Source organism: Rhizobium sp. P38BS-XIX (assembly GCF_012641435.1).
Lineage (GTDB): Bacteria > Pseudomonadota > Alphaproteobacteria > Rhizobiales > Rhizobiaceae > Rhizobium.
Window position 1 is genome coordinate 1,415,914 of sequence record NZ_JABAIJ010000001.1, and the last position, 57,671, is coordinate 1,473,584.

51 protein-coding genes, 1 other RNA gene and 1 riboswitch (2 of these 53 only partly in view) are annotated in these 57,671 nt (G+C 58.3%); of the genes, 23 read left to right on the forward strand and 29 right to left on the reverse strand.

All coding sequences use genetic code 11. The features are described 5' to 3' along the window. From rsmH to HGP17_RS06860, 7 genes are all read right to left on the reverse strand, one after another. Nucleotides 1-902 carry the 5' portion of a 16S rRNA (cytosine(1402)-N(4))-methyltransferase RsmH gene (gene rsmH / locus HGP17_RS06830; RefSeq protein ID WP_168807142.1) on the reverse strand. 124 nt of this gene lie to the left of the window's left edge, so only the first 902 of its 1,026 coding nucleotides appear in the window; it begins with the start codon at nt 900-902; its stop codon lies off the left edge, out of view. A 14-nt stretch (nt 903-916) separates the two neighbouring features. Next, a complete protein-coding gene (mraZ, locus tag HGP17_RS06835) occupies nt 917-1,357 on the reverse strand; it encodes a division/cell wall cluster transcriptional repressor MraZ (RefSeq protein WP_168807144.1) in 441 nt (146 codons plus the stop codon). A gap of 427 nt (nt 1,358-1,784) precedes the next feature. Then, nucleotides 1,785-2,184: RNase P RNA component class A (gene rnpB, locus HGP17_RS06840), an RNA gene on the reverse strand. Nucleotides 2,185-2,251: 67 nt separating this feature from the next. Then, nucleotides 2,252-3,445, reverse strand: a complete 1,194-nt coding sequence (locus tag HGP17_RS06845) for an FAD-dependent oxidoreductase (RefSeq protein WP_168807146.1) — start codon at nt 3,443-3,445, stop codon at nt 2,252-2,254. Nucleotides 3,446-3,526: 81 nt separating this feature from the next. After that, a complete protein-coding gene (locus HGP17_RS06850) occupies nt 3,527-4,084 on the reverse strand; it encodes a transglycosylase SLT domain-containing protein (RefSeq protein ID WP_168807148.1) in 558 nt (185 codons plus the stop codon). 266 nt (nt 4,085-4,350) lie between these two features. Continuing rightward, entirely contained in the window at nt 4,351-5,112 is a 762-nt protein-coding gene (locus HGP17_RS06855) for an N-acetylmuramoyl-L-alanine amidase (RefSeq protein ID WP_168807150.1), read from the reverse strand. Beyond that, on the reverse strand, nt 5,109-5,819 hold the full coding sequence (locus HGP17_RS06860; protein ID WP_168807152.1) for a DnaJ family molecular chaperone: 711 nt from the start codon (nt 5,817-5,819) through the stop codon (nt 5,109-5,111). The genes HGP17_RS06855 and HGP17_RS06860 overlap by 4 nt, the downstream gene beginning before the upstream one ends. A gap of 288 nt (nt 5,820-6,107) precedes the next feature. Between HGP17_RS06860 and HGP17_RS06865 the strand changes: the two genes are divergently transcribed. The 3 genes from HGP17_RS06865 to HGP17_RS06875 all read left to right on the forward strand — a co-directional run bounded on the left by HGP17_RS06865 (nt 6,108) and on the right by HGP17_RS06875 (nt 9,330). Next, nucleotides 6,108-7,319 carry a pyrophosphate--fructose-6-phosphate 1-phosphotransferase gene (locus HGP17_RS06865; protein ID WP_168807154.1) on the forward strand — a complete coding sequence of 404 codons (1,212 nt, stop codon included), beginning with the start codon at nt 6,108-6,110 and terminating at the stop codon, nt 7,317-7,319. 98 nt (nt 7,320-7,417) lie between these two features. Further along, nucleotides 7,418-8,053 (forward strand): LysE family translocator, encoded by a 636-nt coding sequence (locus tag HGP17_RS06870; protein ID WP_168807156.1) that lies wholly within the window; start codon nt 7,418-7,420, stop codon nt 8,051-8,053. A gap of 134 nt (nt 8,054-8,187) precedes the next feature. After that, nucleotides 8,188-9,330 (forward strand): lytic transglycosylase domain-containing protein, encoded by a 1,143-nt coding sequence (locus tag HGP17_RS06875; protein ID WP_168807158.1) that lies wholly within the window; start codon nt 8,188-8,190, stop codon nt 9,328-9,330. Between the two features lie 28 nt (nt 9,331-9,358). Here the strand turns inward: HGP17_RS06875 and HGP17_RS06880 are convergent, their stop codons facing one another. Next, the gene (locus HGP17_RS06880; RefSeq protein ID WP_168807160.1) at nt 9,359-10,747 is read right to left on the reverse strand and encodes a serine hydrolase; all 1,389 of its coding nucleotides are present in this window, start codon (nt 10,745-10,747) and stop codon (nt 9,359-9,361) included. 192 nt (nt 10,748-10,939) lie between these two features. Between HGP17_RS06880 and HGP17_RS06885 the strand changes: the two genes are divergently transcribed. The 5 genes from HGP17_RS06885 (at nt 10,940) to HGP17_RS06905 (ending at nt 16,261) form a co-directional block, all read left to right on the forward strand. Then, nucleotides 10,940-12,187, forward strand: a complete 1,248-nt coding sequence (locus HGP17_RS06885) for a DUF3419 family protein (RefSeq protein WP_168807162.1) — start codon at nt 10,940-10,942, stop codon at nt 12,185-12,187. Between the two features lie 50 nt (nt 12,188-12,237). Continuing rightward, nucleotides 12,238-12,858: a class I SAM-dependent methyltransferase gene (locus tag HGP17_RS06890; protein WP_168808125.1), complete on the forward strand. Its 621-nt coding sequence runs from the start codon at nt 12,238-12,240 to the stop codon at nt 12,856-12,858. 213 nt (nt 12,859-13,071) lie between these two features. Next, nucleotides 13,072-13,863 carry a GH25 family lysozyme gene (locus HGP17_RS06895; protein WP_168807164.1) on the forward strand — a complete coding sequence of 264 codons (792 nt, stop codon included), beginning with the start codon at nt 13,072-13,074 and terminating at the stop codon, nt 13,861-13,863. Between the two features lie 80 nt (nt 13,864-13,943). Next, nucleotides 13,944-15,191: a lytic murein transglycosylase gene (locus tag HGP17_RS06900; protein WP_168807166.1), complete on the forward strand. Its 1,248-nt coding sequence runs from the start codon at nt 13,944-13,946 to the stop codon at nt 15,189-15,191. 143 nt (nt 15,192-15,334) lie between these two features. Continuing rightward, entirely contained in the window at nt 15,335-16,261 is a 927-nt protein-coding gene (locus tag HGP17_RS06905; protein WP_168807168.1) for a DMT family transporter, read from the forward strand. A gap of 427 nt (nt 16,262-16,688) precedes the next feature. On the opposite strand, the gene metF is transcribed toward HGP17_RS06905, so the two are convergent. From metF to HGP17_RS06925, 4 genes are all read right to left on the reverse strand, one after another. Next, on the reverse strand, nt 16,689-17,591 hold the full coding sequence (metF, locus tag HGP17_RS06910) for a methylenetetrahydrofolate reductase [NAD(P)H] (protein WP_168807170.1): 903 nt from the start codon (nt 17,589-17,591) through the stop codon (nt 16,689-16,691). 1 nt (nt 17,592) lies between these two features. After that, complete coding sequence (locus HGP17_RS06915; RefSeq protein ID WP_168807172.1) at nt 17,593-18,618, reverse strand: metalloregulator ArsR/SmtB family transcription factor; 1,026 nt, start codon at nt 18,616-18,618, stop codon at nt 17,593-17,595. 190 nt (nt 18,619-18,808) lie between these two features. Continuing rightward, entirely contained in the window at nt 18,809-20,458 is a 1,650-nt protein-coding gene (ettA, locus tag HGP17_RS06920) for an energy-dependent translational throttle protein EttA (RefSeq protein WP_168807174.1), read from the reverse strand. 126 nt (nt 20,459-20,584) lie between these two features. After that, nucleotides 20,585-21,331 (reverse strand): ribonuclease, encoded by a 747-nt coding sequence (locus HGP17_RS06925; RefSeq protein ID WP_168807176.1) that lies wholly within the window; start codon nt 21,329-21,331, stop codon nt 20,585-20,587. A 166-nt stretch (nt 21,332-21,497) separates the two neighbouring features. Here HGP17_RS06925 and HGP17_RS06930 point away from each other — a divergent pair, with 166 nt between their 5' ends. From HGP17_RS06930 to HGP17_RS06945, 4 genes are read left to right on the forward strand one after another with little or no spacing between them, the layout of a single operon-like run. Then, complete coding sequence (locus tag HGP17_RS06930) at nt 21,498-22,430, forward strand: alpha/beta hydrolase (protein WP_168807177.1); 933 nt, start codon at nt 21,498-21,500, stop codon at nt 22,428-22,430. Nucleotides 22,431-22,449: 19 nt separating this feature from the next. After that, a complete protein-coding gene (locus HGP17_RS06935) occupies nt 22,450-23,409 on the forward strand; it encodes a DMT family transporter (RefSeq protein ID WP_168807178.1) in 960 nt (319 codons plus the stop codon). An 18-nt stretch (nt 23,410-23,427) separates the two neighbouring features. Next, nucleotides 23,428-24,630, forward strand: coding sequence for a CaiB/BaiF CoA-transferase family protein (locus HGP17_RS06940; RefSeq protein ID WP_168807179.1), 1,203 nt, complete (start codon nt 23,428-23,430; stop codon nt 24,628-24,630). Next, nucleotides 24,627-26,285, forward strand: coding sequence for a thiamine pyrophosphate-binding protein (locus HGP17_RS06945; RefSeq protein ID WP_168807180.1), 1,659 nt, complete (start codon nt 24,627-24,629; stop codon nt 26,283-26,285). Before HGP17_RS06940 ends, HGP17_RS06945 begins: the two co-directional genes overlap by 4 nt. A gap of 40 nt (nt 26,286-26,325) precedes the next feature. Here HGP17_RS06945 and HGP17_RS06950 read toward each other — a convergent pair whose 3' ends face one another. The 3 genes from HGP17_RS06950 to HGP17_RS06960 form a co-directional block, all read right to left on the reverse strand. Next, complete coding sequence (locus tag HGP17_RS06950) at nt 26,326-26,670, reverse strand: RidA family protein (RefSeq protein ID WP_168807181.1); 345 nt, start codon at nt 26,668-26,670, stop codon at nt 26,326-26,328. 86 nt (nt 26,671-26,756) lie between these two features. Next, the gene (locus HGP17_RS06955) at nt 26,757-27,095 is read right to left on the reverse strand and encodes a TIGR01244 family sulfur transferase (RefSeq protein ID WP_168807182.1); all 339 of its coding nucleotides are present in this window, start codon (nt 27,093-27,095) and stop codon (nt 26,757-26,759) included. Nucleotides 27,096-27,167: 72 nt separating this feature from the next. Further along, entirely contained in the window at nt 27,168-28,007 is an 840-nt protein-coding gene (locus HGP17_RS06960; RefSeq protein ID WP_168807183.1) for a DUF4432 family protein, read from the reverse strand. 269 nt (nt 28,008-28,276) lie between these two features. On the opposite strand from HGP17_RS06960, the gene HGP17_RS06965 reads away from it, so the two are divergent. Beyond that, a complete protein-coding gene (locus HGP17_RS06965; RefSeq protein WP_246703991.1) occupies nt 28,277-29,698 on the forward strand; it encodes a L,D-transpeptidase in 1,422 nt (473 codons plus the stop codon). 92 nt (nt 29,699-29,790) lie between these two features. Here the strand turns inward: HGP17_RS06965 and HGP17_RS06970 are convergent, their stop codons facing one another. The 6 genes from HGP17_RS06970 to HGP17_RS06995 form a co-directional block, all read right to left on the reverse strand. After that, entirely contained in the window at nt 29,791-30,153 is a 363-nt protein-coding gene (locus HGP17_RS06970; RefSeq protein ID WP_168807187.1) for a hypothetical protein, read from the reverse strand. Between the two features lie 152 nt (nt 30,154-30,305). Continuing rightward, entirely contained in the window at nt 30,306-31,454 is a 1,149-nt protein-coding gene (locus tag HGP17_RS06975) for an iron-containing alcohol dehydrogenase (RefSeq protein WP_168807189.1), read from the reverse strand. Next, on the reverse strand, nt 31,451-32,836 hold the full coding sequence (locus HGP17_RS06980; RefSeq protein ID WP_168807191.1) for an aldehyde dehydrogenase family protein: 1,386 nt from the start codon (nt 32,834-32,836) through the stop codon (nt 31,451-31,453). The genes HGP17_RS06975 and HGP17_RS06980 overlap by 4 nt, the downstream gene beginning before the upstream one ends. A 154-nt stretch (nt 32,837-32,990) precedes the next feature. Further along, nucleotides 32,991-34,361, reverse strand: a complete 1,371-nt coding sequence (locus HGP17_RS06985; protein WP_168807193.1) for a glutamine synthetase family protein — start codon at nt 34,359-34,361, stop codon at nt 32,991-32,993. A 124-nt stretch (nt 34,362-34,485) separates the two neighbouring features. Continuing rightward, nucleotides 34,486-36,057, reverse strand: a complete 1,572-nt coding sequence (locus HGP17_RS06990) for an amino acid permease (RefSeq protein WP_168807195.1) — start codon at nt 36,055-36,057, stop codon at nt 34,486-34,488. A 126-nt stretch (nt 36,058-36,183) separates the two neighbouring features. Beyond that, a complete protein-coding gene (locus HGP17_RS06995) occupies nt 36,184-36,951 on the reverse strand; it encodes an N-formylglutamate amidohydrolase (protein WP_168807197.1) in 768 nt (255 codons plus the stop codon). 180 nt (nt 36,952-37,131) lie between these two features. Here HGP17_RS06995 and HGP17_RS07000 point away from each other — a divergent pair, with 180 nt between their 5' ends. The 7 genes from HGP17_RS07000 (at nt 37,132) to HGP17_RS07030 (ending at nt 43,344) form a co-directional block, all read left to right on the forward strand. Beyond that, a complete protein-coding gene (locus HGP17_RS07000; protein WP_168807199.1) occupies nt 37,132-38,004 on the forward strand; it encodes a MurR/RpiR family transcriptional regulator in 873 nt (290 codons plus the stop codon). Between the two features lie 186 nt (nt 38,005-38,190). After that, on the forward strand, nt 38,191-39,294 hold the full coding sequence (locus HGP17_RS07005; protein ID WP_168807201.1) for an ABC transporter substrate-binding protein: 1,104 nt from the start codon (nt 38,191-38,193) through the stop codon (nt 39,292-39,294). A gap of 72 nt (nt 39,295-39,366) precedes the next feature. After that, nucleotides 39,367-40,257, forward strand: coding sequence for an ABC transporter permease subunit (locus HGP17_RS07010; RefSeq protein WP_168807203.1), 891 nt, complete (start codon nt 39,367-39,369; stop codon nt 40,255-40,257). Further along, on the forward strand, nt 40,254-41,042 hold the full coding sequence (locus HGP17_RS07015) for an ABC transporter permease (RefSeq protein ID WP_168807205.1): 789 nt from the start codon (nt 40,254-40,256) through the stop codon (nt 41,040-41,042). Before HGP17_RS07010 ends, HGP17_RS07015 begins: the two co-directional genes overlap by 4 nt. Before the next feature lie 11 nt (nt 41,043-41,053). After that, complete coding sequence (locus tag HGP17_RS07020; protein ID WP_168807207.1) at nt 41,054-42,115, forward strand: ABC transporter ATP-binding protein; 1,062 nt, start codon at nt 41,054-41,056, stop codon at nt 42,113-42,115. A gap of 106 nt (nt 42,116-42,221) precedes the next feature. Then, nucleotides 42,222-42,366, forward strand: a riboswitch (FMN riboswitch). Nucleotides 42,367-42,456: 90 nt separating this feature from the next. Further along, nucleotides 42,457-42,933 (forward strand): 6,7-dimethyl-8-ribityllumazine synthase, encoded by a 477-nt coding sequence (locus HGP17_RS07025; protein ID WP_168807209.1) that lies wholly within the window; start codon nt 42,457-42,459, stop codon nt 42,931-42,933. A gap of 60 nt (nt 42,934-42,993) precedes the next feature. Further along, the gene (locus HGP17_RS07030) at nt 42,994-43,344 is read left to right on the forward strand and encodes a VOC family protein (protein ID WP_168807211.1); all 351 of its coding nucleotides are present in this window, start codon (nt 42,994-42,996) and stop codon (nt 43,342-43,344) included. Nucleotides 43,345-43,370: 26 nt separating this feature from the next. Here HGP17_RS07030 and phnF read toward each other — a convergent pair whose 3' ends face one another. From phnF to HGP17_RS07065, 7 genes are all read right to left on the reverse strand, one after another. Continuing rightward, a complete protein-coding gene (gene phnF / locus HGP17_RS07035) occupies nt 43,371-44,099 on the reverse strand; it encodes a phosphonate metabolism transcriptional regulator PhnF (RefSeq protein ID WP_168808126.1) in 729 nt (242 codons plus the stop codon). A 1-nt stretch (nt 44,100) separates the two neighbouring features. Beyond that, on the reverse strand, nt 44,101-44,787 hold the full coding sequence (locus tag HGP17_RS07040; protein WP_168807213.1) for a class I SAM-dependent methyltransferase: 687 nt from the start codon (nt 44,785-44,787) through the stop codon (nt 44,101-44,103). 153 nt (nt 44,788-44,940) lie between these two features. After that, a complete protein-coding gene (locus tag HGP17_RS07045) occupies nt 44,941-45,945 on the reverse strand; it encodes an ABC transporter ATP-binding protein (protein ID WP_168807214.1) in 1,005 nt (334 codons plus the stop codon). Nucleotides 45,946-45,957: 12 nt separating this feature from the next. Continuing rightward, the gene (locus tag HGP17_RS07050) at nt 45,958-47,022 is read right to left on the reverse strand and encodes a Gfo/Idh/MocA family oxidoreductase (protein ID WP_168807215.1); all 1,065 of its coding nucleotides are present in this window, start codon (nt 47,020-47,022) and stop codon (nt 45,958-45,960) included. Next, entirely contained in the window at nt 47,019-47,858 is an 840-nt protein-coding gene (locus HGP17_RS07055; protein ID WP_168807216.1) for a carbohydrate ABC transporter permease, read from the reverse strand. The genes HGP17_RS07050 and HGP17_RS07055 overlap by 4 nt, the downstream gene beginning before the upstream one ends. 13 nt (nt 47,859-47,871) lie before the next feature. Beyond that, the gene (locus HGP17_RS07060; RefSeq protein WP_168807217.1) at nt 47,872-48,825 is read right to left on the reverse strand and encodes a sugar ABC transporter permease; all 954 of its coding nucleotides are present in this window, start codon (nt 48,823-48,825) and stop codon (nt 47,872-47,874) included. Between the two features lie 199 nt (nt 48,826-49,024). Further along, on the reverse strand, nt 49,025-50,284 hold the full coding sequence (locus tag HGP17_RS07065) for an ABC transporter substrate-binding protein (RefSeq protein WP_168807218.1): 1,260 nt from the start codon (nt 50,282-50,284) through the stop codon (nt 49,025-49,027). A gap of 524 nt (nt 50,285-50,808) precedes the next feature. Between HGP17_RS07065 and HGP17_RS07070 the strand changes: the two genes are divergently transcribed. Beyond that, complete coding sequence (locus HGP17_RS07070) at nt 50,809-51,693, forward strand: BadF/BadG/BcrA/BcrD ATPase family protein (RefSeq protein ID WP_168808127.1); 885 nt, start codon at nt 50,809-50,811, stop codon at nt 51,691-51,693. After that, nucleotides 51,690-52,454: a GntR family transcriptional regulator gene (locus HGP17_RS07075; RefSeq protein WP_168807219.1), complete on the forward strand. Its 765-nt coding sequence runs from the start codon at nt 51,690-51,692 to the stop codon at nt 52,452-52,454. The genes HGP17_RS07070 and HGP17_RS07075 overlap by 4 nt, the downstream gene beginning before the upstream one ends. Before the next feature lie 123 nt (nt 52,455-52,577). Here HGP17_RS07075 and metH read toward each other — a convergent pair whose 3' ends face one another. Next, complete coding sequence (gene metH / locus HGP17_RS07080) at nt 52,578-56,354, reverse strand: methionine synthase (protein ID WP_168807221.1); 3,777 nt, start codon at nt 56,352-56,354, stop codon at nt 52,578-52,580. Nucleotides 56,355-56,615: 261 nt separating this feature from the next. Here metH and HGP17_RS07085 point away from each other — a divergent pair, with 261 nt between their 5' ends. Continuing rightward, nucleotides 56,616-57,671: the 5' portion of an AGE family epimerase/isomerase gene (locus tag HGP17_RS07085; RefSeq protein WP_168807222.1), read on the forward strand. 201 nt of this gene lie beyond the right edge of the window; only the first 1,056 of its 1,257 coding nucleotides appear in the window; its start codon is at nt 56,616-56,618; its stop codon lies off the right edge, out of view.

The window sequence follows — 57,671 nt, forward strand, 5'->3', positions numbered from 1 at the left end:
ACTTCCGCCTCCGCATCGCTGGCCGCAACCATCGACTTGCCAATGGCATCGAACGTTGCCGGCCGCTCCTGCACGACAGGCATGTGGCGAGACCCGACAGCACGACCGGAACGATCCGCGAAGAATTTCTTGACGATCCGATCCTCAAGGGAGTGGAAGGTGACGACGACAAGCCGGCCACCGGGCTTCAGAGCCCGCTCAGCCGCAAACAGCGCTTGAGCCAACTCACCGAGTTCGTCATTGACGAAAATCCGAAGCGCCTGAAACACGCGCGTGGCAGGATGGATCTTGTCCTTGGCCTTTCGCGGCGTCACGACTTCAATCAGGCCGGCCAGATCGCGGGTGGTGACGAAGGGAGCCTCGGCACGCCGCTTTTCGATAGCATGCGCAATGCGCGGCGCCTGCTTTTCCTCACCAAGAAGAACAAAGATACGAATGAGCTCTGCAAGTTTGGCGCGGTTGACGACATCCGCAGCCGAGACGCCGCTTGCCGACATCCGCATATCGAGCGGACCGTTCTTGCTGAAGGAAAAACCGCGTTCCGCTTCATCGATCTGCATCGAGGAGACGCCGATATCCAAAACGACGCCATCAAGGCCGCCCTCGGGCGCATGCTCGGCAAGCTGGGAGAATTGCGATGAAATGAGATTGAGACGCCCGGCATGAGCGACAACGAGCGCGTGCCCCGCAGCAATCGCCGTCGGATCACGATCAAGCGCGATCACATCGGCGCCGCCAGCCAGAATGGCCGAAGTGTAGCCGCCAGCTCCAAACGTTCCGTCGAGGATGATCTTTCCGGGCGCCGGGGCCAAAGCCTCGACCACCTCGGAAAGAAGAACCGGAATGTGGCGAACAGGTCCGCCACCGGCATCAGTAGAACCTCCGCCAGAATTCGCCGCCATTCCGTGTCCCCGCTTTAATCCGAGCGCTTGCCCGCCAGCCTGCGCTCCTCTCGTGCCTGCACCTGCAAGGCCAGAAAGGCCTCCGGTCGCCATATTTGAAAATGATCCGCCCGACCGACGAAGGTTACCTCGTTGGTGATGCCGGTGAAGTCTCGAATAAAATCCGTGACCATCAGCCGCCCTTCGGCATCGAGCTTCATGAAGACCCCGCCCCCATGAATGAGGAGCGACATCTGGTTCGCCGCCGGCGAAAATGGATCGTCCGCCGCAATCTGCCGCTCGAAACGATCGAGCAGATCGAGGCCGCCGATACTGATCGCCGGAAACACAAAATCCTGGAAACAATACAGCTCCTGGATATTGCGTTCGACCAGCACGGAACGAAACGCTGCCGGCACGGAGACCCGTCCCTTGGCATCGATCCGGTTGGTCGCATTTGACAGGAAGCGGTTCATGACGCGAAACACCCGTCCCCCGTGCCCCACAAGCAATTACCCGCTCGCAGACACAGCCAAAATCGGACACAGCTTCGCAAGCCGAAAGAGAAAACACCCCTTCGACACCCCCGAACCGGGAGCAATCATGGTTTTGCGATGATTGGGCTTTTAGCCCGTATGCAGTGTTCGTTTGGGATACCATGGGACCATATGGGCGTCAATGGGATGAAGCCGCACCAGGCGCGGCCACAGCCTAAATATTCATAAGCCGTTAAGTTTAACGAAAGGTTAGGATCGGCTTTAGAGGACGTCCCAAAACGGATTGTTTTCACAAGCTAAAACGATTGGCTGCGGTAGCTGGAGGGCCTGGAAAACCCGGTATCCAAAGGCTCTCTAAATTATTTTCCGAGAGCCGAAATGCCCCTGTGGATAGAGCGAGGGTTGATTTGCCAGTTGGCCTGTAAGCCGGGTTCTGTATGGCTCCGACCAAGGTCGGAACGTGGCAGCCATTCATCTGGGACGGCGCTTGCGCGACGCCTCCTGCAACCCACCCGGATGACCGGCCCGGAAACGGGCTGGAGCGCTCGCGCACTCCGCGTCATCCCTATTCGGTCTTGCTCCCGGTGGGGTTTTCCGTGCCGTCGCTGTTTCCAGAGACGCGGTGGGCTCTTACCCCACCGTTTCACCCTTACCCAATCCGAAGATCAGGCGGTTTGCTTTCTGTGGCACTTTCCCTGAGGTCACCCTCGCCGGACGTTATCCGGCACCGTGTTTCCGTGGAGCCCGGACTTTCCTCACCTTATCGCCTTTCGACATTGATAAAGCGCGGCTGCCCGGCCAACTGGCACAGGCTCATTAACCGAGACCGCCTGCAATTGCCACCTAAATATGCGGCTTCTTAGATGGCCTGCGTCACCTGCGGAAATGCGCTGAGAAATCCGTGTCGTAGCCTTCGTCCTTGATTCGGCCTGAGAGCAGCAGCTCGGCACCCAACCGGCCGATTTCGTCCGAACTCTTGGCAGCCGTGCCGCAACCGCCGGTCAAAACAGCCACACGCGGAGACGAGCTGTAACCGATCATGGGATATCCGGTTGGCGAAAAGGAAACGGCGCAGGAATTGGTGAACGAGGCTGGCCGCTCTATGCCGGGAACAAGTGCATGAAATATCCGCACGAGGTGGTCGCGCGCCTTTTCGCGACCCGCAGTGCGGAACCAGGCGCGCAATTCCGCCTCGGACGTAAATTGCAAATCGTCCGGATCGCCACCGATCTTGATGTAGTGCTTTCCATCAGGATACCGGATCGGCGGCAGCATGTAGATGCTGTCCGCATCATCGGCGGTGACCGATATCAGCGACGGCATACCTGAAAACGCTGCTGCTTCCGCCTCGCTCACTTCGAAGAAGGTGACCGTCCGGCCATAAACCTTCATCTCAACAGGTCGCGGCAAGAGATTCTCCGCGATGGAGAAACCGCCGGCGGCCATGAGCACTTTTTCGGCACGCCAGGTTTCGCCCTCGGCGGTCGTGACGACGGCAAGTCCATGATCATCGCGAATCGAAACAACGGTCTGCTTGATCACCCGCGCACCGGCCTTCTCCGCCAGGAGAGATTGCGCCTTCACGAGCCTGCGCGGGCTGATATGACCCGCACCATGAGGCTCGAAAACGCCTTCGCTCGAGGACGCGAAGGAGAAAAATGGAAACCGCGTTTTGAGGCCGGCATCATCCAGAACATCTGTCTGGACCCCCAGATTATGCGCCGCGTCGAGAACGCTTCCGACATAGCCGTTGTCGCCACCACGCTTCGGGCCCGTCACCAGGCAGCCGACCGGCGTGTAGAACTGGATGCCGCTATCGCGCTCGATCTCCGCATAGCGGTTGATCGAGCGGTTTGCGAGGCGTGCCCAGTCCGTGTCACGATCGATGGTTCGGGTAATGCGGCCTTCGTCATAGTGACTGCCGAAGACGCCTTGATGGTTCGCGCGATCTTCCGGCTCATCCGGTCCGATGACTGCAACTCCATCCGTCTGCCTGGCAAGATGGCGGGCAGCAGCGGCCCCCATCATTCCACGACCGACGACGATGAACTTGAAATCCGCTGCCATGCCATATCCTCGCAAATGATCGAGGCTCGATAGCATGGAAAGCGATTCCACCCCACCCGATCTTCCTTGAACGGAGGCGGATCAGTCGAGCAATGCCAGGACCTTGCCGCAATACCGCTTCGAGATCGGGTTCATGCGCGTTGCGCCATGGCCTGCATTGTATTTCAGGATGGTATTGCAGGTCTGCCCGCCACCAAGATTCTGCGCCATGGCGAGATACTTCATGCCGAATTTGATATTGGTTTCGGGATCATACAGTCCCTTGGCGCGGCCGGTGTAGCCCATCAGGCGTGCGGTTGCCGGCTTGATCTGCATCAAGCCGATTTCTCCGGCGCTGCCGCGCGTTTTCGCATTGAAATTGCTTTCGATCCGAATGACCGCGGTCGCCAGTTCAACCGCGACGCCATTTTCCTTGGCGTATTTGGTAATCAGTGGGGAGTAACGGTTCTGCAGTGTCGAGGAATTGTCTGCGTCACGTAGTTCGGCGGGCGCATTGGGCACCGGAAAACCGGTGGTGCGGCTGACGGTCTTAAGCGGAACCGTTCGTTGCTTTCCATGATGCTGGCCCGCAAAGGCGCAATCATACCCTACCAGCAGCACACCCAGGCATGCTGCTGCCGCAACAATCAAATTTTTCATGTAGTCTTTTGTCTCCAGCGCGGGACCGCGAACAGCCTCAAGCCGGCACGTCCGGCTGGAGGCAAAAAGAGCCGCCGGAGTGCACAGTCCCCATTAGTCGTCTACGGCCGCGCGACACACAAAACCAAACTGCGCGGCCGCCGTTTAGCGATCGTGGTTAGACCAGCGCAATGCGGAGATAATAGGGAAAACATGTGGCGCAGCAGGGGGTTACGCGCTTTTCGACTTATAGCCGACTATGGATATCGCTGCTGTCGGCGTTTTCGTCAGGAAAAGCGAGGGAGTGCCGACAGAAGACGATGAAGCGTGTCGATCGTCGAAAAATCGGCGATCCCGTCAACCCGTTCAGGACGGAAATGACGTTGGAAAGCTTCAACCTCGCCCTTCAGCTTCTCGGAGAATTCGCCTGTAATTTCAGTTCCGTAACCGTAAAGCGAGAGCATGGACTGCAGGGCCTCGATTGGTTGGCCGACATCGCCCTTCTGGAAGAAGCGACCGCCGGTGATCGCAGCCGGCTCAACCCAGTGCCCTACGCCTTCCACAGCCAGCCGCGCCCAGGGAAACTTCTCGCCCGGATCAACCTTGCGAACCGGCGCTACGTCCGAGTGCCCGAGCACTCTTTCGGGCGCGATTGCCCAGCGTTGGCCGCAATCACGACATAGTTCGACGACCGCTTCGACCTGCGCATCCGGGAAATCGGGCAGGCCGCCCGGGTGGCCGGCATTGGCTATTTCAATGCCGATCGAGAGCGAGTTGATATCGTCCTCGCCCTGCCACGCGCTTTTGCCCGCATGCCAGGCGCGCCGATCCTCCGGCACCAATTGCATAACGCGCCCGTCTTCGAAAACGAAATAATGACTTGATACTTGGCTCTCGCTTCGACAGAGCCAATCCAGCGCGCCGTCCGCCGTGCCCATACCGGTATAGTGCAGCAAGATCATATCCGGCTTGCGCCCGTCCCGGCGTTCACCGTGGTTCGGCGACGGCTGAACCACGGCGCGTGAAAAATCGGCCTCGAATGCAGTCATGCGGCGCGGCGTTCTTTTTCGATCTCGGCATAAGCCGCGTTCAAAGCCGCCATACGTTCGTTGGCGATCACATGGAACTCTTCCGGAACGCCCCGAGAGACCAGGCGATCTGGATGGTTCTCATAGACAAGCCCATGGTAACGGCGACGGATGGTCGGGAAATCGTCCTGACGCGAGACGCCGAGGATCTTGTAGGGATCACGCCCGCCGGCGCTGACATGGCGCGCCATGATCTGGTCGAACCGCTCCTCACTCATCTGGAATATCTGCGCAACGTGCTGCAGGAATTCCATTTCCTTCTCGTGGATCAAGCCGTCGGCCTTGGCAATGTGAAACAGGCCGTCGAGCACATCCTCCAGCACCGGGCAGTTCTTAGTGCAGGTGACGCAGAGCGTCGACAGACGTTCAGCATAGGCTTCGTAACCGGCGACGTCCTGACGTGCCAGATTGTAGAGACGTGCGACGTTCTTGGCCTGATCCTGCGGAAATTCGAAGATCTCGCGAAACGCATTGACCTCGTTTTCGGTCACGATGCCGTCGGCCTTCGCCATCTTGGCGGAAAGCGCGATGACCGCAACGGAAAATGCCACCTTTCGGCGGGTTTCCGGGTCGCCTTCGAATACAGTGCGAATGGCCTCGACCACCGCCGACAGGGCATTGCCAGCGGTGCTACCAATAGCATTCAGCAATTTTTCCCAAAACGACATCGTAGTTCCAAAGGCTCTCATAAACTATGGAACACATTGACCAAATAATGCCTGGCAATGCAAGCAGTCCATTCGTCGCAAGGGCGAAAACACTTTTCACAATTTGGTAATGATGGTGTGTTTCGAGCCTTCCGTGAGAAGCGCGGCACCATCATGCCCTGCCCTGTCCAAACCAGAAAACAAACCGCGTGTTTCTTAAATTCTTTACTTTACAGCCATTCAAGCCTGTCGCATCCATTCCCACGGCAACCATTGAAATAAAGCAGCTCGACTGCAAGGAGGATCTCCATGGCCAAACAGAAAGTCGCAATGCTCACCGCCGGTGGATTGGCGCCCTGCCTTTCCTCAGCCGTTGGCGGGCTGATCCAGCGCTACACCGACGTCGCGCCGGAGATCGACATCATCGCCTATCGCTCCGGCTATCAAGGCGTTCTCCTGGCTGACAGCCTCGCGGTGACACCGGCCATGCGCGAGCGCGCGCACCTTCTGCATCGCTACGGCGGTTCGCCGATCGGCAACAGCCGCGTCAAGCTCACCAACGCCGCAGACTGCGTCAAGCGCGGTCTGGTCAAGGAAGGCGAAAACCCATTGCGCGTCGCAGCCGAGCGCCTCGCCTCCGACGGGGTCACCATCCTTCACACGATCGGTGGCGACGATACGAATACGACGGCAGCCGATCTCGCTGCCTATCTCGGCGCCAACGGCTATGACCTCACCGTCGTAGGCCTGCCGAAAACCGTCGACAACGACGTCGTGCCGATCCGCCAGTCTCTCGGCGCCTGGACGGCAGCCGAAGTCGGCGCAGATTTCTTCGACAACGTCAGCAACGAACAGACCGCCGCCCCCCGCACGCTGGTCATTCATGAAGTCATGGGGCGTCACTGTGGCTGGCTGACGGCGGCGACCGCACGCGCCTATATCCAGAAGACCAGCGCCAACGAATATGTCGACGGCTTGATGATGAGCGCCGCCCTGAAGGCTATCGACGGCCTCTATCTGCCTGAAATGGCATTCAACATCGAGACTGAAGGCGAGCGCCTGCGCAAGATCATGGAAAAGACCGGACAGGTCACGCTGTTCGTATCGGAAGGTGCCGCGCTCGACGCGATCGTTGCCGAACGGGAAGCCGCCGGGGAAACAATCAAGCGCGATGCCTTTGGCCATGTGAAGATCGATACCATCAATGTCGGCGGCTGGTTCCAGAAGCAGTTTGCCTCGATTATCGGCGCGGAGCGATCCATGGTGCAGAAGTCGGGTTACTTTGCTCGTTCCGCGCCGGCAAACGGCGACGATCTCCGCCTCATCCAGGGAATGGTCGATCTCGCAGTCGAAAGCGCGCTCAACAAGGTTTCCGGCGTCACCGGCCATGACGAAAGCCAGGGCGGCAAGCTGCGCGTCATCGAATTCCCGCGCATCAAGGGCGGCAAGGCATTTGATATCTCCTCACCTTGGTTTGCCGAGGTCATGGAGCATATCGGCCAGAAATATGCGCAAGCCTGAATGTTCCACAATCTGGAGCCGCGATCGGTGATCAAACTGATTGACTGATCGTAAATCCAATGTCTTTGCTGGCGGCGAAAAGGAATAGGGAGGATTCCATGTCCATCGAAACCTGGCTCGCTTTCGCCGCCGCGTCCTGCATCATGCTGGCCATACCGGGGCCGACCATTCTCCTTGTCATTTCCTATGCGCTCGGCCACGGCCGCAAGACGGCTCTGGCAACGGTCACCGGCGTAACCCTTGGCGACTGCACGGCAATGACGGCCTCCCTCATGGGTCTGGGCGCCATTTTAGCTGCCTCTGCCACATTGTTTACGATTCTGAAGCTGATCGGCGCGGCCTATCTCGTCTTCCTCGGAATCAAGCTCTGGCGTGCCCCAATTGTTAAGGGTCCGTTAGGGGATAATGACAATCTCCCAGAGGAAAAACCGCTCAAGATTCTGCTGCACGCCTACGTTGTAACCGCACTTAATCCGAAGAGTATCGTCTTCTTCATTGCGTTCGTGCCGCAGTTCCTCGACCTGTCGAAGCCATTTCTTCAGCAAACGCTTATTTTGGAGGCAACTTTCCTCACGCTGGCGGCTTTGAATTCGCTGATTTACGTCTTCGTCGCCGACATGGCGCGCGGTGTTATCCGCAAGGCAAGCGTGCAACGCGCCGTCAACCGCACAGGCGGAACTCTGTTGATTGCGGCCGGCGCAGTCACCGCCGGCTACCGCCGAATGGCTGCCTGACGCGGTCCAGGGTTGCGGCGCGATCACGGATAGGTTAATGGGGATTCATAATTTTATCGATCCTGTGACCGAATTGTGAGGTCCTGTGACCGATTTGCATCGCAAATAGCTTTGGTTTTTTCGAAAGTGACAGAATGGTAGCGATCGGATTTCCTAGCCTGAAGCGCAGCGTTGCCTTGTCGGCAATGATGTGCGGCGCTCTGGCCGGGTGTGCTAGCACCCAGCAGCAGACGTCTCAGGCAGATCTCCCGTCGGCACACGCCAACGTGCCGCATCCGAATACGACCCTGACCGCAACTGGCGCCGCTGCGCCTGTTAGCGGTGTCGCAACAGCCTCGGCCGCTCCGGTTTCCGGAGCGCCTCAACAACAAGCTGCAATGGCGAAATCCGGCCGCGTCGGCGCGGGCACCCTGGAGCAGCAGCAGATCGCTGCCGCACAGGCCCGTATGGGTCAGCCGACTGTCGCCGCTGCAAACACCGCGCCCAATCAGGGCAGCGCGGCCATTGCCGCTGCAACGGGCACGCCCTCGGCCGATACGACGGCTGCTGCAGCCTACGCATCGTCCGACACGTCGCTCATTCCATCCGTTGTCGCAATTCCGATGCCTAATCCCGCACGTCCGGGCGACGAGGCTCTGATGCCGGCAGCCGGCCCGGTCGCTCAAACGGCCGAGCAGACAATCCCGATGACATCGGATCTCGCCGCCATCCAGGTGGCTGTACCAACCCCTCGCCCCGATAATGAAGCCCAGGCGGAAGTTGCTTTTGCAACGCCGGCACAGATCGGCCTCCTGCGCTATGCGGACAACCGCATGCATTACGATTTCAATTTCGACAGCAGCGGCCCGACGGTCGTTCCGGCCGTCATGACGACGACGAATTACGATTCAGACGTTCCGCCCGCCGAAAAGGGCTACGTTTCGAAGCTCATTCAGAAATACGCGAAGATCTATGAAATTCCGGAATCGCTGATCCATCGCGTCGTTCATCGCGAGAGCCGCTATAATCCGAAGGCTTACAATCGCGCCGGCTATTTCGGCCTGATGCAGATCAAGTACAATACGGCCAAGTCCATGGGTTACGAGGGACCGCCGTCCGGTCTGCTCGATGCCGAAACCAACATCAAATACGCCGCCAAATATCTGCGCGGTGCATGGATGACGGCAGACAACAAGGCCGAGAACAAAGAAGCCAGCGCTGTGCAGCTCTATGCGCGCGGCTACTACTATGACGCCAAGCGCAAGGGCTTGAGCGACGTCGCCAACGGCAATTACTGATTTTACCGAAGCATTTTTGGAAGCCGGCCTAGTTTGAGGCCGGCTTTATCACATCCATGATCCGCTTCACAAGGATTTGCGGCCGATAGTCGGCCCAGGCTGGCGTGAGGCCCATGCGGACGACCACCAGATTGGCCGAGGGCACGATCGCGACGGTCTGGCCGTCATGACCGCTCATCCAGAACGTATCGGCAGGCAAGCCAAACTGCGCGTTCGAACCGCCAGGACCGGCCAGCCACGCCTGAACCTGCGAATAGACACCCTCGGAAGCCTTCGTCGGGGTGCGCATGGCACCAACGAACCCTTCGGGCAGAAGGCGATTTCCCTTCCAGACACCATCCTGCAGCAGGAATTGACCGAAACGCGCCCAATCACGCGCATTGGCATAAAGATAGGAACTGCCGACAAACGTTCCGCGCTCATCGGCTTCAAAGACCGCGCTGTACATGCCGAGCGGTCCAAAAAGAGCTTCACGCGGATAGCCGACGGCGGCACTCAGATTTGGAAGCCTGTTCATCCACAGTCGCGAAAGCAGCGTCGCCGTGCCGCTCGAATAGCTGAACCGCTCGCCGGGTGCCGCGACTTGGCGCGCATTGGCGGCAATGCTCGTCGTATCCGGATCGAGATAGAGCATACGGGTTACGTCGGAAACGCTGCCATAAGACTCGTTGAAGGCAAGGCCGCTCTCCATGGCAAGGAGATCGCTAAGCTTGATGTCCTTGCGCGCATCGGCGCTCCATTGCGGCAGCAGATTCTGATCGTCAAACGACATGCGACCGGCGAGCATCAGACGCCCGACGATGGCGGCGTTGACCGTCTTCGTCATCGACCAGCCGATAAGCGGTGTCGCCTTGCTGAAGCCGTCGCCATAAGACTCGGCAACGATATGTCCATCCTTAACGACGACGATGGCGCGCATGGCGGGACCGGCCAGTTCGGAATTGTCGACAACAGCGGCAAGCTTGGTGCCCTGATCGCCCTGGCCGACATTGACGGTATCCCCATCCGGCCATAGCGCATCGCTTTTCGGTGCCTTGATCTTATTGAGGAAGACGGCGCTACGAGCGCCCTGCAGGTCACCATCCGGCACCGACGTGCAGCCGAGCGCGCCGCGATAGAGCGCATAGTTTGGCGCAAACAATCCAAGGAACCGCGCCCGCACCACGCCCTCGTCGCGATCGACCGAAACCCTTATCAGCTTCAGCGCCGGATTGCCGGGCGCCTGCACATCATCAGCCAGCACCTGATCCGGGTCACGCTTGGCGACGAATGTATTGGAGCACACCATCTTGGCGGCATAACCATCGCCGACCTTCAACAGCTCAGGGGGAGAAACGGAGAGCCAAACGGCTCCGCCTGCGACAATGATCAGCAGCAAAACAACAAGTGCTCCGATCACTCTCGAAATCAAACGCATGTCACATACCCTCCAAAAGGTAGGCGGAGACAATCAGGAAACGCAACAAGATGAAAGGCCTATCGTTATTGCGACCTCGCAAATGTGCGTAGCGCCGCTTTTAGAGCGAATCTACCAACAGTCCACGTCATCAGACTGTAGCATTATCGGGTTACACGCCCTGAACCTTAAAAATAGGGTAGCTAGACTCAGATGACTGAATTCGCCCCAGATGCCGGTCTCCGGAAAAATCGGAAACTCAAAGACGCTCTGCTTCAGCACAAGGCCCTTTCCAAGGCCGGCCTTTCGGAGCGCCTCTTCGGAATGCTGTTTTCCGGCCTCGTCTATCCACAGATCTGGGAAGATCCGGATGTCGACATGCAGGCGATGGAGCTTCAGCCGCATCATCGTATCGTCACGATCGGGTCCGGCGGCTGCAATATGCTTGCCTATCTCTCACAGGGCCCCGCTTCGATCGACGTCGTCGACCTGAACCGGCATCATATCGCGCTGAACAAGCTGAAGCTCGCCGCCTTCCGGCTGCTGCCTGGCCATTCCGATCTGGTGCGCTTCTTCGCGACACCGGGCGTCAGCGTCAATAGCCAGGCCTACGACCAGTTCATCGCGCCGAGGCTCGATGCGGCCACGGCATCCTACTGGGATGGCCGCGATCTCTATGGTCGCCGCCGCGTGACGGTCTTCAACCGCAACATCTACAAGACGGGCCTGCTCGGCCGCTTCATCGGCGCGGCCCATGTGCTCGCCCGCCTGCACGGCGTCAGTCTTGCCAAGATGACCGAAGCCCGCACGATGCGCGAACAGCGTCAGTTCTTCGAAAACGAGATCGCACCGATCTTCGATCGTCCGATGGTTCGCTGGTTGCTCGGCCGCAAGAGCTCGCTCTTCGGTCTCGGCATTCCGCCGCAGCAATATGACGAGCTTGCCAGCCTGGCCGGAGACGACTCGATTTCAGCCGTGCTCAGGCACCGCCTGGAAAAGCTCTCCTGCCATTTCCCAATGCGCGACAATTACTTTGCCTGGCAAGCCTTTGCGCGGCGCTATGCGGGTCAGCATCAAGGCCCCCTGCCCACGTATCTCAAGCCTGAGCACTATGCGGCGATCCGCGCCAATGCCGATCGCGTCGATGTGCATCATGCCAATTTCACGGAATTGCTGGCTTCAAAGCCTGCAGCCTCGCGCGACCGTTATATCCTACTCGATGCGCAGGATTGGATGACGGACGATCAGCTCAACAGCCTTTGGGCAGAGATTACCCGCACGGCGCGCGAAGGCGCCCGCGTGATCTTCCGCACGGCTGCCGAAAAGAGCATCATCGAAGGACGTCTGTCGCCGGCCATCCGCGATCAGTGGGTTTATTTCGAAGAGCGCTCGCAGCAGCTCAACGCACTTGATCGTTCCGCGATCTACGGCGGCTTCCACATCTACGGGAAAAAAGCGTGAGCCAGGCGGACACAGGCATAGATAACAGCGCGAACAACCACGCCAGGCTGATGGACGGCATGTACCGTTATCAGCGCCACATCTATGACCTGACCCGCAAATATTATCTCTTCGGCCGGGATCGCACCATCGCTCAGCTGAACGTGCCTGTCGGCGGCTCGCTGCTGGAAGTTGGCTGCGGCACGGGCCGCAACATGCTGCTGGCCTACCGCACCTTCCCTTCGGCACGGCTTTACGGCCTCGACATCTCGCAGGAAATGCTGATCTCTGCACGCCGCAATTTTCGCGGTCTGAAGCAGATGCCGGATTTTCGCGTCGCCGACGCCACAGCCTTTTCAGCAGCCGACTTCGGCACAAACGGCTTCGACCGGGTAATGATTTCTTACGCCCTGTCGATGATACCGGATTGGGAAAGCGCGGTTGATGCGTCGCTTAACGCCGTCGCGCCGGGCGGTGAACTTCACATCGTTGATTTCGGACAGCAGGAAGGCCTTCCTGGCTGGTTCCAGGCGCTCCTCAAAGGCTGGCTGACGAAATTCCACGTGATCCCGCGCGCCAACCTCCTGACCGTGCTGGACGAAAAGGCGCAGGCGCGAGGCATGGTTTTGAAGACCGAAAAGATCGGGCGCGGTTACGCATGGCGGGCCGTCATCACCAATCGAGTTCGCTGAAAGTCACGGATTTCATCGTGAAATCAGGGCGGCACCGGCTTCAAGCATAAGAATCTGCTTGAAGATAACGCATTTTTTACGTTGATATGGTGAATAAAGTGGCAAGATCACCCGTCTTCGGCGTGATCCGCCGCTCTTTTTGATTCTCGGGGACCATAATACGGAAGCCAAATCTTGGGGCAGCAAGATCACTCGCGTCACAACAGGATATTCATGCGCCGGCTTCTGGCATGCCTACTGCCACTCGTCCTGGTCTTGAACGGCTGCACGACAGGCTATGATGCCCTCTCGACCACCGGCATACCCAAGACCAGGTTCAGCGATACAAAACCGCAGGATTTCGGCCGCGATCATCCTGGGCGCCATCCCATCCATGGCATCGACATTTCCAAGTATCAGGGCGATATCGACTGGAAAGCCGTCAAGGGCGCCGGCGTAGCCTTCGTCTTCATCAAGGCGACAGAAGGCAAGGATCGGATCGATCCGCGCTTCACCGAATATTGGAATGAAGCAAGCGCCGCCGGTCTTCTGCACGCGCCCTATCATTTCTTCTATTTCTGCTCCACCGCCGACGAACAGGCCGATTGGTTCATCCGCAACGTGCCGAAGGACGCCATGGCGCTTCCGCCTGTCGTTGATGTCGAATGGAATCCCGGTTCACCCACATGCCGTACGAGGCCGGCACCGGACGTCGTGCGCAGCGAAATCAAGCGGTTCATGGATCGCCTGGAAGCCTATTACGGAAAGCGGCCGATCATCTATACTTCGGTCGACTTCCACCGTGAAAACCTGGTCGGTTACTTCAAGGATTATAAGTTCTGGGTGCGCTCGGTGGCAAAGCATCCCAAGGAGATCTATGCCGATCGCAGCTGGGATTTCTGGCAGTATACATCCACCGGCATTATCCCCGGAATCAAGGGGCCAACGGATATCAACGTCTTTGCCGGCTCCGAACAAAACTGGCAAAACTGGGTGGCGGCAGTAGAGAAGCGAGGAAATTCTTAAGGCCGACTCCACTTCACTCTTGCTTATGTCACAATCTTCTGTGAAAGCGACCCTATTCTATCACCTAGGAAGGATCGCCCATGGACCGTCATACCATCCGTCGCAGCGCGCTCGCATTCATCTTCGCCTCGGCCATGGCCGGCACGGCGTTTGCTCAGAGTGCAACTCCGGCCGCCGCACCGAGCGCGGATGGCGCGAACGCTCCCAAAGCGGCTTGTGGCGGCGATCTCGCGCCCTTCCTTGCGGGTGTGAAGGCAGAGGCGGTTGCAGCCGGTGCGGACCCGGCGGCAGCCGATAAGGCCCTTGCCGGCGCACAGATCGATCCCAAGGTTCTGTCCATGGACCGTGGCCAGGGCGTCTTCCGCCAGACCTTCCTCGAATTCTCGCAGCGCACCGTCAGCCAGGGCCGCCTCGACATTGGCCGTCAGAAGATGAAGCAGTATGCCGATGTCTTCGCCAAGGCTGAGCAGGACTATGGCGTTCCTGCCGGCGTGATTACCGCCTATTGGGCGATGGAAACCGATTTCGGCGCGGTCCAGGGCAATTTCAATACCCGCAACGCACTGGTCACGCTTTCCCACGACTGCCGTCGTCCGGATTTCTTCCGCCCGCGTCTGATCTCCTATATCGAGATGGTGCAGCACGGCGATGCCGATCCGAATACCACGACAGGCGCATGGGCTGGTGAAATCGGCCAGACGCAGATGCTTCCGCCTTCGATCATCACCTACGGTGTTGATGGCGATGGCGATGGCCACGTCAACCTCAAGACGAGCGCACCCGACGTCATTCTGACAACGGCAAAGTTCATCCAGAGCCTCGGCTTCCAGCGCGGCCAGCCTTGGCTGCAGGAAGTCTCTGTTCCGGACAACTTGCCCTGGGAGAAATCCGGCATTGGCGGCACGCTGACGGCTGGCGACTGGTTCAAGCTCGGCGTCAAGCCGCGTGACGGAAACACGAATTTCGGTTCCCTGTCGGCTGCGCTGATCCTGCCGCAGGGCCGCAAGGGTACCGCTTTCCTCGCCTATCCGAACTATACCAACGCCTATCTCGGCTGGAACCAGTCGTTCGTATACACAACGTCGGCTGCCTATTTCGCTACTCGTTTTGCCGGTGCGCCCCCTTACAACAAGGGTACGCCCGAGCCGGGTCTGAACGATGTCGACATGAAGGCGCTTCAAACCAAGCTGGTTGCGCGTGGTTACGACGTCGGCAAGATCGACGGCATTCTGGGCTCCGGCACGCGCATCGCCACCCAGAAGGAACAGTTCCGCCTGGGTATGCCGGCCGATGGTTGGGCAACGACGGCGCTCCTGAACGCGCTTTAAGCTCGACAACTTGACTTTCGGAAGGCGGCCTCCGGCCGCCTTTTTTGTTTTCCATCGTCTTATCCCGCGATAGCCGAAAAACATGAAACGGGTGGGAGGTGTCCATCCTCTGTGCTTGAAAAGCGAGGCAAAGGAGCACGGCAATGGACAGCAACAACCGAATGAGCAGCCTCACATGGGGTCTTCTGCTATTACTGGGATTGATCTGGGGCGGATCGTTTTTCTTTGCACGCATTGCAGTTCATGACGTGCCGCCCCTCACCCTCGTCCTTCTGCGGCTGCTGCTGGCGGCGATTGCGCTGCATCTTTATCTTGCCGGCCGTTTCGGCATCTATGCGGCGCTGAGGAAGCATTGGCTGCAGTTCCTGCTTTTGGGCCTCATCAACAACGCCGTACCCCATGCATTGATATTCTTCGGGCAGACGCAGATGGGAGCCGGCCTCGCCTCAATTCTCAACGCCACCACACCGATCTGGACAGTGTTGATCGGCAATCAGCTGACGACCGATGAACGGTTGAGCTCGGCGAAACTCATCGGCTCCCTGACCGGGCTTGCCGGCACAGTGGTATTATTGGCGCCGAGCGTTACCAACAGCGCCGCCGTACCCTTCTGGGCTCTGCTACTGCCTATTCTTGCTGCGATTTCCTACGGCTTTGCAGCGATCTATGCCAAGCGTTTCAAGGGCATTGCGCCGCCCGTGGTTGCTGCAGGCCAGCTAACGGGCTCCTCGCTCATCATGTTGCCGATCGCGCTTCTCTTCGATCATCCTTGGACGCTCGCGACCCCACCCGCTCCTGCCATCGCAGCAATACTGAGCCTGGCCCTTTTATCGACAGCCTTCGCCTATATCCTCTACTTTCGCATCATGGCGCTTGCCGGTGCTACGAATACCTCACTCGTCACCTTGCTTGTGCCGCCAAGCGCCCTGCTGCTTGGGTTTCTTTTCCTCGACGAACGGCTCGGCTTCAGCGAATTTGCCGGGATGGCGCTCATCGGCGCCGGGCTGATCGTGATTGATGGCCGGCTCTACCTCTGGATCAAAAATAGCGTCCGCCCCCGGACGGCGTGATGACCGCTGCCGCAAAAGCGATCTCGCCGACGGGGGAAATCAGGTGCTGCATTAAGATTTGCACACAGCTAAGCGAAGAGCCGATAGCGGCGACTTTTCAAAACTATATCAGATATTTAAGCCATACTCATGAATCAAAATGCGAGCCTCATGCCGCGCCGCAGCATCGATTTCGCTTTCCAACCGACACATTTTGGACATAAAATTTAATCGCTGACTGAGGAGGAAGATATGGGATTGACGAGATCCATCAACGTCCTGGTGGTCGGTGCGGCCTTCGCTTTCATCGTGACGATGCTTTTCATCTAACGAACATCGAGGGACCGCAGCGGCCGAACTCCGAAAGCTAACAAAACACGAGTTTCATTAGAAAAGCGCATGACCGGATGGACATGCGCTTTTTCGTTGCGTGTTCCAGGCAATGTTTTCAGGCTGCGGCGCCTGCTGGTGCGTCAATCCTACGCTGCAGGCCCAAGCGCTCCAGCACGGCGGAAACAAGAGGTGCGCGGTTCATCGTGTAAAGATGAAATTCATGGATGCCGCGGCGCACGAGATCCTGGATCTGTTCTGCCGCCACATCGGCGGCAACCTTTGCACGTTCCTCGGGGTGATCATCGAGACCTTCGAAACGCTCGTCGAGCCGGGACGGAATGCTGGTGCCGCAAGCACCGGCGAAACGCTTCAACTGCGTCAGGTTCTGGATCGGCATGATGCCCGGAACGACCGGGATCTTGATGCCGGCCGAGCGAACGTGATCGTGATAGCGCGCAAAGGCATCATTATCGAAGAAGAACTGTGTCAGGGCACGGTTTGCACCATTGTCGGCCTTGCGCTTCAGCATGTCGATATCTGCAGCCGTATCGCGGCTTTCCGGATGCTTCTCCGGATAGGCGGAGACGGAAATGTCGAAATCACCACGCTCACGCAAAGCGCCGACCAATTCGGCGGCGTTGGCATAACCGCCCGGATGCGGTTGATAAGCGCTGCCGACGCCGCCCGGCGGATCACCGCGTAAGGCAACGAAACGCCGAGCTCCGGCGGCCAGGAACTCGTCAATTACCCGATGGGTATCCTCCCGCGTCGCGCCGACACAGGTTAGATGCGTGGCAGTCGTAAACGGCGTCTCGTGGATCATTCTGCGCACGGCCGACAGCGTCGGTGCCTTGGTCGACCCGCCGGCGCCGTAGGTCACCGAAACGAATTCCGGTTCCCAGTCGCTGAGCTCGGCGACCGTATTCCACAATTGCTGCTCGGCTTCTTCCGACTTCGGCGGGAAGAACTCGAACGAGATACGAATGCCGTTCTGGCTGCTTTCCGATTTAGAAGACATATCAAACTCTCCCGGCAAGAATGGGGGACGATTGGCGGTCCTGATCGGCCGCGATCAGCAGCCTTGGGTCACGCGCCAGCCAAATCGTGACTGTCAGCGTCTGGCCGCCATCTCGGCCCGAATGAAGATCCTGCACCTGCTCGACATCAAGCCCCGCCATCTTCAACCAGTCGGAGACGATCTGGTGCGAGAAGCCAAGACGCAGATGCGCATGTTCGTCACGCAGATATTCGAGCCCGTGCGGCGCAAGATCGATGATCACGAGCCGGCCACCGGGCCGCAGCATTCGTGCTGCCTCTGTAACGGCAATTTCCGGCTGATCGAGGAAGTGGAGAACCTGATGGATTGTGATCAGGTCGAAATCCTGCTGCTCGAGCGGTAAATTGAAGATGTCGCCATGGCGGACCGAGGCAGCCGTGATGTTTGCGCGATCGAGATTGGCGCGCGCAACGGCAAGCATGTCGCGGCTGGCATCGATGCCGATCGCCCGCCGATAATGGCCGGCCAGAAGCTGCAGCATACGACCTGTACCGGTGCCGAGATCCAGAAAGGAATCGATAGGCTGCGGTCCGATCAGATCGATCAGGACCTTGTCGACATCCTCATCCGCGGCATGCAATCGGCGCAACTCATCCCATTCGCCGGCATTCCGGCTGAAATAAGCCTGCGCCCGCTCGGCACGAACACGCTTGACGGCGGCAAGGCGCTCGCCGTCACGAAGAAGAACGGCATCGTTTTCACGCGTATGACGCAAAAGTGTACGCGCCAACGTCGCGGCCTTTCCTTCTTGCTTCAGGCGGAAATAGGCCCAGGCGCCCTCTTGATAGCGATCGATCAATCCGGCCTCGCCAAGCAGCTTCAAGTGCCGGGAGATACGGGGCTGCGACTGGCTGAGGATTTCGGTAAGGTCGGTGACGGTGAGATCGCTGGCGATCAGCAGCGCCATCAGGCGCAGCCGCGTCGGCTCGCCGACGGCCTTCAGCACATCAACCACGTCATCCAAGCCGAGCTTTACCAGATCCGTCATTCGACACCCAATCAAGATATAAAGATATCTTTATGTGATTTGAGCTCGATCTGCAAGAGCCAATCGCTCGCGACGTTAATTCGACGTCGGAAATCTGTTAGTTTCTGACGAAAACGGAATATCTGTTTACGCCGAAGGGCAAACAAAAACCCCGGACAAGCCGGGGTTTTCGATGAGTGAAACCGATAGCTTAGCGCGTCAGTCGCTTGTGCGCCTGGCTGCCTGGATTGAGGGCATCGGGGCCAAGGCGGCGGATCTTATCCTGCTCGTAATCTTCGAAATTGCCTTCGAACCATTCGACATGGCCTTCGCCTTCAAAGGCCAGGATATGCGTGGCCAGACGGTCGAGGAACATGCGATCGTGGCTAATGATGATGGCGCAGCCGGCGAAGTTTTCGAGCGCGCTTTCCAGAGCCCCCAGCGTTTCCGTATCGAGGTCGTTTGTGGGTTCGTCGAGCAGAAGTACGTTGCCGCCAGCTTTCAGCATCTTGGCCAGGTGAACGCGGTTGCGCTGACCGCCGGAAAGATTGCCGACCTTCTGCTGCTGGTCGCCGCCCTTGAAGTTAAACGCGCCGCAATAAGCGCGCGAGTTCATGTCGAACTTGCCGAGCTTGATGATTTCGGCGCCGCCGGAGATTTCCTCCCACACGGTTTTATTGCCATCAAGCGCATCGCGGCTCTGGTCGACATAGCTGAGATGCACCGTCTCGCCGATGCGGACCGAGCCGGAATCCGGCTTTTCCTGCCCGGTGATCATCTTGAACAGGGTCGTCTTGCCGGCGCCGTTCGGGCCGATAATGCCGACAATGCCGCCAGGGGGCAGCTTGATGGACAGATCGTTGACCAGCGTGCGGCCTTCGAAGCCCTTGGTGATGCCCTCCATCTCGATCACCACCTGGCCGAGACGCTCGCTGACCGGAATGATGATTTGCGCATCACCGGGACGCTGATTTTCGGCAGCATCCACCAGCTGTTCGTAAGCGTTGATACGCGCCTTGGACTTTGCTTGACGGGCCTTGGGGCTGGAGGCGATCCATTCCTGTTCGCGGCTGATAGCCTTCTGACGACCGGCTTCTTCACGGGCTTCCTGCTGCATACGCTTCGCCTTGGCGCGCAGATAGGCGGAGTAGTTGCCTTCGTAGGGAATGCCACGGCCGCGGTCGAGTTCGAGAATCCAGCCGGTAACATTGTCGAGGAAGTAGCGATCGTGGGTGATCATCATCACGGCACCGGGATAGTCGCGCAGGTGCTTTTCCAGCCAGGCGATGGTCTCGGCGTCGAGATGGTTGGTCGGTTCGTCGAGCAGCAGCAGGTCAGGCTGAGCGAGAAGCAGGCGGCAAAGCGCGATACGGCGGCGCTCACCACCGGAAAGGCTGGTGATTTCGGCATCGCGCGGCGGGCAGCACAACGCTTCCATCGCCATCTCGACCTGACTTTCAAGATCCCAGAGATTCTGGCTGTCGATGATGTCCTGGAGCTTGGCGCCCTCTTCCGCAGTCTCGTCGGAATAGTTCATCATCAATTCGTTGTAGCGATTGAGGATTTCGGTTTTCTTGGCAACGCCTTCCATGACGTTTTCGAAAACCGTCTTGTTGGGATCGAGCTGAGGCTCCTGCGCCAGGTAACCAATGGTCGCGCCTTCGGCCAGCCAGGCTTCGCCAGTATATTCCTTGTCGAGGCCGGCCATGATGCGCAGCACCGTCGACTTACCCGCGCCGTTCGGACCGAGAATACCGATCTTGGCGTCGGGGTAGAAGGAGAGATGGATATTCTCGAGGATCTTCTTGGCGCCATAGGACTTATTCAGTCCGGCCATATGATAAATAAACTGACGTGCCATAGCTTGGGTTACTCCACGGGCGGATAACAGTGTGAATTGTGCCGCTATGTAGGCGAAACCCGGCCCTCGGGCAACGGCGAAACCTTGTCCGAGGGCATTTATCCGTGTCACAAAGCCCTTAAATGCTTATAAACCAGCCGCGTCGACGACGCCGCGATCGCAGCCGAATGATGTGCTGCCGGCGCCCTGGATCAATTTGCCGAGCCTGGGCTCGCTGCCTTTTTGCGGCTCGATCGCATCTTCCGAAAGACCGATGGTGAGTTCCGAAATCATCCTGACATTGCCGACACGGCGGCAGCTCATCTTGATGCGCGCATTGGCGTCCTCGCCGAAACTCTGGTCGAAAGCAGCCTTGATCGACTCGGCGTCGAGCTCCTTGCCGATATTCTTGGCAAAGAGATCGCGCACCGCAGATCCATTGAGCTCGGCAATCAGGCCAGTTGCGATGGAGAAATAATCATCTGCACTAAGCTTCGTGCAGGTGCCGTGCTTGATCCACTCATGCCGCTCCAGTCCGGACTGGGTTCCCGGCATGGCCTTGTCCAACTTCGCCTTGACGTCCTGCGACAGCTGCACGGCCGGCAGATCCTTCCAATCGCGGCCGCGATCTGCCTGCTTCAGATCCTCGGATACGTCGCAATACTCCTGCCGCATCGGCCAGAGGCCATGCAGCGAGAAATTCGTCGCATCGTAATTGCTCGAAGACTGATTGCGGCATTCCGCCTTCTTCTGGTTTGTGGCGCAGAATGCCGGCTCCCAGCTTGCCGCAAGAATAAAGCGCGTGCGGCCGCGGCTATGCTCCTGCGCCATCGCGCCCGCCGCCGTCCCGACCGAAAGAAGTACAACTGCAAATACCCGAAGCAACAGCCTCATTCCCTGCCGCCAACTAGAACATTATAGGAACAAATAAGCAGTTTGATCGACGGCACGCAATCCTGAATCGTAGCGCTCGGAAAGATTTATTTCTGTGCGCATCAACACCTATCCATTGCAATCGGCCGGATGATAACCTTTCGTTCGTAATAGGAGGACCGAATGCATGTTCGCGGATACTGAGCGCCTGAGTAGCCCGACGGGCGCGAAGATTGCCTACCATCATGCGCCGGCGACCGCGGAGGCGCGCGGCATCCTGCTGATATCGCATGGCCTTGCGGAACATGCTCGCAGGTATGAGGCTTTCGCGGATGAGATGGCCGCCAACGGCTTTCACGTCTATGCCCACGACCATCGCGGCCACGGTGACACGACAGCCGACGATGCCCCAATCGGCCGCTTCGCGCGAAGAGGCGGTGTGGCACAGGTCATCGCCGACGTGCTCGCCATGCGCGAGCTTGCCGCAAGCACCCATCCCGGCCTGCCGATCATCCTGTTCGGCCATTCCATGGGCGGATTGATCAGCCTGAACACGGTCGTCACGCATCCGGACAAGTTCGATGCCGTCACGGTCTGGAACTCCAATTTCAATCCCGGCCTCGCCGGCCGTGCCGCTCAGCTCATCCTCAAGACGGAGCGCATGTTCAAGGGATCGGACGTACCGAGTGGGCTGCTGCCGAAGCTGACTTTCGCCACCTGGGGTCGATCGATCGCCAATCGCCGCACCGACTTCGACTGGCTTTCGCGCGACCCCAAGCAGGTGGACGCCTATATCGCAGATCCGCTTTGCGGGTTCGATGCTTCCGTCTCGCTCTGGCTCGACATATTCGAGCTCGCCTTCCGGGCTCCGCAAAAGGATCATCTCGACCGGGTCAGGCGCAGCATGCCGATCCATCTTGTCGGAGGCGGCAAGGATCCGGCAACGGATCATGCGAAAGCGATTTCCTGGCTGTCAAACCATTTGAAACGAGCCGGATTCTCTCATATTACCACCGAGATCTATCCTGACATGAGGCACGAGACGCTCAACGAAATCGGTGCCGAAGAAGCCATTTCCCGCTTCGCCGACTGGTGCAGGAGGGTGACGGCAAACAACTGATTCTCACGGGAATTCTGCAATGAACACCACCAGCGGCTCCTCGGCGCGCTTGCCGCAATCGGAGCTGACCTTCGGTCTGGCAATGATGTTTCTCTCCGTCGTCCTCTCGCCGATCGTCGACATCTTCTCAAAGCTTGCGGCAACCACCATTGCGCCAGCAGAAGTGACCGCCGCCCGCTTCATCTTTCAGGCTCTTTTTGCCCTGCCGATGATGGCCATACGCTGGCAATGGGGCGTATGGACATGGCGCCGCAGCGGCGTTCACGCCATCCGCGCCGCTGTATTGACGCTATCCATGGTGTCGTTCGTGACCACGCTGCAGGTGATGGAGGTGGCTGACGCCATCGCCATCTTCTTCGTGGAGCCGATGATGCTGACGATTCTGAGCAGCATTTTCCTGAACGAAACCATCGGCTGGCGCCGCTATACCGCCTGTGGCGTCGGTTTCTTCGGCGCCATGCTGATCATCCAGCCGAGCTTTCAGGAAGTTGGCTTCGTGGCACTGCTGCCCGTCGTTACCGCGCTCTGCATTGCCGTCTACGTGATGATCACCCGCGTCGTCTCCCACAGCGAGGATGCCTGGTCGATGCAGTTTCAGACTGCCTTGTGGGGCACGGGCTTCAGCCTGATCCTCCTCGCCATCGGCCACGTTACGGGTTCGGCAATCCTTCACCCGGTCATGCCGGATCTGACGGCGATGTTCTATCTCTTCGGTGTCGGAGCCACCGCAGCCGCCGCCGGTATCCTGACGGTCTACGCCTATCGCGCCGTACCGGCCTCGACGCTTGCACCGCTGCAATATTTCGAGATCGTTTCCGCCACCATCTTCGGGTGGCTCGTCTTCGACAATTTTCCGGATGCCATCAAATGGCTTGGTATCTTCATCATCATGGGCTCCGGTCTCTACATCCTCTGGCGCGAGCAGCGCTTTGCTTCCAAGCCCGTATCCGATACATCTGAAACAGCATTCACGCCGTAAGCGAGAGAGCGGATCGACATGACAGACCAGAAGACCAAGAAACCTCCGCTGTCCGGTATTCGCGTCATCGAGCTTGCCCGCGTCCTCGCCGGCCCTTGGGCGGGACAGATGCTGGCAGACCTCGGCGCCGATGTGATCAAGGTTGAAAATCCGGATGGCGGCGACGACACGCGCCAATGGGGGCCGCCCTTCGTCGAGGGCAAGGATGGCGAAAATCTCTCCGCCGCCTATTATCATTCTGCCAATCGCGGCAAGCGCTCCATCATCGCCGATCTCAAGACCGAAGAAGGCCAGGAGTTGGTACGGCGGTTGGTAAAAACGGCTGATGTGGTAATCGAGAATTTCAAGCTTGGCGGCCTCGTCAAATACGGGCTCGATTATGAAAGCCTGAAAAAGATCAATCCAAGGATCGTCTATTGCTCGATCACCGGCTTTGGGCAAACCGGCCCCTATGCCGGGCTGGCAGGCTACGACTACATCGTCCAAGGCATGTCCGGCTTCATGTCGATCACTGGCGAGCCGGATGGCCAACCGATGAAGGCCGGCGTCGCAATCGCCGATATCTTCACCGGCATCTACGCCGTCTCGGCTATCGAAGCGGCCTTGATCCATGCCCTGAAGACGGGCGAAGGGCAGCTCATCGACATGGCGTTGCTCGATGTGCAATCCGCGGTGCTTGCCAATCAGAACATGAATTATGTGATCTCGGGCAAGCCGCCAGTGCGTCTCGGGAATGCCCATCCCAACATCTCGCCTTATGAAGTCGTGCCGACGGCCGATGGCTATCTCATTCTTGCAGTCGGCAACGATGGACAGTTTCGGCGCCTGTGCGCCATTCTCGGCCTAACTACCCATGCCGACGACGAACGCTATGCGACCAACAAGGCCCGCGTCGCCAATCGAAACGACGTCCGCGCCTTCGTCTCCACCGAGACGCTGAAGTGGAACAAGGCTGACCTGCTTCGCGCCTGCGAGGCCAATGCCGTTCCGGCGGGCGCCATCAACACGATCGAGGATATGTTCGCAGATCCGCAGATTGTGGCGCGTGGACTGAGAATCGATCTCGAGGATAGTGCCGGCACCGTCATTCCGAGCGTGCGCACGCCGATCGTGCTCTCGGAAACGCCGCTCACCTATACGCGGCCGAGCCCGCGACTTGGCGAACATCAGGAGGAAGTTCTGGCCGAATTGGCCGAACTGGAGGGAAAGGCAAGCACATGAAGCGAACGGGCGGGCAACTCATCGTCGAGGCACTAAAGGCCAATGGCGTGCAGCGCATTTCCTGCGTGCCGGGCGAGAGTTTTCTCGCCGTGCTCGATGCCCTGCACGACAGCGACATCAAGGTGCTCGTCTGCCGCCAGGAGGGCGGTGCGACGATGATGGCGGACACCTGGGGCCGATTGACCGGCGAACCGGGTATCTGCATGGTCACCCGCGGCCCCGGCGCCACCAATGCGTCTGCCGGCCTTCATATCGCGCGGCAGGATTCGATCCCGATGATCCTGTTCATCGGTCAGGTTCAGCGCGATGCCCGCGAACGCGAAGCCTTTCAGGAGGTGGAATTCCGGCGCGCCTTTACCGAATTCGCCAAATGGGTCGGCGAAATCGATGATGCCGCCCGCATTCCGGAATTCGTCACCCGCGCCTTCGCGGTTGCGACATCGGGACGGCCCGGCCCCGTCGTGCTGACCCTGCCCGAAGACATGCTGCGCGATGAGGTCGAGGCACCGGAAGCGCTGCCCTATGTCCCCGTTGCCGCCCATCCGGGCCGCAACCAGCTTGCTGAGCTCCAGAAGCGCCTCGCGGCGGCAGAGCGGCCGATGGTCATCCTCGGCGGCACGCGCTGGACAGAGGAAGCCGTTGCCGGCATCAGAGAGCTTGCGGAGCGTTTCAAGCTGCCGATCGGCTGCTCGTTCCGCCGGCAGATGCTGTTCGACCATCTCCATCCGAACTATGCCGGCGATGTCGGCATCGGCATCAATCCGGCGCTGACAAAGGAGGTCAAGGAAGCGGACCTGCTGATCCTTCTCGGCGGCCGTCTCTCCGAAATGCCGTCTTCCGGCTATACGCTGGTCGATATCCCCTATCCGCGCCAGCAACTCGTCCACATCCATCCCGATCCTTCGGAACTCGGCCGCGTCTACCGGCCCGATCTGGCCATCTGCGCGAGCCCGGCGGATTTCGTCGCGGCTCTTGCAGATCTCGACACGCCGGCCGAAACGCCCTGGGCCGAACGAACGGAGCGCATGCACGCAGCCTATCTTGCCTGGTCGAAGACGCCGGAAAGAAGCCCTGGTGCGGTCCACATGGGCCGCATCATGGATTGGATCGAAGCCAATACGGCTGATGATACGATCTTCACCAATGGCGCCGGCAACTATGCGACCTGGCTGCACCGCTTCCATCGCTTTCGTCGCTTCAACACGCAGTCCGCACCGACATCTGGCTCGATGGGCTATGGTCTGCCGGCAGCGGTCGCCGCAAAACAGCTCTTCCCCGAGCGCGAGGTGATCTGCTTTGCCGGTGACGGTTGTTTCATGATGCATGGGCAGGAATTTGCGACCGCCGTCCAGTATGGACTGCCACTCATCGCCCTGGTCATCAACAACGGTATGTATGGCACCATCCGCATGCATCAGGAGCGGGAGTATCCCGGCCGCGTCAGCGCCACGGCGCTCGACAATCCGGATTTTGCGGCTCTTGCCCGCGCCTATGGCGGCCATGGCGAAACGGTGAAGACGACGCAAGAATTTGGGCCGGCCTTCGAGCGTGCACGCGCCAGCGGAAAGCCTGCAATCATCGAGATCGCACTCGATCCGGAAGCGATCACACCCTCCCGCACGCTGACGGAAATCGCCCAAACAAAAAGCCGGTGAGCGCGAGCCCACCGGCCTTTGAAAACTACGCCGACCTGACTTAGTCGAGCGCTGCGGTCACAATGAATTCGACCTTGTACTTCGGCGCTGCGAGCTTGGCTTCGCTGGTGGCGCGGGCTGGTGTATTGGCCGGATCGACCCAGGCTTCCCAGGCAGCGTTCATTTCGGCGAAGTATGCGATGTCGGAGAGGTAGATGATCGTCTGCAGGATCTTCGACTTGTTGGTGCCGGCAGCACCGAGCAGACGATCGACTTCAGCCAGCGCCGACTTGCACTGATCGGTGACGCTCTCGCCTTCGCCAACCTGGCCGGCGAGGTAGACGGTGTTGCCGTGGATGACAGCGCCGCTCATGCGGGCGCCAACGTCGATACGCTTGATGCTCATAGTCTTCTCCTGATGTTGTTTTCTGACAGGTGAACAGGGCACACCCATGGCCTGCCCTGCTGGCAAACGGCCGGGTAAAGACCCGTTCAGCCGCGAATGTGATGCGTCTTCTGATAGATCGCCGTCGAGCGTGCGCCGGAACGGCAATAGCCAAGCATTGGCCGTGCAAATTCGTCCAGCGCATCGACCATGCCCTGCACTGCCTCTTCGGTCACGCCCATCGGGCCGACCGGCACGTGGGTGATCTCAAGGCCGAGTTCCTTGGCGCGGGCTTCGATGACGCCAAACGGCGTCTGATCCGGGCTCTCGCCATCGGGGCGATGGCAGACGATGGACTTGAAACCCAGTGCCTTGATCTGGTCGAGATCTTCTACGGCAATCTGGCCGGACACCGAGTATTCATCGTCGATCGGGCGGATATCCATGGTTCATGTCCTCTCTTAAACCGTGGCCTTGATCTACGCCGCGACAGGGCGAGCGTCAACCGCGGCAGGCTCTCAAACAAAGGCAAAGTTGAGCATGAAATTGCGGGCTTCGCCTGGCTTGAGAATATTGAATTCACCCGCCTCCTCCAGCTCGTCGCGCGAGACCCACCGATGCGAAACCGGTTCGATACCGAGCACATGCGCAGGCGCACGCTGGTTGCGCCAAACCTGCAGGAAAGGCAACGTCTCGGTGCCGAAGCGCACTCTCAGCGTCTTTCCTCCTATCGCAGCTATCGGACCAAGACGGACCTCCGCCCCAGCCTCGCTCTTTTCCGAGGCCGGGACGCAGAAAATTCCACCCAGCTCATCACCGAACGTCCAAGGGAAGCCGCCGTTCTCCAGCATTCCGCCCGACAGACGCGTACCCTCGTCAAACCATTTTCCGCCGACATTCATATGATACATGAGAAAGACGGGCATCGCTTCGGTACTCGTATTGACGATCCGATCAGCGAGCGAGACTTCGCCCGTCGCGCCATCGATACGCCAATGACGTTCGAGTTTGGCGGAACGTCCTTCTGCCGTGACGATATCGATATCCGCCCGGCATTCCGCATTGCCGTCCTCGAATTTGGTCCAGAGAATCTTGGCGGGATGCGATGAAAACGAGCCGTGCAGCGGATAGCGCTTCCCTTCGAAGCCCTCCGGCATCGGCTGCGGATGGCGGATATGATCCGGCCCGCATGTGAAGAGGAAGCCCTCCAAGGAATGGTCGATCCGCGGATCGCCATCGTCGGGAATGGCGCGACCGGGCGCAAGATTGTTTCCATCGACGATGCAAGCGCCGATATCCAGCACCGAGCTTTCATCCAGCGTCAGTTTAGGCCCTTTGGCCGCGGAAAAATCCATCATTTCCTCAATACTCCTTTGTCGGCGCCGCCGACATACCCTGTCCCGTGATGACGCGCGGCTGAAATAAACGGTGATTTGGCTTACCGAATGTTAACTTGAAGCCTTGATCACATTATTTTTTATATTTTATTCAGCATGATAATCTAAATTTCCATACTGGCGTCAAAATTGCCATGTGTGTGTCAGCCGAACTGCTACCCAAGGATTCGACAGACGTGAACCGGTTCGTGAAATTGAGTTTCTCCCTGGCAATGACTGCCACGGTGTCTATGCTTGCGCTGACCGACGCGCAGGCTCAGTACTATCGCGCCAATAACCGCGACACCGTTCTTGTCACGCCCGATGGCCGTATTCTTGATCAATATCCCTATGGTGGCGGATATGCCATGGCACGCGACGGGCGTGGACGGCGTGTCCTTGTCGACAGCTATGGGAATGTCGTCGCGACTGAGATGCGCGCCAGCAACTATTATCCCCGCGCGCCCGGCCGCAATGCCAATGCCAATGGCGGCGATGGCTATGGCGACGGAAACCGCTATGGCGACACGCAATTCTCCAACAATGGCGGCTATCGCGACTATCGCCAGTATCGCAACGACGGCTACGGAAACGACGATGGCTACGACCAGCAGGATCGCGATGTCGTCACCGGCGGCATTCCGCGGGATGGCGATATAGAACGTCAGCCTCTGGACGGACAGCCGGCAGCGCCTGGCACGATACCGCGGTCGCAACAGGGCCAGGCCAATCCGGGCGGCGGCGATTACGCCTCGATCGATCCCCAGCAGGAAACGCCCGATATCGTGCGCAAGCCGCCGGCAGAGCCCGTGATCACGCTCAAGGGCAAGTCGAAAATGGAAATTACCGCGCTTGAGGTCTTCCTTGCGCGGCAGGGCATTTCACCCGGCGCTATAGACGGTCGCATGGGTGCGAACGTCACCAAGGCTGTCTATGCCTACCAGCAGATGACCGGCCAGACCCTAGACCCGAACAATACCGATGGCATCCTCGAGCAGCTGCGCCTGTCCGGCGGAATGCCGATCGTCAACTATACAATCACGGCGGCGGATGCGGCCGGACCGTATGTCGCGTCGATCCCGGAAGACTATGCTGCAAAGTCGCAGATGCCGTCGCTCGGCTACACTTCGACGACGGAAATGCTGGCTGAACGCTTCCACATGGACGAAGGCTATCTGAAGGAGCTCAATCCAGGCGTCGACTTCACCGTGCCGGGCAGCACCATCAAGGTGGTCAACACCGGGCCCGGCAAGACAGGCTCGGTGGCCAAGATCCTCGCGGACAAGGGTCGCAAGCAGGTCTTCGCCTATGACGCAAACGGCACGCTGATCGCAGCCTACCCGGCCAGCATCGGCTCCGCCGACACGCCCTCGCCGTCCGGTACGGTGACGGTGGAGCGCGTCGCGTTCAATCCGGGCTATACCTACAACCCGAAGATCAATTTCCAACAAGCCGGCAACGACAAGGTCCTCAACATTCCGCCAGGCCCGAACGGCCCGGTCGGGACGGTCTGGATGGCTCTGTCGAAGCCGACATACGGCATCCACGGCACGCCTGACCCCTCGCGTATCGGCAAGACCCAGAGCCATGGATGCGTTCGTCTGACCAACTGGGATGCGACCGAACTTGCCAAGATGGTCAAGCCGGGCGTCGTCGTCGAGTTCGTCGACTAAACCGACCTTGAACGATAAAAAAGCGCCGCCGGATGAACTGTCCGGCGGCGCTTTCATTTCATGAGCGTTGAAGAGAGGCGGATTGCCGTGCCTCAGACCCAATGGGTCGCATAGACCAGAACGACGGAAAACAGCACCGCGCCCAGAAAGCCGCCGAGAATGATGTTGGCCGTGACACGCGCGCCAATCTTCAACAGTCGGCCGCATATGCCTGCGACGATGATGAAGCTCAGCGTCCCGATAATGCTGGCAACGATATCCGATATAGACAGTCCTGCTGCCAGCAAGGAAACGATGATGCTGCTGATGATCCAGGCCACGGCCAGGACGATGGGTCCTTTCCAGAAACTGGCACGCGCCAATCGGGCTCCAAGCATGCCACCGCAAGCCGCACCGATCGCACCGGCAATAATAATTGCTATCGGTAAACTATCCGAGACACCTGCCGTTTCCATCGCCATCTCCCCTCACCGCGCCAGATCATCTTGAAGCTGCTCATATCGCCGGGTTTCGAAGATCAAAACCAAAACCAAGGCGAGTAGCTCTCAAACGAAAAGTGCCACGCGAGATCGCGTGGCACAATCGATGTTCAACCGAGAACTGAATCTTAGAAGCAGTCGCGAAACAAGGCCTTGGTGTTTTCCAAAGTCATCGGGACGGGATTTCCGCCCGCACTCGGATCTTCGATCGCCATCGCGGAGAGTTCGTCGATGCGATCGGGTGCGATACCCATGGCCGAGAGGCTGTCCGGCACGCCAAGTTCCGAGCGCAGCTGCAGCACGTAGTCATAGAAGCCGTCGAACCCGCCCGAAATACCGAGATAGGCGGCGGCACGGGCAATCTTGTCCTCGATGACCTTGCGGTTGAAGCGCAGGACAGCCGGCATGACGACAGCATTGGTCATGCCGTGATGTGTGTTGTAGACGGCGCCGATCGGATGGGACAGCGCGTGGATAGCGCCGAGGCCCTTCTGGAAGGCGACAGCACCCATGGCGGCAGCGCTCATCATGTTGGCCCGAGCTTCGAGATCGGTTCCCTCACGATAGGCGCGCGGCAGGAATTCCTTGACCAGACGCATGCCTTCCAGCGCGATACCTGCCGACATCGGGTGATAGAAGGGTGAGGAATAGGCTTCCAGGCAATGCGCAAACGCATCCATGCCCGTACCCGCGGTGATCACCTTCGGCATGCCGACCGTCAGTTCCGGATCGGCGATGACGACGCCCGGCAGAAACTTCGGATGGAAGATGATTTTCTTCACATGCGTCGCGGAATTGGTGATGACGCTGGCGCGGCCGACTTCCGAACCGGTGCCGGCCGTCGTCGGTACAGCTACGATCGGCGCGATGCCTTCGACGCTGGCACGGGTCCACCAGTCGCCGATGTCTTCGAAATCCCACACCGGTCGGGTCTGTCCGGCCATGAAGGCGACGCACTTGCCAAGATCGAGACCGGAGCCGCCACCGAACGCGACGACGCCATCATGGCCGCCATCCTTGAAAGCTTTTACGCCAGCTTCGAGGTTCTTCTCATTCGGGTTCGGATCGACATCGGCAAAGAGAGCCCGACCGAGACCTGCATCCTCCAGAATATCGAGCGCGGTCTTGGTAATCGCCATCGAAGCAAGTCCCCGATCGGTGACCAGGAGCGGCTTCTTCATGCCCAGGCTCTTGCAGGCGTCCGCCAACTCCTTGATGCGGCCACGGCCGAGCTTGAAGGCGTTCGGATAGCTCCAATTGGCTGAGATATTGCTCATGCTGTTACTTTCTTCAGGTGATAGGATTTCGGACGCGTCAGGTTGTGGAAGCCGATGATGGAAAGCGAACCGCCGCGACCGGTTTCCTTGACGCCGGTCCAGCACAGCGCGGGATCGAGATAGTCGGCGCGGTTCATGAAAACGGTGCCGGTTTCGATCTCGCGACCGATGCGCGAGGCGCGCTCGACATCCTTGGTCCACAGCGAAGCCGTCAGACCATAGGGGCTGTCATTCATCAGCTCCAGTGCTTCCGCATCGCTCTTCACCTTCATGATACCGACGGCCGGACCGAAAGTCTCTTCGCGCATAAAAGCCATCGAATGATCGACGTTGACGAGGATCTGCGGCGCGAGATAGGCGCCACCGTCATCGGCCGGGAACAGCTTTGGATCAACCAGCGCCTTGGCACCCTTGGCAACCGCATCGGCGATCTGCTCACGCACCACCTTGGCGAAACGCTTGTGCGCCATCGGTCCAAGCGAGGTCTCAGGGTCAAGCGGATTGCCGAGCTTGTAGTTCGAAACCCAGGCGACTGACTTCTCGACAAAACTGTCGTAAAGCGATTCATGCACATAGATGCGCTCGATGCCGCAGCAGCATTGGCCAGAATTGAAGGTCGCACCATCCATCAGCGTGTCGACGGCGGCGTCGAGATCGGCGTCTTCCATGACATAGCCCGGATCCTTGCCGCCAAGCTCGAGGCCGAGGCTGGTAAAGGTGCCGGCCGCAGCACGCTCGATCGAGCGGCCACCTTCGACGGAGCCGGTGAAATTGACGAAGTTGAAGCTTCCGGCTGCGATCAGCGCCGACGTTGTTTCATGATCGAGGAAGATATTCTGGAAGACATCGGCGGGAACGCCGGCCTCGACGAAAGCCTGCACAAGCCGCTCACCAACCACCAACGTCTGGCTGGCATGCTTGAGGATGACGGTATTGCCGGCCATCAACGCTGGAGCAACCGTGTTGATCGCCGTCATGTATGGATAGTTCCAGGGCGCAATGACGAAGACGACGCCATGCGGCTCGCGCTCGATCCGGCGAGCGAAATTGGCGCTGTCTTCGACGACCAGCGGCGCAAGGGCGTCGGCAGCGATCGAGGCGACATAATTGGAGCGCTCGTTGAAGCCGCGATATTCGCCGCCATACTTGATCGGCCGGCCCATCTGCCAGGCAAGCTCCGGCACGACGACATCGGCCATCTCGTTCAACCGGGCAACACCCTTCAGCACCAGCTGGACACGATCCTCCAGCGGACGGCGCGCCCAATCCTTTTGCGCCTTGCGGGCACGCGCCACGACTTCCTTGGCGGCTTCCAGCGACAGCGCCGGGCGCTCGGCATAAACCTCTCCGTTAACCGGGGAGACGCATGTGATCATGGTCATGATCGAATTCCTGTTTTCTTGGTCATCAAATTGATTGCCGGATGTTGCACAACCTGTGGCCGCATTCAAAGCGGAAATATCAGGCAAGCGTGCCATCCTGGCGCCCCTGCCCGATCATGAAATGAAAATCGGACAAGGACGGCTTGCAAAAGCCTTACGCCCTTTCGAATCCGCGCGCCACTTCCCAATCGGTGATGCGACGATCATACTCTTCCTGCTCCCATTCGGCAGCGCGGGTATAGTGATCGATCACGTCATCGCCGAAAGCCGCACGCAGCATTTTCGAATTGGCCAAGGCCTCTGTTGCACCGCGCAGCGTGCGCGGTATCTCGCGAACCTCGCGTGCGCCATAGGCGTCACCGACGAAGGGAGCTTCCAGTTCGAGCTTGTTCTCAATACCGTCGATGCCTGCGGCAATCAGTGCCGCAAAAGCGAGATAGGGATTGAGGTCGGAGCCGCCGACGCGGCACTCGATGCGGATGCTCTTCGTGTCGGCACCGCACAGGCGATAACCAGCCGTGCGATTATCCGTACTCCAGATCGCCTTGGTGGGCGCGAAGGTGCCGGCGACGAAGCGCTTGTAGGAGTTGATATAGGGTGCCAGGAAATAGGTGATTTCGCTGGCATGCGTCAGAAGGCCGGCGACGTAATGCCTCATCATCGGCGTCATGCCGTGTTCTTTCTCCTTGTCGAAGAAGAGCGGAGTCTTGCCGTCAGCGCTCCAGAGCGATTGATGGATATGGGACGAACTGCCGGCAGCGCTATAATTCCACTTCGCCAGGAAGGTAATGGCTTTGCCCTTCGACCAGGCAATCTCCTTGCAGCCGTTCTTGATGATTGCGTGCCGGTCTGCCATCGTCAGCGCGTCGGCGTAGCGGACGTTGATTTCCTCCTGGCCGGCAGAGGCCTCGCCCTTGGAGTTTTCGACCGGAATATCGGCGCCCTGCAGACCCTTGCGGATCGCCCGCATCACATCCTCTTCCTTTGTCGTCTGGAAGATGTGGTAATCCTCATTATAACCACTGACGAGATTGAGATTGCGATAGCCGGTTTCGCGGGCGCTGTCGTAGCTCTGATCGAAGAGGAAGAATTCGAGCTCGGAAGCCATATAGGCCTTCATGCCCATCGCCTCCAGGCGCTTGACCTGTTTCTTGAGAATAGCGCGCGGCGAATGTGCGACTTCCTCGTGCGTGTGATGGTCGAGCACGTCGCAGAGAACAAGCGCTGTGCCTTCCAGCCACGGAATGCGCCGCAGCGTGGCAAGATCGGGCTTCATCGTATAGTCGCCATAGCCCTTCTCCCAGCTCGTCGACTTGTAGCCAGAAACGGTCTCCATCTCGATGTCGGTTGCTTGCAGATAGTTGCAGCTATGCGTTTCCTTCCACGCGCTTTCGACAAAGAACTCTGCCTGGAAGCGTTTGCCCATCAAGCGACCCTGCATGTCCACCTGACATGCCAGAACCGTATCGATGCGCCCCTCGGCCACATCTTTTTTGAGGTCGTCGAACGTATAGCTGGTGGTCATGATGATTCCGCCTGAAAAATAGAAAATGATCGGCTGCTGGCGTTATCCGAGACATCGCGCCAAGCCACTCGTCAATGTGGTAGGGCTGCCGCTGCAGCCCTACCAGCGTGATGATGAACGAAGATCAGGCCTCGCCGACTGCTCGTTCGGCAGCCGCGATGTCAGCCTGCCGCTTGGCGATCACGTCGCCGATCGGCGGTCCCTGGAAGCGGCGCTTCTCGAAGGCGAACCAGACGATCGCGGTCAGCACCAGGAAGCCGATGGTAATATAGAGCGCCCATTCGTTCGGCGGCTGCACACCGATGATGAAGATGATCGCCATGGCGATAATCACCAGTACCGAAACGAACTTGTACGTGCCGATACCCATATTCCACGGGCCCATCTTCGGCCACTTCGCGGTTCCGATCGCCTTGATGCCGAGCGCGATCGGCACGGCGAACGAAAGGAAGAGGAAGATGACCGTGCACGAAACGACGATCGTATAGGCCGAAGAACCGGCGATCGTGACGAGCGAAGCTCCCCACACGAAGAGGACCGCGAGAATGGCCGCCGTCCAGATGGCCACCGACGGCGTGCGGAACTTCGGGCTGACGCTGGCGAGCGATTTCGAGAAAGGCAGGCCGCCGTCACGCGAGAAGGCATAGATCATGCGTGATGCGGAAGTCACGGTCGCAAGACCGCACAGCAACTGCGAAATGAAGATCGCCACATAAAGAATATTGGCGACGATCGGATTCGTGACGCTGTTGATCGTCCAGAAGAAGACGTTCCAGCCCTGCTTCGAGGCCTCATTCATATCCGGGATCGCAAGCAGGAACGCGAGCAGCATGATGTAGCCGAAGAACGACGACCACCATACGGAGGAAACCATGCCGCGCGGCACCGAACTCGATGCCTTCACCGTTTCTTCAGACGTGTGCGCCGAAGCGTCGTATCCGGTGATCGTATAGATCGGCAACAACAGGCCGAGCGCGAAGACATACCAGACGTTTTCCGTCTTCGGCCAAACCGAAGCATCGCCTTCAGGCGTTCCTGAGTAATTGGTGAAAGTCCAGATACGGCTGATATCCCAGCTCTTGATGCCGAAAAGGCATACGATGATCAGCGCGATCGCCGCGGCGAAGATCAGGTAGCCGGACATATCCGTCAGCTTTGCGGTGAGCTTGATGCCGAAGTGGTTGATCAGCGCTTGCAGGCCGGTGATGACGGCGACGAAAATGATCTGATTGGCAAAGCCGGCCGACGTGGTCGTATCCGTTGCAATGCCGAACCAGCCGGCGATGGAGCCGCTGAAGAAGCCCCAGGTCCCGACGTTGATCGCGCCGAGCACGGTGATAAGGCCGAGAAGATTGAGCCATGCCGTCAGCCAGCCGGTGAACCGGTTCCCGAGGATTGAGCCCCAGTGATAGAGACCGCCGGCCGTGGGATAAGCGGACGAAATCTGCGCCATGGAGAGCGCAAAGACACCTGAAATGAGGCAGCCGAGCGGCCAGCCGATACCGATCGCAGCACCGCCTGCGCCCGATGTTGCCTGCGCCAGCGAGTTAATGCCGCCAGATAGAATGCAGATGATGGAGAAGGAAATAGCGAAGTTCGAGAATGAACTCATGCGCCGTTCCAGCTCTTGGGCATAGCCCATGGAATGCAGGATCTGGACATCCTGTTTCTTGTCTAAGTCTGTGTAGTCAGACATGCCATTCCCCCTAAAGCCCGGCCTTCCGCGGGATTGCGGAAAACCATGTATCGCATTGGCCGCAAGCTCTTTGCTCTACGGCCTGATCGCAGTTGAACTGCTCCCCGGGGTCATTTTGTTTTATGCTCAGGCGTCCAGACTGCTCTGGAGAAGCCCCGTCAGATAATCGGCCACGACCCCTTGGCCGACGTCGTCTCGAATGAGGTCGTTGCGGACCTCGATCATTACATTATGCAATCCGTTGGCCAGCCCATGCAGCTTGAGCGTATGGGTGACGCCGTCTTCAGGCCCATAAGGCTGGTTGCGTTCAGTCTGATAAAGCGGCGCTTCCGCCGCGGCCTCCAGCATGCGATCGGCCAGCCAACGGTCGTCGTCATGCAGAATGCCAAGCTCCACGGCACGCGCTTTGCCATTGTAGATCGGCGTGAAGCTGTGGATTGTCACGATCACGGTTTTTTGTCCGCGCGCCGCCCTTTCCTTCAGAAGCGCCCGGATACGATCGTGAAACGGTCTGTAGAGACCGTCCGTGCGGGCTTGCCTGTCGTCCTCGGCAAGATGCTGGTTGCCGGGGATCGTATAAATCTCGCTGGTTTCCGGCATTGCGCCGGCACTTTCCGGCGGTCGGTTGCAATCGTAAATCAGGCGCGAAAAACGCTGGAACACCAGCGTCGCGTTCAAGCTTGCCGATATGTTCCTTGCAACCGCGAGTGCGCCCGGGTCCCACGCAATGTGACTGGAAAGAGCTTCGTCCGACAAACCGAGATTGCCGAAGCGCTCCGGCAAGTCACGGGACGCATGCTCGCAAACGAGCAATACGGTGCTCTTTCCGTCGGGCCTTTCGACCGCAACACAATCCCCGTCAGCTTTCGTCAAAATGCCTTGCTGTGCAAGCATCCGAGACGCCCCATCGCCGATTAATAAAATCTTTATAAGAAAAGAATTCTTCAGCTTTTGATCGCTGTCAACCGCAAACTGAAATTATTTCTTCATTTGTGACATTGACTCGAAATATGACAGCGTTGTTATATCCTGAAAGGTAGGCGGCATAAGACCGCTCCGGGGAGCAAAAATCGAGTGAACAATGCGTCGAAGACAGTTTCTGACGTCATCAATGCGCGCTTCGAAACGTTGACGCGCGCCGAAAAGCAGCTGGCTAAGAGTCTGCTCGACAATTATCCCGTCTCCGGACTGGGCAGCATCACGACCGTCGCTGAAAATGCGCGCGTATCCACGCCGACTGTGGCGCGCATGGTGCAGAAGCTCGGCTATAAAGGTTATCCGGATTTTCAGGCGCATCTCCACCTGGAGGTGGAAGCGACCATTTCCAATCCGCTGACCAAACACGACCGCTGGGCCTCGAAGGCGCCGGGAACACATATCCTCAATCGATTTGCCGATGCCATCATGGGCAACCTGCGTCAGACCCTGTCTGACATCGATGTTGTCACATTCGACAGCGTTGCCACCCTGCTATCAGAAAGAAAACGCGGCCTTTATTTCGTGGGCGGCCGCATCACGGGATCGCTTGCCGAGTATTTCTTCACCCACATGCAGGTTATCCGCCCGAACACGACGCTGCTTTCATCCAATTCCAGCACCTGGCCGCAATATGTTTTGAATATGAATCCCGGCGATCTGATCGTCATATTCGACATCCGACGCTACGAGCAGGAAATGGTCAATCTGGCTGCCGCCGCACGCCGCCGCGGCGCGGAAATCATCGTCTTCACCGACCAATGGGCGACGCCCGCAGCAAAGCATGCCAAGCACACGTTTCGCGTGCAGATCGAGGCGCCGTCCGCCTGGGATTCATCGGTTGTCACTCTCTTCATCGTCGAGGCCCTGATCGAAGCCGTGCAAAGCTCGACATGGGATGAAACGAGCGAGCGCATGAAAACGCTGGAAGGCCTTTTCGAGCAGACAAAATTATTTCGTAAGCTGAGCTAAGGGGAACGAAAGCACAAAATTGCGGGCCATGAAGCTGTGCGAAATGGAGCGACTGTCACACTTGTCGATTAGAAGCAAATCAACCGCGTTGTTAGTAATCACAACGCTTTGAAGCCGTCACACAACCTTCATGTAACGTCATTAACAGCAACGCCAGGCACTGAAAACCCTAAAGGAGGAAATGCAGTGATCTCGAAAGTTCATCGTCTTCTGACAATCTCCACCGCGATGCTCGTCGCTTCGACGGCTATTGCGGCCGCAGAACCGAGCGCCGATCTGATCGCCGCTGCCAAGAAGGAAGGCACGCTGACCACGATCGCCCTGCCCCACAACTGGTGCGGTTATGGCGACCTGATCGCAGCATTCAAGGCGAAGTACGGCATTGAAGTCAACGAACTGAACCCGGATGCCGGTTCGGGCGATGAAGTCGAAGCAATCCGCGCCAACAAGGGCAACACCGGCCCGCAGGCTCCTGATGTGATCGACGTCGGTCTCTCCTTCGGCCCGACCGCCAAGAAGGAAGGCCTGCTGCAGCCGTACAAGGTTTCCACCTGGGACTCCATTCCGGACAGCGCCAAGGATTCCGAAGGCTACTGGTACGGCGACTATTACGGCGTTCTCTCCTTCGTCACCAACAAGGACGTTGTAAAGAACCCGCCGAAGGATTGGGCTGACCTTCAGAAGCCGGAATACGCCAACACCGTTTCGCTCGCTGGCGATCCGCGCACCTCGAACCAGGCTGTTCAGGCCGTTTACGCCGCTGGTCTCGCAGCTGGCGAAAAGGATCCGGCTAAGATCGGCGCTGCTGGCCTCGACTACTTCGCCAAGCTCAACAAGGCTGGCAACTTCGTTCCGGTTATCGGCAAGTCCGCTTCGCTCGCTCAGGGCGCGACCCCGATCGTCGTGGCCTGGGACTACAACGGTCTTTCCTGGCGCGACAGCCTGAACGGCAACCCGCCGGTTGAAGTCACCGTTCCGGCTTCGGGCGTTATCGCTGGCGTTTATGTTCAGGCGATCTCGGCTTTCGCTCCGCATCCGAACGCTGCCAAGCTCTGGATGGAATTCCTGTATTCTGACGAAGGTCAGGTTGGCTGGCTGAAGGGCTATTGCCACCCGATCCGCTTCAATGATCTGGCTAAGAACAAGAAGGTTCCGCAGGAACTTCTCGACAAGCTGCCGCCGGCTGCCGCCTATGAAAAGGCCGTATTCCCGACGCTCGACGAGCAGGATGCCGGCAACAAGGCAATTACCACCAAGTGGGATTCCGTCGTCGGTTCGAACGTTCAGTAATCTAAGTTAACATGACCTCCCCGTTTCGACGGGGAGGTTTCCGTTTTTCTGACGCCGTGGATTGGGCCACTCATGAGCATCGCCACAACATCAACGATCAGTTCCTCCTCCATGATCAATAGGCGTGTCGTTGTCGATTGGCTGGGCATAGCGCCCTTCCTGATCTTCGCGCTGCTGTTTTTGATCCTGCCGACTGTCTATTTGGTCGCCGGCGCATTTCTAACGCCAGATGGAAGCTTCACGCTCAAGAACATCGCGGATCTGTTCACGCCGACGATCATGAGCGCCTACTGGATCAGTATCAAAATCTCGTTCGTTTCGGCCATCGGCGGCGCTATAATCGGCTTTTACCTTGCCTGGGCGCTGGTTCTCGGCGGCTTGCCGACTTGGATACGCCACGCGTTTCTGACCTTTTCGGGCGTCGCCTCAAATTTTGCCGGCGTGCCGCTAGCCTTCTCGTTCATAGCAACACTGGGTCGGCAGGGCCTGGTTACCGTGTTGCTCGCGCATTTCGGTTTAAATCTCTATTCCACCGGCTTCAATCTTCTCAGCTTTCTTGGCCTGACCATTACCTATATGTACTTCCAGATCCCGCTGATGGTGCTGATCATTACGCCGGCGCTTGACGGGATGAAGAAGGAATGGCGTGAAGCTGCATCCATTCTCGGCGCAACCAACGGTCAATATTGGCTGATGGTCGCTCTACCGATCCTGTGGCCGAGCCTCCTGGGCACGACTTTGCTGTTGTTCGCCAACTCTTTTGGTGCCATCGCGACGGCAATTGCGCTCACCGGCAGCTCCCTGAATATCGTTCCGATCGTGCTCTACGCACAGATCCGCGGCGACGTGCTGCACAATGCCAACCTTGGCTATGCGCTGGCGCTCGGCATGATCGTCATCACCGGTGTTTCCAACGTCATCTATATTTTGATGCGCATGCGCGCTGAACGGTGGCAGAAATGAAACTTCAAAAATTCTTTGCCTGGGTCGCGGTTGCCATCGGCCTTATTTATTTCCTCGTGCCACTTATCGGCACGCTGGAATTCTCGCTGCGCATGCGGCGCGGTGCCTATAGCTTCGACGCCTATGCGTCCGTTTTTTCGGACTTCAGCTTCATCGTCGCCTTTGCCTTCTCGATGCTGATGGCGCTGCTGACAATTATCTTCGGCATGTTGATCGTCGTGCCGACTGCCTATTGGGTGCGGCTGCGGCTCCCACAGATCCGGCCATTTGTAGAGTTTATCACGCTGATGCCGCTGGTTATTCCAGCCATCGTCATCGTATTCGGCTATCTCCGACTCTATAATTCATCGTCGATCCTGCCGCTCACAGGCTACAACTCGACAACGAATATTCTGCTTGTCTGCTCCTACATTGTATTGTCGCTTCCTTATATGTATCGTTCGGTCGATACGGCCATGCGGACCATTGACGTCGGCACGCTGACCGAAGCGGCCGAAAGCCTCGGTGCAAAATGGACGACGATCATGTTCAAATGCATCTTTCCAAATGTGATGAGCGGCGTGCTTTCCGGAGCATTCATCACGCTTGCGATCGTCATGGGTGAATTCACCATGGCGTCGTTGCTCAACCGCCCGGCATTTGGCCCCTATATGCAGCTCGTCGGCGCCAATAGAGCTTATGAACCGTCGGCTTTGGCGATCATCGCGCTCGCCGTTACCTGGCTCAGCATGGGTCTTCTCCAGCTGGTCTCCCGTTTCTCAAAATCCGCTCCGATTAAGGCGTAAGGTTCCCCGCTATGGCTTTTCTCGAACTCACCCACATCAAGAAGTCCTTTGGCGACGTTCACGTCGTTCACGATTTCAACATGAAAATCGAGAAGGGAGAATTCATTTCCTTCCTCGGGCCGTCGGGTTGCGGCAAGACGACCGTGCTGCGCATGATCGCCGGCTTCGAAACCCCGACGGCCGGCAGCTTGACGATCAACGGCAAGGATCAGCGGCCGCTTAAGCCGAACCAGCGCAATATCGGCATGGTCTTTCAGGCCTACGCGCTGTTTCCGAATATGACGGTGCATGACAACGTCGCTTTCGGCCTGAAGGTTGCCGGCGTGGCAAAGCCTGAAATTGACAAGCGCGTGAAGGAGATGCTTGCCCTTATCAAGCTCGATCATCTCGCCAGCCGCTTCCCCTATCAGATGTCCGGCGGCCAGCAGCAGCGCGTTGCACTCGCACGCGCCATCGCCGTCAAGCCGCAGGTCCTCCTGCTCGACGAGCCGCTCTCTGCTCTCGACGCCAAAATCCGCGTATCCTTGCGCGAGGAAATTCGCGCGATCCAGCAGCAGCTTGGCATCACCACGGTTTTCGTGACGCACGACCAGGAAGAAGCTCTGTCGATTTCGGATCGCATCGTCGTCATGAACGCCGGCCGCGCCGACCAGATCGGCACGCCGTTCGAAATCTACAACACGCCGGCCACGCGCTTCGTCGCCTCCTTCGTCGGTACGCTGAACCTGATCGAAGGCAAGGTCGTCGATCCCGACAGCAACCGCATCATGATCGGCGATCAGGGCGTGACCCTGAAGCAATCGGTCACGGCCTACAAGCCCGGCGATACCGTATCCCTCGCCCTGCGTCCCGAAGCCGGCTCTCTGGCGGAATCGGCCAAGGGCGACACCGCTCTGACCGGTGAAGTGTCTTCGGCGCACTTCCTGGGTTCGGTCATCCGCACCCGCATGAACGTTGCCGGCAACACGATTTCCTTCGACATGTTCAACAGCCCGGGAATGATGCCTCCGAGCGTTGGCGAGAAGGTAACGCTGCGCTTCGCCTCATCGGACCTGCTCGTCATTCAGGATTGATAATGACCCCTGCACTTCAGGGAAACTTTGAAAAATTATTCGCAAACGCCGGGTCAAAAGCCCGGCGTTTTTCTTTGATTTTCATGCGGGAAAGCATCTATAGTCCACGCGTTCTCAGGGCGGGGTGCAATTCCCCACCGGCGGTATGGGGATTTTCCCCGAGCCCGCGAGCGCCTTCCGGTTTCGGAAGGGTCAGCAGATCCGGTGAGATGCCGGAGCCGACGGTATAGTCCGGATGGAAGAGAGCAAGCAGAGTCGCACCCTTCTCCGCGCGGGGAGTGCTGCTATTTTGCGTGTTCGCCCAAGGGATAATTGACAACAACCCTTGAAAGGCAAAATTCATGACCATTTCGATTTCTACCCAGCCGAGCCGCATTGCGATCATTCGGGCCCGCTGGCACGCAGACATTGTCGATCGCTCGGTCGATTCTTTCATTGCTGAGTGGCAGACTGCGGAAGGCGCCTCGCCGATCGACATCTTCGATGTCCCCGGCGCACTGGAAATTCCGCTGCATGCCCAGACACTTGCCCGCAATGGCCGTTATTCCGCAATCGTTGCCACCGCATTCGTTGTCGACGGCGGCATCTATCGCCATGAATTCGTCGCCAATACGGTTCTTGATGCAATGATGCGCGTCCAGCTCGACACTGGAGTACCGATTCTGTCTGCGGTTCTGACACCGCACCACTTCCAGGAATCGGAAGCGCATATCCAGTTCTTCAAGGAACACTTCATCACCAAGGGCCGTGAAGTCGCCAGCGCCTGCCGCCACATACTTACGGAACGCGCCAAGCTGCTGCCAGCAGTCACGGTTTAATTTTAGCATGGTGGAGGCGCGGCATCGGCCCGCCTCCATGTCCACAAGGGAGAAATGTCTGTGACCGTCCTACGCATCATCCCAAACCTGCCCGCCGCCGATCCCGATGCAGCCCGCCTTTTCTACCACGATCTGCTCGGCCTTGATGTCGTCATGGATCATGGCTGGATACTCACCTTCGCGTCCGAAGCAGCAACGGTTCCGCAGGTCAGCGTGGCCAGCGAAGGCGGCTCCGGCACGATCGTCCCCGATCTATCGATCGAGGTCGATGACGTCGATGCGCTCTACCACCGGGCCACGACCATGGGCTTCGGCATCCTCTACGACCTCACCGACGAACCCTGGGGCGTTCGTCGCTTCTACGTCCGCGACCCGTTCGGCAAGGTGATCAATATCCTGTCGCACCAGTAGAAATGCGAGCGAACGGCCAGACCCGTCTAGCGAAGGTCGACGTTGAAAGTGATCCGCTCTGCCGACCACATCGATTCAGAATAGGTGATTGGCACCCCTTCCATGTCGGCGTCCAGCTTGCGGGTAATGAGCAGCGGAACGGATTTCGGCTGCCGCAAGAGCCTTGCCTCCTCCGCAGTCGGCATCCGCGCCTCGATCTCCGTCGAGAGACGCTCGTAGTCGGTTACGCCATAGCTGGCGAGTGCTGCCGATATGGTTGGATGTTGCAATCGCGCTTGATCGAAATCCGGAAAACGTTCGGCCGGATAATAGGAATCTCCCAGTTCGATCGGCATGCCGTCGGCCGTCATGACGCCGCGTCGATGGATGACTGCCGCACCGACGGCAAGCTTCAGATAGGCGGCGACGCGCTCTGTTGACGGGATGACCTCGTGAACAAGAAGCTCGCCGCCTGGCTCAAAACCCTGCTCAATGAGGTTCTTGGAGAAACGCGTTCGCCTGGACAGGTTATAGTCGAGGACGCCCTTGTGGACGAAGGTTCCCCGCCCCTGCTCGGCGCGAACCAGCCCACGCTGCTCCAGGTGGCCCAATGCCTGACGGACCGTAAAACGGCTAACCCCAAAACGCTGCATCAGCTCGGGTTCAGTCGGCAGTTTCTCGCCCGGCGCAAAAATCCCGGCGGCGATGTCAGTCGCCAGGATTTCACCGATCTGATGCCAGAGCGCGCTGCCGCCCTTACGGTCGATCGTCTCCATCTCAGACACGCTTCTCCAGCCGGAACAGCAGCTTGTATTCAGCTGGATAGCTCAGGGCATCGAGGATGCTTGGATAATATTTGCGATCCTTCGTGGCACGCACAAAACCATCATAGCCGAAGCGCCGGACGGAGACATCGAAGCCGGCGGCGGTGAAGGCTTCGATATAGTCCTGCGGAGAACGATCCTGCATCGGCGCATTGCTGTTGTTGCCGATAAGTTCAAGCCACTTCGGCCATAGCGGCATTTCATTATGGCAGCCGGTCACTGCGTAATAGACGCCGCCATTGTGCAAGGCCTGGAACATCCCCTCGGCATGCTCTCTCAGCTCCGGCAACAGATAGATCACCTCATAGCTGAAGGCGACGTCGAACGTGTCGGCAAAGGCCGAAAGATCGGTCGTGACATGAAACTGCAGAGGCATATTGCCGGTGGCTTCGACGGCGGCAGCCACAGACTCCGAAGCGATATCGATGCCGACACCGCGTCGCAACGGGCGCATCGCGTGGAGCAGCCGCAGGAAGCCGCCACGATTGCAGCCAAAATCCAGGACCGTCTTCGAGGAAAAATCCCGTTCCGGCACCGTCTCAATGAAATGCCGCCAATATGGGCTATGCGATTCCGCCATTGCGACGTCACCTTGCGGTTCCTTGTGCCAGGTGGCGTAAGTCGTTGCTGCGCTCGTCATGATGCTCTCGCTGTTGGAGTGGGGTGATCTTCTGTTATCAGGCCTTCATGACAATCGAATGAATTCGTCCGGACGACCGGACTTATAAAGAAGGGCAAATAAAAAAGGCCCTGCCGAAGCAGGGCCTCTTACAAAAAGATTGCTCGAAGTGGCTTACCCGCGGATCGCTTGGTCATTCGCATCGAAGCGATGCATCTGGTTCGTATCCGGCGTTGCATAGACCATCTCATCCGGTTCGTACTTATGCTCGCCGAAGAGGCGCGCAGTCAGGAGCCCGGTGCTCTCGGATTCCAGATAGATAATCGTGTCCGCACCAAGATGCTCGACATGGATGACTTTGGCGGCCCAAGTTCCCTGATCACGAGAGAGCGTGATGTGTTCCGGACGAATGCCAACGGTTTTTGCACCACTTTCACCCAGACGCTCGGCGGGAATGAAGTTCATCTGCGGCGAGCCGATGAAGCCGGCAACGAAGGTGTTGGCCGGGCGGTTATAAAGCTCCATCGGCGAACCGATCTGCTCGATCGCACCGGCATTGAGCACGACGATCTTGTCGGCAAGCGTCATCGCCTCGACCTGGTCGTGAGTGACATAGATCATCGTAGCCTTCAGGCTACGATGCAGCCGGGCAATCTCCAGGCGGGTCTGGACGCGCAGCGCCGCATCGAGATTCGACAGCGGCTCATCGAAAAGGAAAAGCTCGGGCTCGCGCACGATGGCACGACCGATCGCAACACGCTGGCGCTGGCCGCCGGAAAGCTCTGAAGGGCGACGGCCGAGATAAGGCGCAAGCGACAGCATGCCGGACGCCTTCTCGACGCGGCTGTCGATCTCGGCCTTGGGTGTACCGGCCTGCTTGAGACCCAGGCCCATATTATCCTTGACGGTCAGATGCGGATAAAGCGCGTAGGACTGGAAAACCATCGAGATGCCGCGCTTGGCGGGCGGCGTCACGGTCACATCCTGGCCGTTGATGAGCACGGCGCCGGAAGTCACGTCTTCGAGGCCTGCGATACTGCGCAGAAGGGTCGACTTGCCGCAGCCGGAAGGACCGACGAAGATGACGAACTCCCCATCCTTCACCTCGAGGTCGATCCCCTTCAGCACATCATGTGTACCGTAGGCCTTGCGAATGGATTTCAGTTGAAGCGATCCCACAGTCTTTTGTCCTTATAGATAAACGGGCTTGCCGGTGCGCACGCTCTCGTCGGCGGCAAGGCATATGCGCAGCGATTGAACGGCATCGTCCATATGGCGATTGAGGTCGATGTCTTCGCGGATTGCTTTCAGCATGAAGGCCTGCTCGAAATCGCAGAGCTCCTGATGGCCCGGTTCGCCATCCATATGAAGATCCTGATCCGGCCGGATAAACTGGCCGTTCGGGCCAGTCTCGGCGCTGTGCAACCGGATAACCGACGTCTTTGTGTGCATGTCGATATCGTCGGACTTGGCATTCTGATCCATGGCGATCGAGACCGAGCCGTTCGGCGACATCACATCCTTTACGAAGAAAGCCGTCTCCGAGATCATCGGACCCCAGGCGGCTTCGTACCAGCCGACAGAACCGTCTTCGAAAATCACCTGCAGATGGCCGTAATTATACATGTCCGGCTTGATCTCCTGCGTCAGCCGCAGACCCATCCCACGTACCTCGACGGGCTTGGCGTCGGTGATCTGGCACATGACGTCGACATAATGCACGCCGCAATCGACGATCGGCGACGTGTTCTGCATCAGCGCCTTGTGCGTCTCCCAGGTCGGACCGCTCGATTGCTGATTGAGGTTCATGCGGAACACATAGGGGCCACCGAGCTTACGCGCTTCGGCAATCAACCGCATCCATGAGGGATGATGGCGCAGGATGTAGCCGATCGTCAGCTTCTTGCCGGCCTTCTTCGCGGCAGCGACCACACGCTCGGCATCTTCGACTGTCGTCGCCAGCGGCTTCTCGACGAAGACGTGGCAGCCGGCTTCAAAGGCCATGACCGCGAAATCGGCATGGCTGTCGGAATAGGTATTGATGGAGCAGAGGTCCGGCTTCAGCTCCTTCAATGCGGTCTGGAAATCCGGATGGACCGTATATCCCTGCAACTCCACAGGCAGTTCGCGCTTGGAGCGGTTGACGAGGCCGACGATCTCGAAACCCGGATTGTGATGATAGGCCAGCGCATGGCTGCGACCCATATTGCCAAGGCCGGCAACGAGAACGCGGATCGGCTTTTCAGATGGGCTCACTTGACTGCTCCGGATGTAATGCCGCGAATGAGTTGACGCGAGAAGATGACATAAAGGATGAGGATCGGCAGGATGGCGAGCGTCAGGGCTGCCAGCACCGCATTCCAGTTGGTAACGAACTGGCCGATGAAGATCTGCGATCCGAGCGTCACCGTCTTGGTTGCTTCGCTCGGCGCGAGGATCAGCGGGAACCACAGATCGTTCCAGATCGGGATCATGGTGAAGACGGCGACCGTCGCCATCGCCGGACGGACCAGCGGCAAGACCAGACGAAAGAAAATCGCATACTCGCTGAGACCATCGATACGACCGGCATTCTTCAGGTCGTCGGAAACCGTGCGCATGAACTCGGACAGGATGAAAATCGCTAGCGGCAGCCCCTGCGCGGTGTAAACGAGGATCAGCGCCGTCAGCGTATTCACAAGACCGGCGGCGACCATGCCCTGCAGGATCGCAACCGTACCGAGGCGGATCGGGATCATGATACCGATGGCGAGATAGAGACCCATGACCGTGTTGCCACGGAACCGATACTCCGACAGCGCAAATGCGGCCATCGCCCCGAAAAGCAGCGTCAGGATGATCGCAACGATCGTCACGACAAAGCTGTTCTGGAAATAGGTCAGAAAATCACCCTGTTTCAGAACGGTGTCATAGCCGATCATGCTGAAGGAGGATGGCGTCGGGACGCTCAAGGGTGCGCGGAAAATCGAGGCACGATCCTTGAACGAATTGATGACGGTGAGGAACACCGGGAAGATGGCGATAAGCGTGTAGGCGATCAGCGCCAGGTGCACGAGGCCGGTGCGGATAGGTGAAGTGCGTGCCTTGGACATGGGTCGCCGCTCCTCAGAACTGGTAGCGGCGGATGCGCCGCTGGACGATGAAAAGATAGAACGAAACGCCGGCCAGGATGATGAGGAACATCACCGTCGCGATCGTCGCACCCATGGAACGGTCACCCAGCTGCAGCTGGAAACCAAAGAAGACGCGGTAGAGCAGCGTGCCGAGAATATCGGTCGAGCCATCTGGCCCCGCCAAAGCCCCCTGCACGGTGTAGACCAGGTCGAACGCGTTGAAATTGCCGACGAAGGTCAAGATGGAGATAATGCCGATTGCCGGTAATATCAGAGGCAGCTTGATCTTCCAGAACTGACTCCAACCGGTAACGCCATCGCATTCGGCGGCTTCGATGACCTCTTCCGGAATATTGAGCAAGGCGGCATAGATCACCATCATCGGGATGCCGATATATTGCCAGACAGAAATCAGCGCGACGGCGATCAGTGCGGTGCTTGGCTTGCCGAGCCAGGGAGCGAAGAATGACTTCAGGCCAATGACACTCAACAATTCGGGCGCGACACCCCAAAGCGGAGACAGGATCAACTTCCAGATAAAGCCGACGACGACGAAAGAGAGAAGCGTCGGCAAAAAGATTGCTGTGCGATAGAAGGCGACGAAGCGCAGCTTCGGCAAAGACAGGAGCGCGGCAAGCGCAACGCCGATCGGATTCTGCACACACATATGAATGACGAAGAAGATCAGGTTGTTGCGCAGCGCATTCCAGAAATCATGTGCCCAACGCTCGTCACCGAACAGGACTTTGAAATTGTTGAGCCCGACGAAGACAGGCTGGTTGTCGACCACATTGTAGAGCGAAAGCCGCAAGGTCTCGATCAGCGGCAGAATCATCACCGCCGTGTAGACGACGAAAGCCGGAAAAAGGAAAACGAGGATGTGCCAGCGCTTGGAGCGCCTGATCGGCGTGACCTCAAGCGTATCTGATGTCGCGGCGTCGCTCATGGCTTTCTGCCTGTTCTTCTTGGCTGCTGGTGTACGGCAGCTCAGAGGTTCAAATCCACCCGCAATGACGGCTTTGCCGCCGATCTAAAACGGCTACGGGTGTGTCGACTGCTAAGGCGAGACGATCGCCCATTCAATAATCAAAACAATGAAAAAGGGCGAGGAGCCTCAAAGACCCCTCGCCCACGAAATGCACTGCTTACTTGCCTGGCTTGTACCAGCTGTCGAGACCCTTCTGTAGCTTCTCGCCAGCCTGTTCCGGCGTATCCGTGCCGTTGATCACGTTGGCGGATTCAGTCCAGGTCTCGTTCTCCAGGTTCGGCGTTCCGCGCGACAGGATCTGATAGGTCGAGCGAACGGTCGACTTGTGATCCTTGCGCCAGGAGACGAATTCCTGAGCGAGCGGATCGCTCATCTTCACCGGATGCGAGTTCAGGCTGAAGAAGCCCGGCAGCGAATTGGCGTAGATGGTGGCGAATTCGTCGGAAGCGACCCAGTCGAGGAACTTCTTGGCTTCTTCCGGATGCTTGCTCTTGGCGTTCAGGCCGACACCGATATCCGGATGGTCGGAGATGTAGGCGGTGTCGCCAGCCTTTGCGACCGGCGGCGGGAATGCGCCCATCTTGAACTGCGCCTGGGTGTTGAAGAGAGCAATTTCCCAGGAGCCGGCCGGATAGATCGCAGCCTTGCCGAGCGTGAAGAGGTTCTGGCTGTCGGAATAGCTCTGAGCTTCGAAGCCGTCACCGAGGTAGGGCTTCCACTTGGCCAGTTCCTTGTAGGGATCAACCCATGCGGCGTCCGTCAGCTTTTCCTTGCCGGCGATCAGAGCCTTGCGGCCTTCTTCGCCCTTCCAGTAATTCGGGCCGATATTCTGGTAGCCCATGGTTGCGGCTTCCCACAGATCCTTGGTACCCATGGCCATCGGGATGTAGGTGCCGTCGGCCTTGATCTTGTCGAGCGCGGCGAAGAACTCATCGCGCGTCGCCGGGACCTTGATGCCGAGCTTGTCGAAGGCGTCCTTGTTGTAGATGAAGCCGTGGATGACCGAAGCCATCGGCACGCAGAAGGTCGACTTGCCGTCATCGGTAGACCATGCGGCCTTGGCAACTGCGGAGAAATTCTCCATGCCCTTGAGCTTCGTCAGGTCGGAAAGGAGCTTCTTGTTGAAGAGGTCGAGCGAAGCGTCGAACGGACGGCAGGTGATGATGTCGCCTGCGGAACCGGCATCAAGCTTGGCATTCAGCGATGCGTTGTATTCAGTCGGAGCGGTCGGCGAGAAGACGATCTTGATGCCGGGATTCTTGGCTTCGAAGGCCGGAATGATCTTTTCCTGCCAGATCTGCAGGTCGTCGTTGCGCCAGCTTTCAACCGTCAGCGTCACATCGGCCGCATGCGCCAGGCTGACAGAGGTCAGCAGGCTCGACGCAAGAAGCAAGCCCTTCAGAACATTGGTTTTCATTTCCCTCTCCTGTTTTCCGCGCCTGTAGCAAGGCGCTGTTCTCGATCTGAAAATCCGCGGGCCTGTCCGAGGAAACGGTCAGCGCCCTGTCGGGACCGCCAAATTTGCCGATCCCCCATGCAAAAGACGTCACAGGCAAGCGCCTGATCGGCCGGATAAATCGCCCCCACCGTCAAGGACAGAGGCGCAGCAAGAACCACACGGGAATTTCATGACGAATGCCGAAACAGGATCCTCCTGATCCCTTCGGCTTGGACAACGACGAGATGCCGCCGGCTGTTGTTATTCTGCCGGCCTTGCCGACGTCCTCTTCTCACTGTTCCCTTGAGACGAATTAAGGCCAAAAAAATACCAATTGTCCAGCCGATTTTAACACCACAAGCTAAAAACTCGATGCAAAAAAAATTTCTCTATTTATTTCAATGGGATAATAAAGGGAAAAATTGGCCGGATTGCCTATTGGTAAATGGTATTTTTTTGGTATTGTATTGAAAAGTGAGGAACAGGCGGCGTCCGGAGGCATGATGGGGCAGTTTGCAATAGGCATCGACGGCGGCGGAACGAGCTGCCGCGCGGCTGTGATAAACCAGGCGGGACAGGTTCTCGGCACAGGAAAAGCCGGCGCATCCAACATTCTATCTGACCTCGAAAACTCGCTGATCAACATCGTTGCGTCCGCGCGGCAGGCACTGGCAGATGCAGGCCTCGCCCCTGAACTTACGGAGAAGCTGCCTGCCGTGATCGGCACGGCCGGCGCCAATGTCGGTAACTATGGGAAACGCGTCGAGGGCGCACTCCCGTTCGCCAGTTCTCGCGTGGTGACAGACGCAACCATCGCTCTTCAAGGTGCGCTGGGGGATGCGGATGGTGTGATCGGGGCTTTCGGCACGGGCTCGGTTTATAACGCCCGTCGTGACGGCAAGATTTGGGGAATTGGTGGCTGGGGGTTCGTTGTCGGTGATCAGTCGAGCGGCGCGCGTCTCGGTCGCGACCTGCTTGAACATACCCTTCTCGCATATGATCGAGTGACAGAAAAATCGCCGCTGACGGACGCGATCATGGCCGAATATGGTGGCGATCCCGAACGCATCGTCGAATTTGCACATGCGTCCAAACCGAAAGACTTCGCCCGTTACGCGCCCGTCATCTTTGAACATGCCCAAATGGAAGATGCAATCGCCGTCGATATCGTAAAGTCAGCCGCAAAAGCGATAGCGGAAAGCCTGGATGCGCTGCTTTGGGCCGAATGCCCTTCGATCTGCCTGTTGGGAGGACTGGCCAATGCCTATCGCCCCTGGCTCAATGAACGCCATAAAGCGCTGCTCGCCGAACCCAAGGGAGATGTGCTACGCGGAGCAGTGGAGCTTGCGGCAAAATTGTTCCGCGAGGGAGAGGGAAATCGGGGATGATCGAGGATCTGAGTACCATCTTCTCACCGGAACGCCTGTCAGGCGGCGGCACTGGACCGCTCTACGTAAAGCTGCGGCGCACGCTTGAGGAAGCGGTGAAGATTGGCAGGCTGAAGCATGGGGATGCGCTTCCGCCAGAACGCGATATCGCGGAATTTGCGGCAGTCAGCCGTGTTACCGTGCGCAAGGCGATCGACGACTTGGTCGCCGAAGGAATACTTGTCCGCCGTCATGGATCGGGGACGTTCGTCGCCAAGCCCGTCTCAAAAGTGGAGCAACGCCTATCGCAGCTGACGTCCTTTACCGAAGACATGGCGCGGCGCGGTATGACCGCGCGCTCGGAATGGCTGCACAAGGGCATTCACACGCCCTCACCCGACGAGATGATGATTCTCGGTCTTGCTGCCGATACCAGGGTGTCGAGGCTCAGTCGCCTGCGAATCGCAGACGATCAGCCGCTCGCGATAGAGCATGCCAGCGTCTCAGGGGAGTTTTTGCCAGATCCTTCGATCGTGACGACGTCGCTTTATGCAGAGCTGGAGAAGCGGGAGGTCCGCCCCGTGCGCGCCGTTCAGCGTATCTCGGCAACGAACATGAAGGAATCGGATGCGGAACTGCTCGGCGTATCGGTCGGAGCTGCCGGTCTTTCGATCGAACGCATTTCCTACCTTGGCTCGGGTCGGGCGGTGGAGTTCACCAGATCGCTTTATCGGGGAGACGCCTACGATTTCGTCGCGGAGCTGACAATCGGCGCCAATTGATGGGTTCAAAATTTACGATGAAAATCAGATAAATACCGCCGCAAGATGATTCAAGTCGCGGCGGCCGGCATATATAAGTGAGCCTGTGAGAAAAAGGCTCCAAGCCATTGTGACGACTCGCGATCAGGCCGCGTCGTCGATTGGCGCCTCGCTCTTTGCGGGCACGTAATTTAGCACTGGCCCAAGCCAACGCTCAACCTCTTCAACGGGCATGTTCTTACGGACGGCGTAGTCCTCGACCTGATCGCGCTCGACCTTGGCCACCCCGAAATAGTAGGAAGCCGGGTGCGCAATGTAGATACCCGAAACCGAAGATCCGGGCCACATCGCGTAGCTTTCCGTCAACGTGACACCTGCGGCAGCCTCTGCATCAAGCAACCGGAAAAGCGTTTTCTTTTCCGTATGATCGGGCTGCGCCGGATAGCCGGGCGCCGGGCGAATACCAGCATAGGCTTCCGAGACCAACTCCTCGCTGGAGAAGCTTTCGTCTTCCGCATACCCCCAGAATTCACGACGCACGCGCTCGTGCATCCGCTCGGCGAATGCTTCGGCAAAGCGATCCGCAAGCGCCTTCACCAGAATCGACGAGTAATCGTCATTGGCACGTTCAAACCGCTCGGCAATGGCAACTTCTTCGATGCCAGCCGTCACGACAAATCCGCCAACATAGTCGGCCACACTGCTCGAAACCGGAGCTACGAAATCCGATAGGGCAACATTCGGTCGACCGTCACGCTTCGAGAGCTGCTGGCGCAGCGTGTAGAACGTCGCAAGCTCCGCAGAACGGGTTTCATCCGTAAACAGCTTGATATCGTCGCCGACGGCGCCAGCAGGCCAAAACCCGATCACGGCTCTGGGCCGGAACCAGTTCTCCGCGATGATCTTCTCGAGCATTGCCTGCGCGTCGCCATAGAGCTGCCGAGCAGCCTCGCCTTGCTTCTCATCCTCAAGAATCGCCGGGAAGCGCCCCTTCAGCTCCCAAGTCTGGAAGAAAGGCGTCCAGTCGATGTACTTCGCGAGCTCCGCGAGATCGTAATTTTCGAAAATCTTCGTTCCAAAGAACTTGGGCTTGACGGGCTTATAGCTCGCCCAATCGACCTTCTCGGCATTCTCGCGGGCCCTCGCAATCGGCAGACGCACCTTCTCCGCCTCACTGCGAGCGTGAGCGGCCGCAACCTTGGCATATTCGGCTTTGATGGTGTCGACGTAGCCTTTCTTTGCCTCGGGAGAAAGCAGCGCCGACACGACACCAACGGCACGGCTGGCATCGGTCACGTATACCGTCTGACCCTTCTCATAGCGCGGATGGATCTTCACGGCCGTATGCACACGGCTTGTGGTCGCGCCGCCGATCAGAAGTGGAATATCGAAGCCCTGCCGCTCCATTTCGGAGGCGACATGCACCATTTCATCCAGTGAGGGTGTGATGAGACCGGACAGGCCGATAATATCCACCTTTTCTGATATCGCCGTCTCCAGGATTTTCGTCGCCGGCACCATCACGCCGAGATCGATGATCTCATAATTGTTGCAGGCAAGCACGACGCCGACGATGTTCTTTCCGATATCGTGCACGTCGCCCTTGACGGTCGCCATCAGCACCTTGCCGGCAGCCTGACGTTCGCCGCTTCCGCCATTGGCAAGCTTTTCAGCCTCCATGTAAGGCAGAAGAACAGCAACGGCCTGCTTCATTACGCGGGCGGACTTTACCACCTGCGGCAAGAACATCTTGCCGGCACCGAACAGATCACCAACGACGTTCATGCCAGCCATCAACGGCCCTTCGATAACATGCAAGGGACGCTCTACCGTCAGACGTGCTTCTTCGGTATCAGCCTCGATATAGTCGGTGATGCCGTTGACCAGCGCGTGCTCCAACCGCTTGGCGACCGGCCATTCACGCCAGGAAAGATCCTGTGTCTTGACTTCCTTGCTGCCAGACCCGCGAAAGCGCTCGGCGATATCAAGCAGCCGCTCGGTGCCATCCGGCCGGCGGTTGAGCACCACGTCCTCGCACGCCTCGCGCAGTTCGGGGTCGATATTGTCATAGACCGCAAGCTGACCCGCATTGACGATGCCCATGTCCATGCCAGCCTGAATGGCATGATAGAGAAACACGGCGTGCATTGCTTCACGAACGGGTTCATTGCCACGGAAGGAAAAGGACAGGTTCGACACACCGCCAGAGATATGCACCAGCGGCATGGTCCGACGGATCGTCCGCGTCGCTTCAATGAAGTCGACACCATAGTTGTTGTGTTCTTCAATACCCGTCGCAACGGCGAAGATATTCGGATCGAAGATGATGTCTTCCGGCTGCAGGCCGGCCGTTTCCGTCAATAACTTATACGCGCGCGTGCAAATCTCGACTTTGCGCTCATAGCTATCGGCCTGTCCCTGTTCATCGAATGCCATGACGACAACGGCAGCGCCGTACATGCGCATCAGGCGAGCCTGTTTCAGGAAGTTCTCTTCACCCTCCTTCAACGAGATCGAGTTGACGATCGGCTTACCCTGCACGCACTTCAAGCCGGCTTCAATGATCGAGAATTTCGAACTGTCGATCATGACAGGAACACGCGCGATATCCGGTTCGGCGGCGATCAGGTTCAGGAACTCCACCATCGCCTTTTCGGAATCGATCAGGCCTTCGTCCATATTGATGTCGATGACCTGCGCACCGTTTTCGACCTGATCGCGAGCAACGGCAAGCGCCGCGGTATAGTCGGCATTCGTAATCAGCTTGCGGAATTTGGCCGACCCGGTGACGTTCGTACGCTCACCGACATTGACGAAGGGAATGTCTTTGGTCAGCTCGAACGGCTCGAGACCCGACAAGGACATAAAGGGTCGATGCTCGGCCAGCTGGCGCGGCGGATATTTGGAAACAGCCTGGGCGATTGCCGCAATGTGTTCCGGCGTAGAGCCGCAGCAGCCGCCGACGATATTGACGAGGCCTTCGCGAGCAAACTCCTCGACCTGCGCCGCCATCATATCAGGCGTCTCGTCATACTGACCGAATTCGTTCGGCAATCCGGCATTGGGATAGGCACAGATGAAGGTATCCGCAGCAGCTGAAAGCTCCTGCAGATGCGGCCGCATAGCGTTTGCGCCAAGCGCGCAATTGAGACCCACGGTGAAGGGGCTTGCATGGCGCACGGAATTCCAGAACGCCGATGGCGTCTGGCCCGACAATGTGCGACCGGAAAGGTCAGTGATCGTGCCAGAGATCATGACCGGCAGATGGATGCCCTTCGCCTCGAAACGCTCCTCGCAGGCAAAGATTGCCGCCTTGGCGTTCAACGTATCGAAAATGGTCTCAATCAGAATGATATCGGCACCGCCATCGATGAGACCGTCGATCTGCTCGCCATAAGCAAGGCGCAGATCGTCGAAGCTCACGGCACGATAACCGGGATTATTGACGTCGGGGGAAATCGAGGCGGTGCGGTTGGTCGGGCCGATGGCGCCAGCCACGAAGCGGCGTTTGCTATCTTCACGCTCGGCCCTAATCGCGGCGCGACGAACGATTTCGGCACCTTCTTTATTGAGGTCGTAAACCGCGCCTTCCATCTGATAATCCGCCTGCGCGATGCTGGTGGACGAGAAAGTATTGGTTTCGAGAATGTCGGCGCCAGCCTTGGCATAGCGATAATGAATGTCTTCGATCGCATCCGGCTGGGTCAGAATAAGAAGGTCGTTATTGCCCTTCTGATGACAGGCACAGCCTATAAAACGATGACCACGAAACTGATCTTCATCAAAGCCGAGCCCCTGGATCTGCGTGCCCATGGCACCATCAAGCACGAGAATTCGCTCGCTGGCAGCCTTGCGCAAAGCTGCAAAGATCTCGCTGCCATCGCGCTTCGTCGTATCCGAACCAAAAAGAGTGTCAAACATATGCGAATTCCTTTGGCCTGATTGCGACTTCGCACTCAGATCACATAAAGATATCTTTATGTCAACATATCTATGCTTTTGTTTGGTGAACTGCAAGCACGCCGTTTCCAAAGTCTAAGGGTCTCAGAAAATTGGAGAGCCCGAATTGCCATTAACCCATGGACAATACGGGGTTAGCGACACAGTTTCACTTCATTACGCCATGACAGCGCTTTCGGGCGGCGCTATACGGCTTTTGAAAAAGAATCCCAGGAGGATGGCATGAACATACAGGTTGAACCGGCGACGCTCGGAAACTGGACTACGCGCGCTTATCACCGGCGTTGGCTGCTCGATCAGGCGAGCGCGCTTTTCGACTTTTTCCAGTATCGTGCCGTCAATCCCAAGGGCGGCTTCTACGACATGAACGATGCCGGCAAGCCCTTGGATGCCTCCAATCCTGTCCGCGGCATTCATTCCACGGCTCGTATGGTGCATTGCTTCTCGATTGGATCACTGCTGGGCCGTCCCGGCGCCAATGAGATTGTCGACCACGGCATGAACTATCTCTGGAATCAGCACCGCGATACCGCGCATGGCGGTTACGTCTGGTCGCTCAACAATGACGGCCCGGTTGATTCCAGCAAGCAGGGCTATGGTCATGCATTCGTTCTGCTGGCGGCATCGTCCGCAAAGACGATCGGCCATCCCTTGGCGGACGGCATGCTTGCGGATGTGACCGAAATTCTGAATACAAAGTTTTGGGAGCCAAAGCACGGCGCCATTGCTGAGGAGTTCAATCAGGATTGGTCGCCAATCGACGGCGGCAGCTATCGCGGTCAGAATTCCAACATGCATTTGACGGAAGCTTTGATGGCCGCCTTCGAGGCGACGGGAGACAAGGCATATCTCGAAAAGGCTGAAAGCATCGCAGATCTGGTTATCCGTCGTTCAGCAGGCTCCGTCGGTTGGCGCGTTGCAGAGCACTTCAATTCCGACTGGGTGCTCGACAAGGACTACCGCGGCAACGAAATGTTCCGCCCATCCGGCACGACGCCGGGGCATTGGCTGGAATGGGCCCGCCTTATCCTGCAGCTGTGGTCATTGGGCGACAAACGTCACGACTGGATGCCGGACGCAGCAAAAGGCCTGTTCTCACAGTCGATGGCACTCGGATGGGATAGCGAAAAAAGCGGATTCTTCTACACCCTCGACTGGGAGGACGCTCCCGCAAAGCGCAACAAGCTCTGGTGGCCGGCATGCGAAGGCGCTGGTGCAGCCCATTATTTGAATGAGCATCTTCCGAACGATTTCCACGAGGAGAGCTATCGCAAGATC

Bases quoted from the DNA above. Each gene is read 5' to 3' on its own strand.
- HGP17_RS06925 (WP_168807176.1), bottom strand. From the start codon at position 21,331: ATGAGGCTGTTGCTTCGGGTATTTGCAGTTGTACTTCTTTCGGTCGGG.
- HGP17_RS06845 (WP_168807146.1), bottom strand. From the start codon at position 3,445: ATGGCAGCGGATTTCAAGTTCATCGTCGTCGGTCGTGGAATGATGGGG.
- HGP17_RS06960 (WP_168807183.1), bottom strand. From the start codon at position 28,007: ATGATGGATTTTTCCGCGGCCAAAGGGCCTAAACTGACGCTGGATGAA.
- HGP17_RS06980 (WP_168807191.1), bottom strand. From the start codon at position 32,836: ATGACCATGATCACATGCGTCTCCCCGGTTAACGGAGAGGTTTATGCC.
- HGP17_RS06885 (WP_168807162.1), top strand. From the start codon at position 10,940: ATGACTGAATTCGCCCCAGATGCCGGTCTCCGGAAAAATCGGAAACTC.
- HGP17_RS06990 (WP_168807195.1), bottom strand. From the start codon at position 36,057: ATGTCTGACTACACAGACTTAGACAAGAAACAGGATGTCCAGATCCTG.
- HGP17_RS06985 (WP_168807193.1), bottom strand. From the start codon at position 34,361: ATGACCACCAGCTATACGTTCGACGACCTCAAAAAAGATGTGGCCGAG.
- HGP17_RS06870 (WP_168807156.1), top strand. From the start codon at position 7,418: ATGTCCATCGAAACCTGGCTCGCTTTCGCCGCCGCGTCCTGCATCATG.
- HGP17_RS06950 (WP_168807181.1), bottom strand. From the start codon at position 26,670: ATGAGCATCAAGCGTATCGACGTTGGCGCCCGCATGAGCGGCGCTGTC.
- HGP17_RS07010 (WP_168807203.1), top strand. From the start codon at position 39,367: ATGAGCATCGCCACAACATCAACGATCAGTTCCTCCTCCATGATCAAT.
- HGP17_RS06955 (WP_168807182.1), bottom strand. From the start codon at position 27,095: ATGGATATCCGCCCGATCGACGATGAATACTCGGTGTCCGGCCAGATT.
- ettA (WP_168807174.1), bottom strand. From the start codon at position 20,458: ATGGCACGTCAGTTTATTTATCATATGGCCGGACTGAATAAGTCCTAT.
- HGP17_RS07070 (WP_168808127.1), top strand. From the start codon at position 50,809: ATGGGGCAGTTTGCAATAGGCATCGACGGCGGCGGAACGAGCTGCCGC.
- metF (WP_168807170.1), bottom strand. From the start codon at position 17,591: ATGTCTTCTAAATCGGAAAGCAGCCAGAACGGCATTCGTATCTCGTTC.
- HGP17_RS06875 (WP_168807158.1), top strand. From the start codon at position 8,188: ATGGTAGCGATCGGATTTCCTAGCCTGAAGCGCAGCGTTGCCTTGTCG.
- HGP17_RS06945 (WP_168807180.1), top strand. From the start codon at position 24,627: ATGAAGCGAACGGGCGGGCAACTCATCGTCGAGGCACTAAAGGCCAAT.
- HGP17_RS07015 (WP_168807205.1), top strand. From the start codon at position 40,254: ATGAAACTTCAAAAATTCTTTGCCTGGGTCGCGGTTGCCATCGGCCTT.
- HGP17_RS06915 (WP_168807172.1), bottom strand. From the start codon at position 18,618: ATGACGGATCTGGTAAAGCTCGGCTTGGATGACGTGGTTGATGTGCTG.
- HGP17_RS06895 (WP_168807164.1), top strand. From the start codon at position 13,072: ATGCGCCGGCTTCTGGCATGCCTACTGCCACTCGTCCTGGTCTTGAAC.
- mraZ (WP_168807144.1), bottom strand. From the start codon at position 1,357: ATGAACCGCTTCCTGTCAAATGCGACCAACCGGATCGATGCCAAGGGA.
- metH (WP_168807221.1), bottom strand. From the start codon at position 56,354: ATGTTTGACACTCTTTTTGGTTCGGATACGACGAAGCGCGATGGCAGC.
- HGP17_RS06935 (WP_168807178.1), top strand. From the start codon at position 22,450: ATGAACACCACCAGCGGCTCCTCGGCGCGCTTGCCGCAATCGGAGCTG.
- HGP17_RS06860 (WP_168807152.1), bottom strand. From the start codon at position 5,819: ATGTCGTTTTGGGAAAAATTGCTGAATGCTATTGGTAGCACCGCTGGC.
- HGP17_RS06850 (WP_168807148.1), bottom strand. From the start codon at position 4,084: ATGAAAAATTTGATTGTTGCGGCAGCAGCATGCCTGGGTGTGCTGCTG.
- HGP17_RS06865 (WP_168807154.1), top strand. From the start codon at position 6,108: ATGGCCAAACAGAAAGTCGCAATGCTCACCGCCGGTGGATTGGCGCCC.
- HGP17_RS07075 (WP_168807219.1), top strand. From the start codon at position 51,690: ATGATCGAGGATCTGAGTACCATCTTCTCACCGGAACGCCTGTCAGGC.
- HGP17_RS06890 (WP_168808125.1), top strand. From the start codon at position 12,238: ATGGACGGCATGTACCGTTATCAGCGCCACATCTATGACCTGACCCGC.
- HGP17_RS06855 (WP_168807150.1), bottom strand. From the start codon at position 5,112: ATGACTGCATTCGAGGCCGATTTTTCACGCGCCGTGGTTCAGCCGTCG.
- HGP17_RS06900 (WP_168807166.1), top strand. From the start codon at position 13,944: ATGGACCGTCATACCATCCGTCGCAGCGCGCTCGCATTCATCTTCGCC.
- HGP17_RS07060 (WP_168807217.1), bottom strand. From the start codon at position 48,825: ATGAGCGACGCCGCGACATCAGATACGCTTGAGGTCACGCCGATCAGG.
- HGP17_RS06940 (WP_168807179.1), top strand. From the start codon at position 23,428: ATGACAGACCAGAAGACCAAGAAACCTCCGCTGTCCGGTATTCGCGTC.
- HGP17_RS06975 (WP_168807189.1), bottom strand. From the start codon at position 31,454: ATGAGCAATATCTCAGCCAATTGGAGCTATCCGAACGCCTTCAAGCTC.
- HGP17_RS07055 (WP_168807216.1), bottom strand. From the start codon at position 47,858: ATGTCCAAGGCACGCACTTCACCTATCCGCACCGGCCTCGTGCACCTG.
- HGP17_RS06930 (WP_168807177.1), top strand. From the start codon at position 21,498: ATGTTCGCGGATACTGAGCGCCTGAGTAGCCCGACGGGCGCGAAGATT.
- HGP17_RS07020 (WP_168807207.1), top strand. From the start codon at position 41,054: ATGGCTTTTCTCGAACTCACCCACATCAAGAAGTCCTTTGGCGACGTT.
- HGP17_RS06965 (WP_246703991.1), top strand. From the start codon at position 28,277: ATGCTTGCGCTGACCGACGCGCAGGCTCAGTACTATCGCGCCAATAAC.
- HGP17_RS06905 (WP_168807168.1), top strand. From the start codon at position 15,335: ATGGACAGCAACAACCGAATGAGCAGCCTCACATGGGGTCTTCTGCTA.
- HGP17_RS06995 (WP_168807197.1), bottom strand. From the start codon at position 36,951: ATGCTTGCACAGCAAGGCATTTTGACGAAAGCTGACGGGGATTGTGTT.
- HGP17_RS06970 (WP_168807187.1), bottom strand. From the start codon at position 30,153: ATGGAAACGGCAGGTGTCTCGGATAGTTTACCGATAGCAATTATTATT.
- HGP17_RS07065 (WP_168807218.1), bottom strand. From the start codon at position 50,284: ATGAAAACCAATGTTCTGAAGGGCTTGCTTCTTGCGTCGAGCCTGCTG.
- HGP17_RS07040 (WP_168807213.1), bottom strand. From the start codon at position 44,787: ATGACGAGCGCAGCAACGACTTACGCCACCTGGCACAAGGAACCGCAA.
- HGP17_RS06880 (WP_168807160.1), bottom strand. From the start codon at position 10,747: ATGCGTTTGATTTCGAGAGTGATCGGAGCACTTGTTGTTTTGCTGCTG.
- phnF (WP_168808126.1), bottom strand. From the start codon at position 44,099: ATGGAGACGATCGACCGTAAGGGCGGCAGCGCGCTCTGGCATCAGATC.
- HGP17_RS07025 (WP_168807209.1), top strand. From the start codon at position 42,457: ATGACCATTTCGATTTCTACCCAGCCGAGCCGCATTGCGATCATTCGG.